Source organism: Kouleothrix sp. 19917 (assembly GCF_057073505.1).
Window position 1 is genome coordinate 8590611 of sequence record NZ_CP097099.1, and the last position, 47012, is coordinate 8637622.

General features: G+C 63.1%; 35 protein-coding genes (1 of these 35 only partly in view). 23 read left to right on the top strand and 12 right to left on the bottom strand.

The features are described 5' to 3' along the window. The 4 genes in view from M1P90_RS34600 to M1P90_RS34615 are tightly spaced (at most 14 nt apart) and all read left to right on the top strand, a layout consistent with a single transcriptional unit that may run on beyond the window. Positions 1-354, top strand: partial view of a heparinase II/III family protein gene (locus M1P90_RS34600; RefSeq protein WP_483700475.1) — the end only. It extends 1794 nt beyond the left edge of the window; 354 of the gene's 2148 nt are visible here — the last part of the coding sequence; its start codon lies beyond the left edge, outside the window; it ends in the stop codon at positions 352-354. 14 nt (positions 355-368) lie between these two features. Further along, positions 369-1595 (top strand): glycosyltransferase family 4 protein, encoded by a 1227-nt coding sequence (locus tag M1P90_RS34605; protein ID WP_483700477.1) that lies wholly within the window; start codon positions 369-371, stop codon positions 1593-1595. A 13-nt stretch (positions 1596-1608) separates the two neighbouring features. Further along, on the top strand, positions 1609-2256 hold the full coding sequence (locus M1P90_RS34610) for an acetyltransferase (RefSeq protein WP_483700479.1): 648 nt from the start codon (positions 1609-1611) through the stop codon (positions 2254-2256). 8 nt (positions 2257-2264) lie between these two features. Next, on the top strand, positions 2265-3446 hold the full coding sequence (locus tag M1P90_RS34615) for a DegT/DnrJ/EryC1/StrS family aminotransferase (RefSeq protein WP_483700481.1): 1182 nt from the start codon (positions 2265-2267) through the stop codon (positions 3444-3446). A gap of 2311 nt (positions 3447-5757) precedes the next feature. On the opposite strand, the gene M1P90_RS34620 is transcribed toward M1P90_RS34615, so the two are convergent. After that, entirely contained in the window at positions 5758-6132 is a 375-nt protein-coding gene (locus M1P90_RS34620) for a hypothetical protein (protein ID WP_483700483.1), read from the bottom strand. Between the two features lie 461 nt (positions 6133-6593). Here M1P90_RS34620 and M1P90_RS34625 point away from each other — a divergent pair, with 461 nt between their 5' ends. From M1P90_RS34625 to M1P90_RS34645, 5 genes are all read left to right on the top strand, one after another. Next, on the top strand, positions 6594-7202 hold the full coding sequence (locus tag M1P90_RS34625) for a sugar transferase (protein WP_483700485.1): 609 nt from the start codon (positions 6594-6596) through the stop codon (positions 7200-7202). Positions 7203-7555: 353 nt separating this feature from the next. Continuing rightward, a complete protein-coding gene (locus M1P90_RS34630; protein ID WP_483700487.1) occupies positions 7556-9508 on the top strand; it encodes a polysaccharide biosynthesis protein in 1953 nt (650 codons plus the stop codon). A gap of 837 nt (positions 9509-10345) precedes the next feature. Next, a complete protein-coding gene (locus M1P90_RS34635) occupies positions 10346-10978 on the top strand; it encodes a sugar transferase (RefSeq protein WP_483700489.1) in 633 nt (210 codons plus the stop codon). Positions 10979-11054: 76 nt separating this feature from the next. Beyond that, a complete protein-coding gene (locus M1P90_RS34640) occupies positions 11055-11612 on the top strand; it encodes a DUF11 domain-containing protein (RefSeq protein WP_483700491.1) in 558 nt (185 codons plus the stop codon). 1902 nt (positions 11613-13514) lie between these two features. Beyond that, a complete protein-coding gene (locus M1P90_RS34645) occupies positions 13515-15032 on the top strand; it encodes a protein O-mannosyl-transferase family (protein WP_483700493.1) in 1518 nt (505 codons plus the stop codon). 392 nt (positions 15033-15424) lie between these two features. On the opposite strand, the gene galE is transcribed toward M1P90_RS34645, so the two are convergent. The 4 genes from galE to M1P90_RS34665 all read right to left on the bottom strand — a co-directional run bounded on the left by galE (position 15425) and on the right by M1P90_RS34665 (position 22493). Beyond that, a complete protein-coding gene (galE, locus tag M1P90_RS34650) occupies positions 15425-16438 on the bottom strand; it encodes a UDP-glucose 4-epimerase GalE (protein WP_483700495.1) in 1014 nt (337 codons plus the stop codon). A gap of 81 nt (positions 16439-16519) precedes the next feature. Then, positions 16520-18178 carry a golvesin C-terminal-like domain-containing protein gene (locus M1P90_RS34655; RefSeq protein ID WP_483700497.1) on the bottom strand — a complete coding sequence of 553 codons (1659 nt, stop codon included), beginning with the start codon at positions 18176-18178 and terminating at the stop codon, positions 16520-16522. A gap of 476 nt (positions 18179-18654) precedes the next feature. Continuing rightward, entirely contained in the window at positions 18655-20595 is a 1941-nt protein-coding gene (locus M1P90_RS34660; protein WP_483700499.1) for a WD40 repeat domain-containing serine/threonine protein kinase, read from the bottom strand. Next, positions 20595-22493, bottom strand: a complete 1899-nt coding sequence (locus M1P90_RS34665; protein WP_483700501.1) for an ABC-F family ATP-binding cassette domain-containing protein — start codon at positions 22491-22493, stop codon at positions 20595-20597. Before M1P90_RS34665 ends, M1P90_RS34660 begins: the two co-directional genes overlap by 1 nt. Positions 22494-22610: 117 nt before the next feature. Here M1P90_RS34665 and M1P90_RS34670 point away from each other — a divergent pair, with 117 nt between their 5' ends. Then, on the top strand, positions 22611-23339 hold the full coding sequence (locus M1P90_RS34670; protein ID WP_483700503.1) for a cyclic di-GMP-binding domain-containing protein, MshE-related: 729 nt from the start codon (positions 22611-22613) through the stop codon (positions 23337-23339). An 80-nt stretch (positions 23340-23419) separates the two neighbouring features. Here M1P90_RS34670 and M1P90_RS34675 read toward each other — a convergent pair whose 3' ends face one another. From M1P90_RS34675 to M1P90_RS34690, 4 genes are all read right to left on the bottom strand, one after another. Beyond that, complete coding sequence (locus M1P90_RS34675; RefSeq protein WP_483700505.1) at positions 23420-24232, bottom strand: ferric reductase-like transmembrane domain-containing protein; 813 nt, start codon at positions 24230-24232, stop codon at positions 23420-23422. A 13-nt stretch (positions 24233-24245) separates the two neighbouring features. Further along, a complete protein-coding gene (locus tag M1P90_RS34680) occupies positions 24246-24689 on the bottom strand; it encodes a hypothetical protein (RefSeq protein WP_483700507.1) in 444 nt (147 codons plus the stop codon). Between the two features lie 32 nt (positions 24690-24721). Beyond that, positions 24722-25447, bottom strand: coding sequence for a PepSY domain-containing protein (locus M1P90_RS34685; protein WP_483700509.1), 726 nt, complete (start codon positions 25445-25447; stop codon positions 24722-24724). A 332-nt stretch (positions 25448-25779) separates the two neighbouring features. Beyond that, the gene (locus M1P90_RS34690; protein WP_483700511.1) at positions 25780-26589 is read right to left on the bottom strand and encodes an SDR family NAD(P)-dependent oxidoreductase; all 810 of its coding nucleotides are present in this window, start codon (positions 26587-26589) and stop codon (positions 25780-25782) included. Between the two features lie 227 nt (positions 26590-26816). Here M1P90_RS34690 and cysS point away from each other — a divergent pair, with 227 nt between their 5' ends. The 4 genes from cysS to M1P90_RS34710 all read left to right on the top strand — a co-directional run bounded on the left by cysS (position 26817) and on the right by M1P90_RS34710 (position 32331). Then, on the top strand, positions 26817-29195 hold the full coding sequence (cysS, locus tag M1P90_RS34695) for a cysteine--tRNA ligase (RefSeq protein WP_483700513.1): 2379 nt from the start codon (positions 26817-26819) through the stop codon (positions 29193-29195). 74 nt (positions 29196-29269) lie between these two features. Further along, positions 29270-30616, top strand: a complete 1347-nt coding sequence (locus M1P90_RS34700) for a C1 family peptidase (RefSeq protein WP_483700514.1) — start codon at positions 29270-29272, stop codon at positions 30614-30616. 117 nt (positions 30617-30733) lie between these two features. After that, a complete protein-coding gene (locus M1P90_RS34705) occupies positions 30734-31492 on the top strand; it encodes a Type 1 glutamine amidotransferase-like domain-containing protein (RefSeq protein WP_483700515.1) in 759 nt (252 codons plus the stop codon). Between the two features lie 419 nt (positions 31493-31911). Beyond that, a complete protein-coding gene (locus tag M1P90_RS34710; RefSeq protein ID WP_483700516.1) occupies positions 31912-32331 on the top strand; it encodes a hypothetical protein in 420 nt (139 codons plus the stop codon). On the opposite strand, the gene M1P90_RS34715 is transcribed toward M1P90_RS34710, so the two are convergent. Next, positions 32328-32564 carry a hypothetical protein gene (locus M1P90_RS34715; RefSeq protein WP_483700517.1) on the bottom strand — a complete coding sequence of 79 codons (237 nt, stop codon included), beginning with the start codon at positions 32562-32564 and terminating at the stop codon, positions 32328-32330. The genes M1P90_RS34710 and M1P90_RS34715 overlap by 4 nt on opposite strands. Before the next feature lie 215 nt (positions 32565-32779). Here M1P90_RS34715 and M1P90_RS34720 point away from each other — a divergent pair, with 215 nt between their 5' ends. Together M1P90_RS34720 and M1P90_RS34725 are read left to right on the top strand one after the other, a co-directional pair. After that, positions 32780-34618: a 2-oxoacid:acceptor oxidoreductase subunit alpha gene (locus M1P90_RS34720; RefSeq protein ID WP_483700518.1), complete on the top strand. Its 1839-nt coding sequence runs from the start codon at positions 32780-32782 to the stop codon at positions 34616-34618. A 34-nt stretch (positions 34619-34652) separates the two neighbouring features. Then, positions 34653-35702, top strand: a complete 1050-nt coding sequence (locus M1P90_RS34725) for a 2-oxoacid:ferredoxin oxidoreductase subunit beta (RefSeq protein WP_483700519.1) — start codon at positions 34653-34655, stop codon at positions 35700-35702. Positions 35703-35769: 67 nt separating this feature from the next. On the opposite strand, the gene M1P90_RS34730 is transcribed toward M1P90_RS34725, so the two are convergent. Next, positions 35770-36051: a hypothetical protein gene (locus tag M1P90_RS34730; RefSeq protein WP_483700520.1), complete on the bottom strand. Its 282-nt coding sequence runs from the start codon at positions 36049-36051 to the stop codon at positions 35770-35772. 534 nt (positions 36052-36585) lie between these two features. Here M1P90_RS34730 and M1P90_RS34735 point away from each other — a divergent pair. From M1P90_RS34735 to M1P90_RS34745, 3 genes are all read left to right on the top strand, one after another. Then, positions 36586-38019, top strand: coding sequence for a GGDEF domain-containing protein (locus M1P90_RS34735; RefSeq protein WP_483700521.1), 1434 nt, complete (start codon positions 36586-36588; stop codon positions 38017-38019). A gap of 77 nt (positions 38020-38096) precedes the next feature. Further along, complete coding sequence (gene secG, locus M1P90_RS34740; RefSeq protein ID WP_483700522.1) at positions 38097-38354, top strand: preprotein translocase subunit SecG; 258 nt, start codon at positions 38097-38099, stop codon at positions 38352-38354. 6 nt (positions 38355-38360) lie between these two features. Beyond that, positions 38361-40040, top strand: coding sequence for a peptide ABC transporter substrate-binding protein (locus M1P90_RS34745; RefSeq protein WP_483700523.1), 1680 nt, complete (start codon positions 38361-38363; stop codon positions 40038-40040). Positions 40041-40204: 164 nt separating this feature from the next. On the opposite strand, the gene M1P90_RS34750 is transcribed toward M1P90_RS34745, so the two are convergent. After that, complete coding sequence (locus M1P90_RS34750; protein WP_483700525.1) at positions 40205-40369, bottom strand: hypothetical protein; 165 nt, start codon at positions 40367-40369, stop codon at positions 40205-40207. 202 nt (positions 40370-40571) lie between these two features. Between M1P90_RS34750 and M1P90_RS34755 the strand changes: the two genes are divergently transcribed. The 4 genes from M1P90_RS34755 (at position 40572) to scpB (ending at position 46563) form a co-directional block, all read left to right on the top strand. Continuing rightward, on the top strand, positions 40572-42449 hold the full coding sequence (locus M1P90_RS34755; protein WP_483700526.1) for a peptidoglycan DD-metalloendopeptidase family protein: 1878 nt from the start codon (positions 40572-40574) through the stop codon (positions 42447-42449). A gap of 82 nt (positions 42450-42531) precedes the next feature. Then, the gene (locus M1P90_RS34760) at positions 42532-44505 is read left to right on the top strand and encodes a GAF domain-containing protein (protein WP_483700527.1); all 1974 of its coding nucleotides are present in this window, start codon (positions 42532-42534) and stop codon (positions 44503-44505) included. A gap of 122 nt (positions 44506-44627) precedes the next feature. Next, positions 44628-45728, top strand: a complete 1101-nt coding sequence (locus tag M1P90_RS34765) for a M24 family metallopeptidase (protein ID WP_483700528.1) — start codon at positions 44628-44630, stop codon at positions 45726-45728. Positions 45729-46008: 280 nt separating this feature from the next. Beyond that, positions 46009-46563, top strand: coding sequence for an SMC-Scp complex subunit ScpB (gene scpB / locus M1P90_RS34770; RefSeq protein ID WP_483700529.1), 555 nt, complete (start codon positions 46009-46011; stop codon positions 46561-46563). Positions 46564-47012 lie beyond the last annotated feature (449 nt).

Consider the following 47012-nt stretch of genomic DNA (forward strand, 5'->3'; position numbering starts at 1 on the left):
TGGGATGCGTCTGCTGGCCGGCTTGAGCTGAACACGGGCGCTGCTGCCTGCCACATCCAGTTCGGCGCAAGCGCCGCAGCCCAACCAACACTGGTTCGCGCCGACGAACACAGCCCGCGTGGCTGGTGGTCGCCCTACTATTACACGCGCAAGCCGGCGCTCTCGTTCGATAGCAGTGCGGAAGCTCGCGCAATGGTATTTTGGACGATCTTTAGCCCAATGCAAGAGGAGGTTCACGCCCAGGGAACGACACTTCATATTCGAGATCAAAAACAGCACGCCCAGGTTACGTGGTCGAATGATTTGAGCAAACCATTAATGAATGTTGCTTTTGTTGAACACTTCGTACAATGAAAATGAGAACGACAATGCGAACACTTTTAATTCATCAGGCTTTTGTTTCGCCAAATGAGCCAGGCGGCACGCGCCATTACGAGCTGGCCCGGCATTGTGTTAATCAGGGCCACGCATTCACGATCGTTGCAAGCGACCAAAGTTACTTAACAGGCCAGCGCACCGCTACCGGGCGCAAAAAACTGGTTGCTGAAGAGAATATTGCTGGTGTGCGCGTGTTGCGCGCCTATACCTACCCCTCGCTTCATCGTAGCTTTATCTGGCGGGTGGTAGCATTTCTGAGCTTCATGCTCACTTCGGTAGTGGCTGGCCTGCGCGCCGGCCCGGTTGATCTTGTTATTGGCACAACACCACCTATTTTTCAAGCTTTGTCGGCCTGGATTGTCGCAGTTTTGCGCCGCCGCCCGTTCTTGCTCGAAATACGCGACCTCTGGCCTGAATTCGCAATTGGCATGGGTGTGCTCACCAACCCGCTGCTCATCTTCGGGGCGCGGCTGCTCGAAAATTTCCTCTATGCTCGGGCCAATCACCTGCTTGTGAATTCGCCAGCGTATCGCGATTACTTAATCAGCAAGGGCATTCGCGCAAGCAAGATCACATTGATCGCAAATGGCGTCGATCCATCCATGTTTGACCCTGACGATCAGGGCGCACAGGTGCGCAGCAGCTTGCAGCTTGATGGCAAATTTATTGTTACCTACGCTGGCGCGCTTGGCCTGGCGAACGATATACCAACTATCTTGAAGGCAGCCGAGCTATTGAAGAATAAAGCCAATATCCACTTTCTGTTGGTTGGCGATGGAAAAGAACGCTCTAACCTTGAAGCGAGCGTACAGGCCCGCAATCTTGGCAATGTGACATTTGCCGGCTCGCGGCCCAAATCCGAGATGGCCGGTATTCTCGCTGCTTCTGATGCCTGCCTTGCCACGCTTCAAGATATTCCTATGTTTCGCACAACCTACCCAAACAAAGTGTTTGATTACATGGCGGCGGCACGCCCGACTATTCTTGGCATTGATGGCGTGATTCGTGATGTAATCGAAGCGGCGAAGGGCGGTGTTTTTGTTCAGCCCGGCAATGCTCGGGCCTTAGCCGATGCTGTGGCGCAGCTTGCCGAACAGCCGGACACCGCACAAGAGATGGGGCGTTCAGCGCGTAGCTACGTGGTTGAACACTTCGATCGTGCCGAGCAATCACAGGCATTTACCAATCTAATTCGCCGCATTGCTACGCCCTCATAATCGGTTCTGTAGAATGACGCAGCGAGTTATTATTATTGGTGCCGGCGGGCATGCGCAGGTTGTGGCCGATATCCTCCTGCGCATGCGCGATAGCGGCGAGTCAGTCGAGCCTCAAGGGTTTCTTGACGATAATCCTGAGCTTCAGCATCACGAATTACTTGGCCTGCCGGTGCTTGGCACAATTTCCGACCTCGCCCTGGTGCCCCACGAATCAATTCTTGTTGCAATTGGCGCAAATGGGGCGCGGCGCACACTCTACGAGCGCTTTCGCCAGCAGGGCGAACGCTTTGCCATTGCGCGCCACCCCAGCGCTATCATCGCACCCAGCGCCCAGATCGGCCCAGGCACCACACTCTGCGCCGGCGCGATCGTAAACCCTGGCGCTCTAGTTGGTGCCAATGTCATCCTGAATACTGCCAGCAGCATCGATCACCATAATCGCATAGGCGATCACGCCCATATCGCGCCAGGATCACATCTTGGTGGCGATGTAGAAGTTGGTGAAGGCGCGTTTATTGGAATTGGCGCAACCGTTATGCCCCAGCGCCGCATTGGCGCGTGGGCTATCGCTGGCGCGGGCGCCGTTGTCCACGCCGATCTCCCAGACCATGCCGTGGCGGTTGGCGTGCCAGCTCGGATCATCCGCTACCAGCAGAAATGAGAATATCTATGAATATCGCCATGTCTTCCCCCGACCTCACCGACGCCGAGATCGCCGCCGTGAATGCGGTGATGCACTCGCCCGCGCTAAGCATCGGCCCGCAGATCACCGCCTTCGAGCGCGCGCTGGCCGCCTACACCGGCACCGCGCACGGCGTGGGCGTCAACTCGGGCACCAGCGGCCTGCACCTGTGCATGATCGCGGCCGGCGTGGCCGACGGCGACCCAGTGATCACCTCGCCGTTCTCGTTCATCGCCTCGGCCAACAGCATCCTGTACGAGCGCGGCCTGCCGCTGTTTGTCGATGTCGACCCTGCCACCGGCAACATCGACCCTGCGCTGGTGGCCGAGGCCGCCGCTGCGCTTGCGCGCGGCGGCGCTGCGGCTGCGCGCTGGCTGCCGCCGGCCCTGCGCGAGGCTGCGGGCGCGCTGCGGCCGGCTAAGGCCATCCTGCCGGTGCACGCCTTTGGCCAGCCCGCCGACATGGACCCGATCATCGCGACTGCGCGCCAGCACGGCCTGGCGATCATCGAAGATGCCTGCGAGGCGATCGGCGCCGACTACCGGGGCCGCCGCGCCGGCACGCTTGGCGACGCTGCGGTGTTCGCCTTCTACCCCAACAAGCAGATGACGACCGGCGAAGGCGGCATGATCGTCACCGCCAGCGAGGAATGGGCGAACCTGTTCCGCTCGCTGCGCAACCAGGGCCGCGATGTCTTCGACGCATGGCTGAACCACACGCGCCTGGGCTACAACTACCGCCTCGACGAGCTGAGCGCGGCGCTCGGCCTGGTGCAGATTGGCCGCATCGACGAGCTGCTGGCCAGGCGCGCGCAGGTGGCCGAATGGTACAACCAGCGCCTGGCCGATCTTGAGCTGGTCGAGCGCCCCTGGGTCGCGCCCAGCACCACCCGCATGAGCTGGTTTGTGTACGTGGTGCGCATCCGCCGCCCCGCCGAGCGCGACACGGTGCTGCGGCAGCTGGCCGAGCAGGGTATCCCCAGCCGACCCTACTTCACGCCCATTCACCTGCAGCCCTTCTATATGAACAGCTTCGGCTACCGGCGCGGCGATTTTCCCGTCACCGAGGAATTGGGCGATGTGTCGCTGGCGCTGCCCTTCTCGGGGGTGATGACGGAGGATGAAGTGGAGTATGTGGTGGGTTGCCTGCGGCGCGTATTGGCTTCGTAGGTGATGGGTTGGGGCTTGGGCAGCCCCATTCCCCGCCTTTGGGTTGTCTGGGCAGACCTGTGTGTTCGCCCACCACCCTGCGCGGCCCCGTACCCCGCGTTTGGGTTGTCTGGGCGGACCTGTGTGTCCGCCCACCACCCTGCGCGGCCCCGTACCCCTCGCACGCTATGCTGGCGGGGCCTGCGCGGCCCCGTACCCCGCGGTTAGGGGCGGCCGCCCGCCCCTAACAACCCCACCGCCGGGGCGTTGCCCCGGACCCCTAAAAGAATGCCGTCTCAAATGAAAAGCGAGCGGGTCATGCCTCCGTTGTGCCAAGCGCCGGCAACGGGCGAGAAGGGCAGGATGCGGCTAAAGAAGCAAGCATTTCGCATAATAAAGACACAAAACATTCGCCGCGAGGCATGCGAAACAAGCGTGGAGGATGATACCGGGATAATTTGCCGGAGGGGGGCGCAGAACGCTCGCACCCTTCGATACACGCTTCGCGTTACTCAGGATGCTCACGTGTTTCAGGTTGCGCAAACCTGCACATCTTTCGCCGCGAGGCATGCGAAACAAGCGTGGAGGATGATAGCGGGATAATTTGCCGGAGGGGTCGCAGAACGCTCGCACCCTTCGATACACGCTTCGCGTTACTCAGGATGCTCACGTGTTTCAGGTTGCGCAAACCTGCACATCATTCGCCGCGAGGCATGCGAAACAAGCGTAGAGGATGATACCGGGATAATTTGCCGGAGGGGGTCCGGGGGAACCGGCAAAGGGTTCCACCGGTCGGGGGCACGGGGGCGAAGCGCCCCGCAAAAAGAATCACACCAGCCTGTGGAGGCGGCCAATCCGTGGAGCGGGGGCGAAGCGCCCCGCAAAAAGAATCACACCAGCGCGGAGCGGAAACAAAGCGCCCCGCAAAAAGCAGAAAATAGAGAATATGCCTCCGTTGTGCCAAGCGCCGGCAACGGGCGAGAAGGGCAGGATGCGGCTAAAGAAGCAAGCATTTCGCATAATAAAGACACAAAACATTCGCCGCGAGGCATGCGAAACAAGCGTGGAGGATGATACCGGGATAATTTGCCAGAAAGGGTCGCAGAACGCTCGCACCCTTCGATACACGCTTCGCGTTACTCAGGATGCTCACGTGTTTCAGGTTGCGCAAACCTGCACATCATTCGCCGCGAGGCATGCGAAACAAGCGTGGAGGATGATAGCGGGATAATTTGCCAGAAAGGGTCGCAGAACGCTCGCACCCTTCGATACACGCTTCGCGTTACTCAGGATGCTCACGTGTTTCAGGTTGCGCAAACCTGCACATCATTCGCCGCGAGGCATGCGAAACAAGCGTAGAGGATGATACCGGGATAATTTGCCAGAAGAGGATCGCAGAACGCTCGCACCCTTCGATACACGCTTCGCGTTACTCAGGATGCTCACGTGTTTCAGGTTGCGCAAACCTGCACATCATTCGCCGCGAGGCATGCGAAACAAGCGTAGAGGATGATACCGGGATAATTTGCCGGAGGGGGGCGTAGATCGCTCGCACCCTTCGATACACGCTTCGCGTTACTCAGGACGCTCACGTGTTTCAGGTTGCGCAAACCTGCACATCATTCGCCGCGAGGCATGCGAAACAAGCGTAGAGGATGATAGCGGGATAATTTGCCAGAAGAGGATCGCAGAACGCTCGCACCCTTCGATACACGCTTCGCGTTACTCAGGACGCTCACGTGTTTCAGGTTGCGCAAACCTGCACATCACTCGCCGCGAGGCATGCGAAACAAGCGTAGAGGATGATACCGGGATAATTTGCCAGAGGGGGCGCAGAACGCTCGCACCCTTCGATACACGCTTCGCGTTACTCAGGATGCTCACGTGTTTCAGGTTGCGCAAACCTGCACATCATTCGCCGCGAGGCATGCGAAACAAGCGTAGAGGATGATACCGGGATAATTTGCCGGAGGGGGTCCGGGGGAACCGGCAAGGGTTCCACCGGTCGGGGGCACGGGGGCGAAGCGCCCCGCAAAAAGAATCACACCAGCGCGGAGCGGAAACAAAGCGCCCCGCAAAAAGAATCACACCAGCCTGTGGAGGCGGCCAATCCGGGGCACGGAAACAAAGCGCCCCGCAAAAAGAATCACACCAGCGCGGAGCGGAAACAAAGCGCCCCGCAAAAAGAATCACACCAGCGTGGAGCGGAAACAAAGCGCCCACCCACACCAGAAGACACAACAAGGGCGCAGCATGCTGCGCCCCAATGACAATCCATCTCAATCCTCCACGACCCTGTCCCTGGCCGGGCCTCGGCCAGAGCGCCCAGCCTCTACTCGCCCTTCGGCGACGCAAGCGGGCGGCGCGGCGTGCGTTTCCGATCCGAGCGCTTCTTCAAACCCATCGACTGAATCGCATTCGAGTCGTTGCCATACTGCGCCGAAACCTGCGCCTTCGCGCCCATAATCGCATTATGGAACGCCCAGCCCGCATCCACCACATCGTCGCGCACCGTGTTCAGCCGTTTCTGCGTGCGCACCTCTTCTTCCTCAGTCTGGCGCAGCCGCTGCTCGAACGCGCGCAAAGCCTCGGCGCGGTGGTTCGGGTTCACGGGCTGGTAGTCCTCCAGCTCCTCCAGCGCCAGAAGCGCCTCGCGATCCGCCTCCAGGGTTGAAGCCGGCAGCCGGTACTTTGGGTTTGTGCTCATAGACTAACGCTCCTATCCATAAGGGGTGAAAACGGTCGCCTACTCACTGTAGACGTGGGCATACTATACCTAATAGCATTCTCCTCTGGCTATCACACAATGATCCCACCTGCATATAGGACAGCACGCCTATATGGAAATGAGAGTAAAGAACTATGCCCGACCCAACGGGCCACCTGCCCCTGCATGCATCATTTTGCGCATGTCGCACTCCGATGCGCCAGAAGCCGCATTGCGCAGGCGCTCGTTAGGCGCATATCCCCGCCGGCGCACGCCTCGCTCCCCCTGCTGTATAAGCGCGCTGTCACATTGATGCCCGGTAGTAAATGAACGCCGACTAATATCTACCGAAGGGCTACCCAATGCGGAATGATAGATTAAACCCATCACCGAATGCCCAGTTGTTACGAGCTGCCTTCGCAGAAATGTTCCGAAAAGAAATTGCTTTGAGGAGTCTGGCCATGCACCATCACGCCACCAAACGCCTGCTCGACCTGTGTATCACCATTCCGGCCCTGATCGTTCTTGCTCCGGTGCTGCTTGCCGTGGCCCTGCTGGTGCGCCTGCGCATTGGTGCGCCCATCCTGTTTCGCCAGCAGCGCCCCGGCCTGAACGGCCAGCCATTTATGCTGCTGAAGTTCCGCACCATGACCGATGCGCGCAATGCCGATGGCAACCTGCTGCCCGACGCCGAGCGCCTGACGGCGCTGGGGCGCTTTCTGCGCAGCACCAGCCTCGACGAGCTGCCCGAGCTGCTGAATGTCGTTCGCGGCGAAATGAGCCTGATCGGCCCGCGCCCACTGCTGATGCAGTACCTTGAGCGCTACACCCCCGAGCAGATGCGCCGCCACGCCGTGCTGCCCGGCCTGACCGGCTGGGCGCAGATCAACGGCCGCAATACGCTGGGATGGGATCAGAAGTTCCTGCTCGATCTGTGGTACGTCGATCATCAGTCGCTCTGGGTCGATCTCAAAATCATTCTGCTGACCGTGTTCAAAGTGCTGGCGCGCGAAGGGATCAGCCAGTCGGGCCATGCGACGGCGGAAGAGTTTCGCGGCAGCGCAATGTAGCGCTCAGGCCATAGGAGTGTGTGCTGGGCACAGCGAAACGCGCTGCCAGATAAGCTATACCCAAACACTCCATCATGCTCCCACGCCTCGATAGGATCGCGCGCCCATAAAAATGTGCTTTCGTCTTCGCAAAAGTCTTCAATGTCTTACAGCGGTTTGCAGAACAGTTGGCCACTCAGCCAGCAGCGAGACCCCGCTGTATTGCAGAAAATGCAGCTGCCTTCTGCATCCTGCCAACAGCAGCCTGCTACAGGTAGCCCCGGCCACGAGCTGCAGCACAGCATAGCGAACGAGCATCAGTAGCGCGATTAGCAGCCCGGCCGGGCCATGCTTCGCACAAAGGGTTTAGAACTATGAGCCACCTTCCACGAAAAATGGTTGCGCCTTCAGCAATCTCGCTGATTGTTGCGCCTTCGGCAATCTCGCTGATTCTTCTTGATGCGCTCGGCATATCTGCTGGCTTCTGGGCGGCGCTGCTGTTTCGCTTCGACGGCCAGATCCCCTTTGAAGATATGCTTGCGCTGGGTCTTATGGTGCCTTTCATCATCGTCACCTTTATATTTTCAAATCTCGTATTCGGCTTATACCGCTATGTTTGGCGCTACACCAGTGCCAGCGAGGTGGTGGCGATTGGCGGGGCAGGCGCGGCAAACACGCTGCTGCTGATCATGCTCAGCCTGCTGCTGGGCGTCAGCCGCCCGCTGCCGTTGAGCGTCGTCGGCCTGGGCGGGATTTTTGCCACCGCCGGTTTTGTAGTGGTGCGCTACCGCGAGCGTTTGCTGCGCGGCATGCTGGCCCGCGTCCAGCGCGCCATGGCCCACCCCAGCCGCCGCCGCGTGCTGATCGTTGGCGCGGGCGAGGCCGGCAACATCGTCGCCCGCCAGCTGCGTGCCTCCAACGAGGCCTACGAGATCGCCGGCTTTGTCGACGACGACCCGAGCAAGCTGTTTTTGCGCCTGCACAGCGCAACCGTGCTTGGCAAGCGCCACGACATCCCGGCGCTGGTGGCCGAGCATGGCGTCAGCCTGATCGTCATCGCCATTCACTCGATCACTGGCCCATCGCTCACCGAGCTGCTGGCGCTCTGCCTCGACACGCCCGCGCAGGTGAAGATGCTGCCGCGCTTTCTTGGCTCGCCCGAAGAAGTCGAGCGCGCCCTGCCGCTGCGCGATATCAGCCCGGAAGACCTGCTGGGCCGCGAGATGTGCGCGGTGGATGCCGAAGCCTGCCGCGACATTATTGCCGGCAAAGTCGTGCTTGTCACTGGCGCGGCCGGCTCGATCGGCTCCGAGCTGTGCCGCCAGCTGCTGGCGCTCGGCCCGCGCGAGCTGCTGATGCTCGACAACAACGAAACCGGCGTCCACGATCTGTTCATCGCCCTGCCCGACGAGCAGCGCGCGCGTGCCCGCCAGGTGGTGGCGGATGTTACCAGCGCGGCGCGCATGGAGCAGGTCTTTCGCCACTTTGCGCCGCAGGTCGTCTTCCACGTGGCCGCCTACAAGCACGTGCCCATGATGGAATACTACCCCGACGAAGCGGTGCGCGTGAATGTCAGCGGCACCGCCAACCTGGCCGCGCTGGCGCAGCGCTTCCGTGCCGAGCGCTTTGTGTTCATCTCAACCGACAAAGCCGTCAATCCTTCGTCGATCATGGGTGCCACCAAGCGTGTCGGCGAGCTGCTGATGATGGCCAGCGCCGCGCAGCACGAAGGCGGCGCGCACCGCACACTGTTCACGGGCGTGCGCTTTGGCAATGTGCTGGGCAGCCGTGGCAGCGTGGTACCAACCTTTGTGCGCCAGATCGACACTGGCGGCCCGGTGACGATCACCGAGCCGGCGATGACGCGCTTCTTCATCAGCATTGCCGAAGCAGTAAGCCTGGTGATCGAAGCGGCGACTATGACGCGCGGCGGCGATATTTTTATGCTCGACATGGGCCAGCCGGTGCGGATCGAAGAGCTGGCGCACAAGCTGATTCGCCTGCGTGGGCTGCGCCCCGGCAGCGATATCCCAATTCGCTACACGGGCATGCGCCCTGGCGAGAAGATGCACGAAGAGCTGACGGCGGACGACGAGCTGCGCGACCCAACCAACCATCCCAAGCTGTTCCGCATCCAAAGTCACTACGCGCCGGGCCTGGCAGGCGTGCCCGCCCAGGCAGCCTACCTGATCGAGCTGGCCCTGAAGCAGCGCACCGACGAGATGGTGGCTATGCTGTGGCAGCTGGTGCGCGGCGAGGCCGCCCCGGTGCTCGAAATGAAGGCAGTCGGCGCGGCGGATGCGGTGGCACGGCGCCAGGGCGCGTGAACGCGCAGGGGCTTGTGGGCCAGCGGTTTGGGGGTGAGGGAATGCGGCGCGCCTCAGCGCAATCGTAAATCCAAAATCGTACATCGAAATGCCCTAGAAACAATCTTGCGGGCTCAAATATGTTCGTAGCGCTGCCCAGAAACATTGTAGCGCCCGCAAGACACACACACAGCGGCATGGCGGGCGCTCGGGCCGGGCACGCACACCCAGTCGGGCCGCTCGCCCGGCACCCGGGCGGGCGGCCCAGGCGCAAAAGCGCGCCAGCCGGGGGGTGGCGCGGCCAAAGCGGGCGGCCCAGCCGAAGAACACGGCACATGGCCGCCCCAGAAACATTCTAGCGCCGTCTAGAAACATCTTAGCGTACTCTAGAAACATCTTAGCGCCGTCTAGAAACATTGTAGCGTCGGGTCTGGGGGATGGGGGATGGGGTTTGGTGCTTACGCTGGAAGGAACGTTCGTTTCTACAACGGGCAAGCTTCCAGGAAGCTCATCTGAGTATCAGGCTGAAGTAACACTGGCTTGAGCTTCCTGGAAGCCGAGCGCAAGGAAAAGTATTTTCCAGCGTACTTATTAATCTGGAAACTAAGCTCTTTTATACAAGGGCAAGCTTCCAGGAAGCTAATGTGAGTATCAGGCTGAAGTAACACTGGCTTGAGCTTCCTGGAAGCTCAGTGCTGGGAAGTGTTCATCCGCATTTGCTATTAACACTGCAGAAATTCTTCCCTGATTTCAAGATCGCTTTTCTAATACCGCTGACCCCTAACCCCTGCGCTGAAAGCGCACTAGCGCAAACGATCAGGTAGCGCGGCACGGCACACTCCACGGAGGAACAAACTGGTGAAACGAACACTCGACATCACCCTGACCCTGGTGGCGCTGCCGGTGGCGCTGCTAGCCGTGGCCGCTGCCACTGCCGTGCTGGCGCTGCAAGGGCGCGGCCCACGGCTGGCGCGGGCGCAGCGGCTTGGGCGCGGCGGCCGTGTGTTTACATTGTACTACCTCCGCCTGCCATTCGCGAGTATCAGCATCTATGCAGCGCTGCTGGCGAACCTGCCGCAGCTGCTGAACGTCCTGATTGGAGATATGAGCATCGTTGGCCCGCGCCCGCTCGCGCCCGAGCGCCTGCATCGCGGCGTGCCGGCCCTGCGGCACCTGCTGGCGATGCGCCCTGGCCTGTGCAGCCCCGCGCTGCTGGCCCTGCTCGTTGCGCGTGGCGGCTCGGCCGCCCTGCAAGCCGGGCACAGCTCGATGGCGCAGATCGCGCCGGTGCAATTGCACCTCGATCTGCACTACGTCCGCACCTGGTCGCTCACTGCCGACCTGCGCGTGCTGTGGCACGCCCTGGGGCTGCTTGCACAGCCTGGGCGCTATGCGCTGCTCGCCGGGCCGGAGACTGTGCTGGCCAGATTGTATATCAACTCCCAGCAGCAGGCCTGCCCGGCAGGCGAAGGAGGGCACCCGATAGTGTAATCACCGAAAAGAACTGGAAAACTGTAGCGTATCATCAGAACAGAAATGGAAACATCGATTCAAGGAGGGACTCTCAATGCAGCTTCATCTAAGCACAAAACTCAAGCGGCTGCTGGTGCTCTTCTCGGCGGCTTTCGCGCTGGCCCTTGTGGTAGCGCCGGCCGCATGGGCAAGCGCGCCAGGGAATGCAGTGGCACCGGTGAGCTGGCTAGCCCCGCTGTTTGACAAGAAAGAAACCTGCAAGAAAAGCACAGTGCCGTGCAAAGAAGCGGATCTTTCGATCAAAAAAACGGTTAGCAGCGTGAAGCACTCCGACGACTACATCTTTACCATCACGGTAAAGAACAACTCGAAGATCGCGGCTGAGAAAGTGCTCGTTGTCGATCAACTCTCGAAGCGTTTCGAGCTGGAGTACGTGCGGGGGCCTGGTTGCAAGTATGGCCAGATCGTCACATGCAAAATTGGCACGCTGGGTGCCGGCAAGTCGGTGACGATCACGATCCGGGTGGATGTTGAGCCCGATAATTTCAAGGGCAAGATCAGCAATACCGCCTCGGTGAGTTCGCTGACCAAAGACCCGAACACGAAGAATAACTCTTCGACGGTGACGGTGACATACAAGCGCGATAAGTAGCTTTTACGCAGCTTGTGGCTGGTGGGCTGCCCGTGTTGGGTAGCCCATTGGTCGTTGGGGGGCTTTGTGGCCTGCGCGGCCCCGTTCCCTGCGAAAGAGACTTTTGCGAGGGCTACGCGCCCTCGCGCTCTGCGGCAAGAGGCCGCCGCCGACCTCCTGCACCTCGCCGCTGGGGCAACTGCCCCAGACCCCTTAAAGAGCTTGCTCGGCGTGCGAGATGCTCGTTGTCATGGCTCCGTTGTGGATGTGGGCAAGGCATCGGATGAGAAACACTCATGCGTTCAGAGGTGCGTGGTGTCGCCTGCGCGGCGAGCGGCAGGGGCTCTGCCGCCCCTGCACCCGCACCAGGGACTGCGTCCCTGGACCCGCAAAGAGCGTGGTTCGCGTGTACGATGCTCGTGCTCATGCCTCCGTTGTGGATGTGGGCAAGGCATCAGACGAGATTTGCAATACAAGCTTGTATAGTTGTGTACCTCTCTGGTCGTTTGCTGCCATCGGCAAGCACAACGGAGGCAAGGCATCAGACGAGAAACACTCATGCGTTCAGAGGTGCGTGGTGTCGCCTGCGCGGCGAGCGGCAGGGGCTCTGCCGCCCCTGCACCCGCACCAGGGACTGCGTCCCTGGACCCGCAAAGAGCGTGGTTCGCGTGTACGATGCTCGTGCTCATGCCTCCGTTGTGGATGTGGGCAAGGCATCGGACGAGAAACACTCATGCGTTCAGAGGTGCGTGGTGTCGCCTGCGCGGCGAGCGGCAGGGGCTCTGCCGCCCCTGCACCCGCACCAGGGACTGCGTCCCTGGACCCGCAAAGAGCGTGGTTCGCGTGTACGATGCTCGTGCTCATGCCTCCGTTGTGGATGTGGGCAAGGCATCAGACGAGATTTGCAATACAAGCTTGTATAGTTGTGTACCTCTCTGGTCGTTTGCTGCCATCGGCAAGCACAACGGAGGCAAGGCATCAGACGAGAAACACTCATGCGTTCAGGGGTGCGTGGTGTCGCCTGCGCGGCGAGCGGCAGGGGCTCTGCCGCCCCTGCACCCGCACCAGGGACTGCGTCCCTGGACCCGCAAAGAGCGTGGTTCGCGTGTACGATGCTCGTGCTCATGCCTCCGTTGTGGATGTGGGCAAGGCATCAGACGAGATTTGCAATACAAGCTTGTATAGTTGTGTACCTCTCTGGTCGTTTGCTGCCATCGGCAAGCACAACAGAGGCATGACACACAATCGTTGTTGTGTCCGACCACACAAAATTTGGGTTCCAAGGGCGAAAGCCCTGGCCGGGGTGCAGGGGCGGGAAGCCCCTGCGGCCTTGCGGCCCGAGCAACAAGCGTTATAACTGGTACAGATCCTAATAGTTAGGTTCCAAGGGCGAAAGCCCTGGCCGGGGTGCAGGGGCGGGCAGCCCCTGCGGCCTTGCGGCCCGAGCAACAAGCGTTATAACTGGTACAGATTCTAATAGTTAGGTTCCAAGGGCGAAAGCCCTGGCCGGGGTGCAGGGGCGGGCAGCCCCTGCGGCCTTGCGGCCCGAGCAACAACTATTGAAAGTGGTACATCTCAAATCATATGCTGCCATCGGCAAGCACAACAGAGGCATGACACACAATCGTTGTTGTGTCCGACCACACAAAATTTGGGTTCCAAGGGCGAAAGCCCTGGCCGGGGTGCAGGGGCGGGAAGCCCCTGCGGCCTTGCGGCCCGAGCAACAAGCGGTATAACAGGTACAGATCCTAATAGTTAGGTTCCAAGGGCGAAAGCCCTGGCCGGGGTGCAGGGGCGGGCAGCCCCTGCGGCCTTGCGGCCCGAGCAACAACGGTTAAAACAGCTACAGCAAGAAACAATTGCTGCCAGCTTCTCGCGCTATAATGCAACCCAGCGCCGCTGCACAAAGCTCTGTAAATATTGATGAACCAACCCACCACTGCCGCAAGCCCTGCGCTTGCCCTGCGTATCGCCGCGCGCGCCCTCGTGCTCGCGCCGCCGATCATCATCGCCCTCGCCTATGCGCGCACGCTCGCGCCCGGCATCACCTGGGCCAACGACGGCGCCGACAGCGGCGACCTCGTGGCGGCGGCGGCAACGCTTGGCGTGGCACATCCCACTGGCTACCCAACGTATTTATTGCTGGCGCGGCTGTTTCTGGCGCTGCCATTTGGCGATCCTGGCTGGCGCGTGGCATTGCTGTCGGCGCTGGGGGGCGTGCTGGCCGCGCTCTTTGCGGGCCTGGCCGCGCGCGAGCTCATTCCCGGCGCGCGCAATTGGCCCGCGCGCGTCGCAATTGCCTTCACCACGCTGCTGCTGGGCCTCGCGCCCGTGCTGTGGTCGCAGTCGGTCATCCCCGAGGTGTATAGCGTCAACGCGGCCTTGCTCGCGCTGGCGCTGTGGTTATCTGCCCGCGCTCAGCGCGACGACGCAGCCGAACCCGCGTGGCTGCGGCGCGGCGGCGCGCTGCTGGTGGGCCTGGCGATGGGCGTGCATATCACTGCGGGGCTGGTGGTGGCGCTGTGGTTCGTGGCCTGCGCCGCCGCCGACATGCGGCGCAACGAGCGCGCCCGCGTGATCGAGCGCGCCCTGTGGGCCGGCGCAGGTCTGCTGGTCTACCTCTACCTGCCAATTCGCGCCGCCGCCCACCCTCCTATCAACTGGGGCAGCCCGCACGACCTCGCGGGCTTCTGGTGGGTCGTTTCGGGCACAATCTACCGCCCGCTGGCCTTTGGCCTGCCGCTCAGCGAAGCGGGCGGGCGCGTCGCGGCGGCGGCTGCGCTGCTGCGCGAGCAGTTTGGTGTGGCGGGCGTGCTGCTGGCGATCTTCGGCCTGCTCTACGGCCGCGCCCGCTCGCACCTGTGGCTCGCGCTCAGCGTCGCCGTGGCGCTGCTCTACGCCGTCTTCGCGATCTTCTACAACACCGAAGACTCCTACCCCTACCTCATTCCCGCCTTTCTGATCGCCGCGATCTGGCTTGGGCTGGGGCTGGCTGCCGCGCTGCGCTGGCTCGGGCGCTGGCCCGCCGCGCCGGCCGTGGCCGCGCTGGCGCTGCTGGCCTGGGCGGGCTGGCACGCCTTCGCCACCCTGCCCACGGTCGATGCCAGCCACGACCGGCGCGCAATCGAATTTGCCGAGCGCGTGATGGCGGCGGCCCCGCCCGGCGCACTCGTGCTCACCAGCGAAGATCGCGACGCCTTCCCCGTCTGGTATGCGCACTACGCGCTCCGCCAGCGCCCCGACCTGGTGGTGATGGTTGATCCATTATTAGATTTTGCGTGGTACCGCGCCAACCTCCGTGCTGTGTATCCCACGCTCGTGCTGGCCGAAAGCCCCGCTGCCGATACCAGCTGGGCCGATGCGCTCACACGCGACAACCCTGGCCTGCCGCTCTGCCGCACCAGCGCCGATGATCCCGTGGCTTTGCAGTGCGATCCCTGAGAGCCGAGAACCGAGAACCGCAGAACCGCAGAACCGCAGAACCAAGAACCGCAGAACCAGGAACCGCAGAATAGGGTCAGGAACCTCGTCCTGAGTAGCGCGCAGCGCGTATCGAAGGGCGAGAACCGAGAACCGCAGAACCGCAGAACCGCAGAACCGCAGAACCGCAGAACCGCAGAACCAGGAACCGCAGAATATGGTCAGGAACCTCGTCCTGAGTAGCGCGCAGCGCGTATCGAAGGGCGAGAACCGAGAACCGCAGAACCGCAGAACCGGGGCCTCGCAATGCTGCAGAACTCCGGAACTTTCAACCTGCAAACCTGCAACTCGCAACCCGCAACCTGCAAACCTGCAACTCGCAAACCTGCAACTCGCAACCCGCAACCAGACAGTTATTCCTCGTAGCCGTTCGGGTTGTTCGATTGCCAGCGCCACACATCCGCGCACATCTCGTCGATATCGCGCACCGCCGACCAGCCCAGCTCCTGGTTCGCCAGCGCCGGGTCGGCATAGCAGGCCGCGCTGTCGCCGGGGCGGCGCGCCACGACGCGGTAGGGGATGCTCTTGCCGCAGGCACGCTCAAAGGCGGCGTGCACTTCGCGCACGCTGTAGCCGCGCCCGGTGCCGAGGTTGTAGGTCAGCACGCCCGGCTTTTCGGCCAGCTTGTTCAGCGCATTCAGGTGCCCAATCGCCAGATCGACCACATGGATGTAATCGCGCACGCCCGTGCCGTCGGGCGTTGGGTAGTCGTCGCCAAAGATGCGCAGCTCGGGCAGTTTGCCTACCGCCACCTGCGCAATAAACGGCACCAGATTATTCGGGATGCCGTTCGGGTCTTCGCCAATGCGCCCGCTGGGGTGCGCGCCAACCGGGTTGAAGTAGCGCAGAATCGCAATCCGCCACTCCGGGTCGGCCACCGCCACGTCGCGCAAAATCTCCTCCAGCATCAGCTTGGTGCGCCCGTAGGGGTTCAGCGCCTGAAGCGCGTCGCCCTCGTGAATCGGCACGCGCTGCGGGTCGCCATACACCGTGGCCGACGAGCTGAACACCAGGCTTTTTACGCCATATTTCGCCATCAGCTCGCACAGAATCAGCGTGCCGGTGATGTTGTTGTGGTAGTAGCGCAGCGGCTTCGCCACCGACTCGCCCACCGCCTTCAGGCCGGCGAAATGGATCACCGCGTCGACTGGCGCGGCGGCAAACACTCCATCCAGCGCATCGCGGTCGAGCAGATCGACCTTGTGGAACTCGACTTCGCGGCCGGCCAGCTCGTGCACGCGCGCAATGGCGGTGTACTTGCTGTTGTCGAGGTTATCCACCACAGTGACGCGATGGCCCGCATTCAGCAGCTCAACGCAGGTGTGGCTGCCAATGTAGCCGGCCCCGCCAGTAACAAGAATATGCATGATCTTCGCTTTCTTCAAGGCGAAACGGCCCGCTCGGGGCCGTCTCGTGCTTCTACGTGAATGTGCAGTTGCGGGGAGCGGTTATGGCACGCGCACCCATTTTACTGCATCAAACCAGATTGTGCGCAGGCTGTCGTTCGTCACATCGCGCAGCTCGACCGAGCCGCCATCGCCGGCGCGGAATGGGAAGCGCCCCAGCAACACCCACTGCCCCGCCGCCTTGCCCTGGTCGATCACAATCTCCTGGGTACCGTCGCGGTGGCGCACAAAGTAACGCGCGCTGGCAGTTGCCGCCTTTTTGCTTTTGCAGCTTGGGATGTTCACATACACATCGTAGAGTGCTTCGTCGGGCAGGGCTGGCTGCCATACCGCGCTGTTCTCGCTTTCGGCTGCGTTTGGCGTCGAATAGGTCCACAGCGCCGCGCCATTCGTGCCGCAGCCTTTTGGCCCGTCGTACCATTTAATTGCGGCTTGCGCGTGGAAGCCGCCATTTTTTGTGTCGAGCACGAACTCGGCGGGTGGCGGTGGTGGTGGTGGCGCTGCTTCTGGCGCAGGTTGTGGCGCGGGCGCGGCTTCCGCAGGCGGCGGCGCGGGTGCTGGCGCGGCTTCCGCAGGCGGTGCTGGTGGCGGCGCAGCCTGTTCGGGTGGCGGAGCAGGCGCGGGCGCAGCTTCCGCAGGCGGCGCGGGCGGCGGGGCAGCCTGTTCGGGCGGTGGAGCAGGCGCGGGCGCAGCTTCCGCAGGCGGCGCGGGCGGCGGTGGCGGTTCGGCCAGCGGGTCGCGCCCCATCCACAGGAAGGTAATTTCAACCGTGGCCTGGTCGCCCTTGATGCCCAGGTCGTCCCACCACACGCCATCGCCAATATCTACGGCGGTGGGGAAGCGCACGCGCCCCTTTTCGGCGCGACCGTTGTTGTAGCCGTCGTAGTAGGCGGCGTGGTCTTCCGGCCAGCCCTGCGGCAGGTCTTTGAAACGCTCGCGGTCGGCATTCCAGTAATCGTCGTGAACATTCCACGGGCCAACATCATACACCGGCGCAACCGAGCTGCGCCCGTTGTAGGTGATTCGCACGGTGTACTGGCTGGTGCCCTCGGGCGAAAGCGAGCGCCACGACGGCAGCGACACAAAATGGTCGCGCTTGGTGATGCGGTGGCCGTTGGCGGTGTGGCCGCCCACCATGCCCATGCGCGTGGCGCGCAGCTTCCATGTTGGCGCTACCGGCTCGTCCATTGCGCTAAACAGCGCCGAGCCGCGCTCGGGCGCTATGGCGATGTCGCGCACACTGGGCAGCGCGTGCGGGTTGCCCAGCAGCGTTGCGCGGTATTGCGCCCAGCGCACTGGCCGGGTAAAGGTGGCACGGCCGCCATTCGCGAGGCCAACTTCCCATTCCGTCCAGCGCTGGCCGTCGGCGCTGCCGCGCACATCAATGCGCAGCGCGCTACCAGCCGGGGTGTCGGCGGTGTAGCCAAGGTGAAGCGCCTGGAAGAAAAAGCTGGAGGCCTGCGGTGTGGAAAGAACGGTGCCGAAGTGGGAATATGCGCCATAGACGGCGGGCGCGGGTGGTGCGTTCGGCTCCAGCGCGAGCGTGCCATCATCGGCGGTGCGGGTATTCAGGTGTGTGCCAGCAATCTGGGTAGGGAGTGTTGCGGCTTGTGCGGGTGCGAGCGGCGTTGCGCCGATACTACATAGAGCTAGCAGCCAGGCTAGCGTTCTGGCACGGACAAGGTGCGACCATTGTCTCATACACGCCTTTCTTTTCAACGACAGCGTGAGCGGCCGGCACGCTTCGGGGCGGCCAGCGAACCATAGCGCTGCAATACGGAAGAAGGCGGGCAGAAATGCGATTGCAGTGCGCTATGCAGCTTCACACCATCTCGTGGAGACGGTGTCGCCTGCGTCGCGACTGCGCGATTATATCATAAGTTTGTCAGGTGTCTATCAGATGACGATGGCTGTGTTACGCGCGGGTAAAGAATGTGTGCGCGCCCAGAGGTGCAATACTGCAAGGAAACAAGCATTGTGAGTTGCGCGAAACGGCGTTGCGACGCGCTAAAAGTACTCGTGTCGGCGGAAATGAGGAGTGGCAAATGCGGGCGTGCGTGGAATGGTGTGAGTGAGTAAGGTATGAATACGGTGCATCGTAGTATAGAAACGTTGTTTTACCAAAGCAGCTTTCGGTTCGAAATCAAGCTTCTGATCCCTGATTCCTGACCCCTGCCCTACGGCCCCCAGCTCAGATAGAATTTCCGCTCCGGCCCAAAGGTCAGCACGCGCGGCTCGCTGCCGTCGGCGCGCATCGCCCACACCTGCCAGTCGGGGCTATTTTCCTTCGCCACATACGCGATCCACGCGCCGTCGGGCGACCACACCGCATCCGTGTGCGGCCCGCTGCCCGCCGTGAGCAGCGTGCGCCCGCCGCCGTTGCTGTTCATCACCGCAATCTGGCGCGCGTTCAGGTTGCTTGCGCCGGGCGCGCTGGTGGTAAACGCAACGCGCCGGCCGTCGGGCGACCACGCCGGCAAATCTTCTTCCGCGTCGGGCGTATTCGTAATATTCGCGGCGCTGCCGGTTGCGTCGAGCATGAAAATATCCTGCGGCTGGCCGGCTGCGCTGGGCGCAGCAAATATCAGGCGCTGGCCGGGTGCCCACGCCAGCCCGCCAATGTTTGTGGGCGCATCGGGGAAGCTCAGCTGCCCGCTGTTCAGATCATAGATCGCCAGCCGCCAGGGCTCGTTGCCATTTTTCGTCGCCAGCGCCAGCCGCGTACCGTCGGGCGACCACGCCGGGTAGCGCGCCGTCAGCCCGCCCAGATCAAGCAGCTGAAACAGCGGATTTTGCCCGGTTCCAACATACATATCGTTGCCGTGCGTCACACTCAGCTGCGCGCCATCGGGCGACCACGCCGGGCTGTAGCTGCGCTGGTCGTTAGTGAGCCGGCGCGGCGTGCTGCCATCCAGCGTTGCTGCCCAGATATCGAAGCCGCCGCCACCGACGGGCTGCTGGCCGAACGCAATCGTGCCTGTCGCGCCGGGCAGTGTCCACTCGCGCGCGGCGGGCGCAACCGTCGGCTGGGGCGTCGCGTCGCCGCTGAGCCGCCCAAAGGCGCGCAGCCCCAGCATGCCCAGCCCAATAATTCCCAGCAGCGCAACGCCAACAATCAGCATCAGCGGCGATGCACCCTGGCGCGGCCGGCGTGGCGTGGTTACTGGCGCGGGCAGCGGCGCAGCAACACGCGGCTGGTAATCGGGCGCGGGCGTGGCCACGCGTGGCGCGGGCTTATGTGCCAGCCGTGGTGCTGGCTGTGGCATTGGGGCGGCCTGCGCAACATTCGCCACCCGCAGCGCCAGCAGATCGCGCCGCATTGCGTCCACGGTCTGGTAGCGGTCGGCTGGCTCGGCCTGCGTCGCGCGCGTGAGGATGCGCGCCAGCGCGGGCGAAACGGCCGGGTTGAGCGAAAGAATTGGCGGCGGTGGCACGCTCGCTGGCGGCTGGCCCGAAAGGAGTTGGTGCAGCGTCGCGCCCAGGCTGTAAATATCGCTGCGCGCGTCGGTCTGGCCGCGGCCATACTGCTCGGGTGGCGCATAGCCTGGCGTGCCAATAATTAAGGTGTCGCCGGTCTGCTCGGGCTTGAAAATGCGCGCAATACCGAAATCAATCAGGCGGAACAGTGGCGTATCGGCAGCGTCGTGGCCGTTCGGGCTGGCCGGCTGCGCCACCACCATCACATTCGCGGGCTTCAGGTCGCGGAAAATCACCTGCGGCTGGCGCGTGTGCAGGTAATGCAGCACATTGCACAGCTGCAGCGCGCATTCAATCACAAACGGCTCGTCGAGCGGCCCGCCGCGCCGGTTTAGCTCCTCGCGCAGGGTATGGCCGGGAACGTACTCCATCACCAGAAAGGCGCGCTGATTGTCCTGAAAATAATCCCAGATCCGCGTCAGGCCCGGGTGATCGAGCGAGGCCAGCATACGCGCCTCGCGCTCGAACATCTGCTCGGAGATCGCCTGCTCGTCGGGCGCGAGGCTGCGCGAATCCATTTCCTTGATCGCAACCGTGCGGCCCAGGCGCAGATCCTCGGCCATATACACCGCGCCAAAACCGCCGCTGCCCAGCAGGCGTATGCGCCGGTAGCGGTTGAGCAAGGTATCCGTTGTGGTCATCAGCTGCCGCCTTCTGCAATCTCGGCCAGCACGCTCCAGCGCTCAAACGACGTTTCCAGCCGGCTGCTCACGCTATCGAGCGCGGCGGTCAGCCGCTGCAGCGCCTGGTAGTCGCCCGCCACAGTGCCGATCTCGGCTTGCAGCTGCGCTTGCTCGGCTTCGAGCTGGGCAATCGTCCCTTCCAGCTCTTGCAATTCGCGTGCCTCTTTAAACGAAAGCTTGCGCGGGCGCGCGGGCGGCGGTGCGGCAGACTTCGCGGGCGCTGGCGCGGGCCTTGCGGCGGCGGCAGCGCGGGCGCTTTCAGCTTCCTGGCGCTCGGCGTAGGCGCTGTAGTTGCCGGGGTATTCCGCCACCGCGCCCGCGCCCTCGAACACCAGCAGTCGTTCCGCTGTGCGGTCGAGAAAATAGCGATCGTGCGAAACGGTGATCAGCGCGCCCGGAAACTCGTCGAGGTAATCTTCCAGCACCGCCAGCGTCTGAATGTCGAGGTCGTTGGTTGGCTCGTCGAGCAGCAGCACATTCGGCGCGGCAAGCAGCGTGCGCAGCAGGTACAGCCGCCGGCGCTCGCCACCCGAAAGGCGCGCAATCGGCGTGTAGTGCATCGCTGGCGCGAACAGGAAGCGATCAAGCATTTGCGCCGCCGTGATCAGCGCGCCTTCGCCAGTGCGCACCATCTCGGCCGCTTCTTTGACATAATCAATCACACGCTGCGCTTCATCCAGCCCGGCGCTTTCCTGGTCGTAGTAGGCCAGGTGCACGGTTTCGCCCACCAGCAGGCTGCCCGCGTCGGCCTGGAGCCGCCCGGCGATCATATTCAGCAGCGTGGTTTTGCCGCTGCCATTCGGCCCAATAATTCCCACCCGGTCGCGTGGTCCAATGCTCAGGCTTAAATCGCGCACCAGCGTGCGTTCCGCAAAGCGCTTGCCAACGCCTTGCAGCTCAATCACGCGCTTGCCGATGCGCCGCGCCGCCACGCTGATCTCAAGCGCGCTTTCCTGCGGCGCTGGCTGGTCGGCCTGTAGGGCGCCAATCCGGTCGATGCGCGCTTGTTGCTTGGTGGTGCGCGCCTGCGCGCCGCGTCGCAGCCAGACCAATTCCTTTCTCAAAATCGTTTGCCGGCGGGCTTCGTCGGCGGCTTGCTGCTCGGCGCGCTCGGCTTTCAGCTCAAGAAAACGGCTGTAGTTCGCCGGGTATGAATACACACGCCCGTGGTCGATCTCCAGCATGCGCGTCACCACCCGGTCGAGAAAATAGCGGTCGTGCGTCACCAGCAGCAGCGCCGCGCTGGTGCGCGCCAGGAAGCTTTCGAGCCACGCAACCGTGTCGATATCAATATGGTTGGTTGGCTCGTCGAGGATAATCAGATCGGCGGGATTAATAAGCGTGCTGGCCATTGCCACACGCTTGCGCTGGCCCCCCGAAAGCGTACCAATGGTTGCGCCCAGTTCGCTGATACCCAGGCGGCTGAGCGTGGTTCGCGCATCATTTTCCACCCCCCATGCATCGCTGGCATCCATCTGGCCCACCAGCTCGGCCACGCGCGCCTGCAGCGCAACATCGCCAGGGTGGGCAGCCAGCGCGGCGGCGGCCTGCTCATAGGCGCGCAGCAGCTGCATCTCGGGCGCCTCGCCCTGGAAGATCTGCTCCAGCACCGTGAGCGATGGATCGAGCTGCGGGTTTTGCGGCAGGTAGGCCACGCGCAGGCCGCGCGCCATGCTGATGCGCCCGCTGTCGGCCTGCTCCGCGCCCGCAATGATGCGCAGCAGCGTGGTTTTGCCGCTGCCGTTCACGCCAACCACGCCCACGCGCTCGCCGGCTTCGAGGCCAAGCGTCACCTGCTCCAGCAATGGGCGGTCGGCAAATTGTTTTGAGATCGCTTCAAGCGAAAGAATGTTCATAGCCCGTATTGTACCATCACACAGCCTGGCGCTTGGTAATGGATTGGTTATGGCGCACGGCTATACTCTGGCCCTATGGCATCGGATGGTGCCGCAAACTGCTCAAAGGAGGATACCGTGACGTATCTGCCGCCTGCCGCCACTCACATTTCGGCCGCCGCACAAGCCTTCTACCGCGGCGATCGCGAATCTGCATATCAGCTCATCAAAGCCGCCCTTCTGTGCGACCCGCAGTCGGTTGACGCATGGCTATGGCTTGGCAAGCTTGCCGAAGACACTCGCTACCAGCGCGAATGCTACGAGCGCGTGCTCCTGCTCGACCCCGCCAACCGTCCCGCAAAAGATGGCATCGAGGCACTGCGCCTGCGGCAGATGCTGGCAGGAAATAGCCTGATGGCTGAGAAGAACTTGAAATCGGCGGGGCAGATTGGCCTGTATCTGATCAAGTGCGAGGCCATCACTGCCGATCAGCTGCAAGAAGCCCTGCGCCAGCAGCGAATGCTGCGCCGCCACGGCGAGTTTGCTCAGCTGGGCGATATTCTGCTGAAGAATGGCTGGATCACGCCTGAGCAGATGGCTGGCGCGCTGGTGGCCCAGCTGCACGCAAAACTGCGCCAGCCCGGCCAGAAAACCCCGAAATTTCTGGGCGAGTACCTGGTGGCCGAAGGCGTGATAACGCTGGCGCAGCTTGAAAGCGTGCTGGCTGAGCAAATGCGCCTGGGCCTGCAAGGCCAGCGTGCCGCGCTTGGAAGCTTGCTGATACGCAACAAAATCATCGAGCCCGATCAGCTCAACCGCGTGCTTGAGCAGCAGCGCATCGCTGTCTATGGGCGCTTCGACGACTAGCGCCTGTTCCTTGAACAAAAAGCCGGTGCTTCCCTTTCTGCAAAGGGAAGCACCGGCTTTTTGCTGCGCGCATATTCCTGCTAGGCCCGCGCCGGGCTTGGCGCTGCCACCAGCACGCGGTATACCGTGGCGAAAAGCACAGTTCCACCCGTGGCCCAGTAAAAGATCGTTGCAAATGGTGCTGCGCTGTCGGTGCCACTGCCGATGCCATGCAGCAGGGCCAGGAAGAAGAGCGCGAAACTCAGGAAGTGGATACTGCGCCACAGCTTTCGGCCAATCAGGCCACGCACGTAGAAGCTTAACCCGACCAGCGCGAGCAGATACACAGCAATTTGCCCCAGCCCAACTTCGAGTGGCTTGTAGGCCGTGCTGGCGAAGGGCATGAGGAGCTGTGGGAGCGTGTAGCCAATATAGCGGTCGCCAAGCAGCACCAGGGCGTGAAACAGCGCGAACGCCAGGCCCAGCAGGCTCGCGTGCTGATGCAGATCAAAGGCGACCGGCCCGCCCGGCCACACGCGCGCGAGCTTGTTCGTCATGGTCAGCCCCAGGATCATGGAAAGCCAGAGCAGGCCATAGGCGACGAATGCGCTCGCGCGCGCAAGGTACCAGTAGGCTTTTGGCTCGGGGCCAAGCAGTGATTCGCTGAGATGTGGCAGCCAGCTAGGCAGCACAACTGCGGCAGCAAGCGCGCCGGCCGCGCTGGCGAGCAGCACAAGCAGGAGGGTATGCAGCGCCATTGCGGGCGGCAGGTCGGTGAAGGTGTCGTTGGGCGCAGGCGCGGGCTGGTAGATGGTTGTGCGCGTGCCTGTGCCGGCGGCTGGCGCTTCATCGGCGCGCTTTGCTGCGTTGCGTTCGCGAATGGCCGCCAGCCGCGCCGCTTTATCCTCGTTCATAGCATCACTCCTTCTAGCGCGACGAGCGCGTGCGGGCGACAGGCTGCTGGGCCGGCGCAGCGGGGGCATTCACCGAGCGGAGCGGTTGTGGGGCAGCTGGCGGTGGTGCCGCGACGGGCTGGGCAGCCGGGGCGGCAGCCGGAACTGCTGGCGCGGGCTGCGTATTCGCAGGGCGAGGGGCGGGTATTTTGATCGATGGCGGGCGCGCCACTGCAACGTCGCGGGGCTGCACCAGCGGCACAATCGTTGGGATGGGCGCAAGCTCTCGATGCGGGCGTGGCGCTGCTGCCGGCGCTGTGGAAGGGGCGGCTTCGGGCTGCGCTTGCGCCACCGGCTCGGGCTGCTGGCGCGCAATGGCTGCCCAGCCGCCCAGCGTCGCAGCCAGCGCCGTGGTGGTGATCAGCAGTTTTGCGCCGGGCGCGCCGCCTGGCTGCCGAGATGGTTTGGTTTGCGTCATTATCTGCTCGCTATTCTTGCTGTCATGTTCTGCTAATCGTCGCCGCCGTGGTCGTCGCCGCCGTGGTCGTCGCCGCCGTGGTCGTCGCCGCCGTGGTCATCGCCGTGGTCGTCGCTGCGCTGCGGCGCTGGCTGCGATGCAACCATCTGGGCTGTGCCATTGAAAAGGATACCCCCGCTGTTGGCATCAACATAGATCATGCCGGTGCTGAGCGCGACTTCGTAGGCAGGCGTGCCTTCAAAGTTGACAAGCTCGGGCGATCGCACGAGCTGTGCGCCAGAAGCAGCACCCAGCGCAATCGCGGCGGCCTGATCGGCGGAGATGGCGTAGGCGGGGGCGGGCACTGCGGTCGGCGCGGCTGGCGCGGGCGGTGGCGGAACCGCAGTTGGCGCGGCTGCTTTAGCCGGTGCGGCAACTTGCTGGGCCAGCGCCTGCTGCTGTGCATAGGACTGATCGAGTGCGCTGGCGAGGTCTTCTTGTTTCTGGTAGGCCTGGTTGAGCTCTTCGTTCGATTGCTGAATGCGCGCGTTGGCTTCGGCCAGGCGCTGCTGGTATTCGGCCTCGCGCGTGGCAAGCTGTGCCGCCAGGTCGGCCTGCGGGTCGGTGGGAACCACTGTTGGCGCGAACGTTGGTGTGGGCGCTGCGGCGACGGGCTGCTTGGCCGGCTGGGTGGCGATGCGCGCCGCCACGCCGCCAATCACCACCAGCAGAAAAACGGTGATGGCAGCAGAAATCAGTAAGGTGCTACGCTGTGGCATGAACGTTCTCCTTATGTGCGACGAACGGATTTGTGCGCCTCGGGCAAGTCGGGATTGAGCAAGAAACCCTTATGCAGGCTGGCACGATGGCGCGGATTACGCGCTCACAGCTACAGTTGCTCGTTCGGGCAAAAAGTAACGGGTCAGGGGGAAATTTGCCCGAAACTGCGCACGCGCAGGGGCTGCACATTGCGGGCAGGTGAAAGCGAGGCGTGTGAAATCGATGCGCGCACCCTTCGATACGACCCTTTTAGGCCTGCTCAGGATGCAGACCCCAGGTGCGCTATTTGGCCATATTGGGCAGTTTGCAAATTGGTTTGGCTGGCTTGTGCCTACTGCCCGCCGCTGCGGGGGCGGCGCGCGCCAGTGGTGACGGCCAGCCAGCGCACCAGGCCGGGCAGCCAGCCATGCAGGTAGTAGAGCAGCTTGAGGCCAAGTGGAAAAACGACGAACTGCTCGTCGCGGGCGATGGCGCGCAGCATGCGCTCGGCGGCTTGTTCGGGCGTGAGCGTGGGCAGGAGCTTGGCCAGGCCGGGCACGCGCGCTTCGCTGCCGGGGTTGTTCGCGAAATAGCTGCTGCTGACCTTGCCGGGAATTACCGTGGAGACGCGAATTTTCGTGCGGTACAGATCGGCGCGCATGGCTTCGGCAAGGCCGCGCAAGGCCCAGCGGGCGGCGGTGTAGGCGGTGGCACCCGGCCAGGCCAGCAGCGCGGCCGGCGAGTTGACATACATAATGTGGCCGCGCCCGCGCTTGAGCAGCGCTGGCAGCAGCGCACGGCTGAGGTAGAAGCCGGCCAGGTAGGGCATGGCGATCATGTCGGCGGCCTCGGCGGGCGGGGTTTCTTCGGCAAACAGCCAGCGCCCCGAGCCAGCGTTGCTGACCACAATGTCGGGCGTGCCGACCTCGGCGAGGATGCGCGCCACAACCGCGTCTACCGCCGCCGGGTCGGTCAGGTCGGCGGGAAAGACGTGGGCGCTGCCGCCAGCGGCGCGAATTGTTTCTGCCACAGTTTCGAGCGCGGCGGCATTGCGTGCCAGCAGCACCACGCGCGCGCCCATGCGTGCGGCGGCCTGCGCGAAAGCCGCGCCAATGCCAGACGATGCGCCAGTGATCAGAATCGTGCTTTCGCGGATCTGCATGACATCCTCTATATATAGTATTCACGAGAAAGAAGAATTTCGCTTTCAGAAGCCTTTGCGAACGAACGTATGAAAGAAAATCTGCTCACTCTTCGAGTACACAACATCCATCCCGCTGGGGAGGCGCGTAGCACATGTATTCGCGCATTCTAGCTGAGTTGCGCCACGCAGGCAACCGGCGTGATACAATAGCAGGCGCGAGGAGGAGACGTTACCAAAGGGATTCTATGCTCAAGCTTTACAACACTCTGACGCGCCGAATCGAGCCGTTTACCCCGATCGATCCGGGGCGCGTGCGGATGTACAGCTGCGGCCCGACGGTCTACCGCTACATCCATATTGGCAACCTGCGCACCTTTCTGATGGCCGACTGGCTGCGTCGCACGCTGACGGAGCTGGGCTACGAGGTGCGGCATGTCAAGAATATTACCGATGTGGGCCACATGCGTGTGGAGATGCTCGACCGCGGCGAGGACAAGCTGATCGCTCAGGCGCGCAAGGAAGGCAAGACGTCGGCGCAGATTGCCGCGTTTTACACCGAGGCGTTTCTGGAAGATGAGCGCCGGCTGAACATTCTGCCCGCCCACGTCTTCCCGCGCGCCACCGACCATATTGCCGAAATGCAGACGATTGTGCAGGGCTTGCTGGCCAAAGGGCTGGCCTACGAAGGCGGCGGCAACGTGTTTTTCGATGTGCGCAGCTTCCCGAACTACGGCCAGCTTTCAGGCAACCAGATCGCGCAAATGCTGGAAGGCGTGCGCGACGCCGCCGACCCCCACCGCCGCAACCCCGAGGATTTCCCGCTGTGGAAGCTGGCCGAGCCCGGTCGCGAGATGGCCTGGGAAAGCCCATGGGGCCTTGGCTTCCCCGGCTGGCATATCGAGTGCAGCGCGATGGCGATCAAGCACCTGGGCGAGCAGTTCGACCTGCACACCGGCGGCGTCGACAACATGTTTCCGCACCACGAAGACGAAATCGCGCAGAGCGAGGGCTTCACCGGCAAGCGCTTTGTGAACTACTGGCTCCACGCGCAGCACCTGCTGGCCGATGGGCAGAAAATGGCGAAATCGACCGGCAACGCCTACACGCGCGCCGATGTCGAGGCGCGCGGCTTCGAGCCAATGGCGCTGCGCCTCTTGTTCGCGACCATCCGCTACCGCAGCCGCCTGAACTTCACGTTTTCGTCGCTGCGCGCCGCGCAAACCGCCCTGCACCGCCTGCGCGCAGCTGCCTTGCGGCTGGCGCAGGCTGGCCCGCCCGCCAGCGTGCCCGGCCCGAGCGCCGAACCCTGGCGCGCTCGCTTCCGCGCCGCGCTGGAAAACGACCTGAACCTGCCGCGTGCGCTGGCCGGCATCTGGGACATGCTGCGGCGCGACCGCAGCACGCCCGCGACGGTGAAGCTGGCGCTGCTGCTGGAATTCGACCGGGTGCTGGGGCTGGAACTGGCCGAGTGGCTGGAGCACGCGCAGCATGCGGGGAATGCGCTCCCGGCTGCGCTGGATCTCCCCGTGCCGGTTGCGGCGCTGGTGGCGCAGCGCAGCGAAATGCGCGCTGCCGGCCGCTACGCCGAGGCCGACGCGCTGCGCGAGCAGATCGTGGCGGCGGGCTTCACCGTTCGCGACACGCGCAATGGCCCGCTGCTGGAGCCGCGCGCGCCTGAAGAAGAGTTTGGCAGCATTTCGCGCCCCGACGACGCGCCCGACTTCCGCGCCGCGCCCGACGCCTGCGAGTTTTCGGTGAACCTGCTTGCGCACGACAGCCGTGCCGACCTGGAGCGCTGCGTGGCAAGCGTGGCGCGCCACGCCGCTGGCCGCAGCATCGAATTGGTGATTGTCGACAACGGCTCGACCGACGACACAGTGGCCTACCTGCAAAACCTCGCGCGCGATGGCGTGCACGCTGCCGACGGCAGCGAGATCCCGCTCACCGTGCTGTTTGCCGACCACAACATGGGCTTTGCTGCTGGCCGCAACGCCACCATGCGCGCCAGCCGTGGCCGGATCATCGTGCAGATCGACACCTCGATTGAGCTGGCAGGGGATATCTGGTCGCCGCTGGCCGAAACGCTGGCCGACGAGCAGGTTGGCATGGCCGGGCCGTATGGCCTTGTCACCGACGACCTGAAAGAATTCGCGGAAAGCGCCGGCCCGGATGTCGATGCGATTGAGGGCTACATGATGGCCTTTCGCCGCACGCTGCTGCGCGAGATCGGCCCGTTTGAAGAAAAGTTCCGCTTCTACCGTCTGCTCGATGTCTACGAGAGCTTTATGGCGAAAACTGCCGGCTACCGCGTGATCGCCCTGTGGGACGTGGCCGCCCGCATCACCAAGCACCCGCACCGTGAGTGGTACAGCCTGAGCGAAGACGAGCGCGCCACCAAGAGCAAGAAGAACTTCGACATCTACAAGCGGCGCTGGCACCACGGCGAAAGCCTGACCGTGCGTGGCGGTGCTGGTGCCGAGCGCTGGTTTGGCCACAACCACTCGTTTCATCTTGGTACGCATAGTCATGCGCCCGAGGATCTGCCGCCGCCGGGCGTGCCGCACTCGCACAAGCATCAGCACTGGGCTGATCACGACCACGAACATCCGCACGTCCATTCGTAGCCGGCCGGGCAAGGCGCTGGCAGCGGCCGAGCTGCCAGCGCCTTGCTGTGCCAGGGGTTTGGAGGCCCCAACACATGCCCTACCAGAGCATCACACCCGAGCAGATCGACGCATTGCAGGAAAGGTTTGCCAGCGACCCGCAGAGCGTGATGGCGCGCAACGCAGTGGCGAAAAACTCGCTGCATGCCGTGGCGCTGAACCGGCGCGTGGCTGCCGGCACCAACCACATTTTTTCCATCCAGCTGCCCAACAACCCGATCACCGACCAGAAGCGCTCGGGGCGCTGCTGGCTGTTCGCCGGCCTGAACCTGTTCCGCGTCGAGGCGATCAAGCGCCTGAATGTCGACAATATTGAGCTTTCGCAAAATTATCTGCTGTTCTGGGATAAAATCGAGAAGGCCAACTATTTTCTGGAAACGATTCTTTCGACGCTCGACGAGCCAGCCGATGGCCGCCTGATCATGTTCCTGATGCGCGACCCGGTGCAGGATGGCGGCCAGTGGGATATGTTCGTGAACCTGGTGGAGAAATATGGCGTGGTGCCGAAATCGGTGATGCCCGAAACCGAAAGCAGCAGCAACACCGGCCTGATGACCAAAATGATCACGACGCTGCTGCGCGAGCAGGCCGCCGAGCTGCGGCGCATGCACGCCAATGGCGCGCCCGACGACACGCTGCGCGCGCGCAAGCAGGACATGGTCGGCCAGTTTTACCGCATGCTGTGCGTGCACCTGGGCGAGCCGCCGCGCGCGTTCGAGTGGCAGTGGCGCGACAAAGACAAGCAGTTTCACCGCGATGGCGAGCTGACGCCACAGGAGTTTTTCACGCGCTACGTCGGCTTCGACCTCAACTCGATGGTCTGCCTGATCCACTGCCCGACCGCCGACAAACCATTCAACCAGCTGTATACCGTCCAGCATCTCGGCAATGTCGTCGAAGGCCAGATCGTGCGCTACCTGAATGTTGAGATGCCAGTGTTCAAACAGGCCGCCGTTGAAATGCTGAAGAATGACCAGCCAGTCTGGTTTGGCTGCGATGTCGGCCAATACCTGGAGCGCGAAACGGGCATTCTCGACCGCGAAGTGTACGACTACGAAAGTATTTACGGCTTCACGTTCCGCGCCGACAAAGCCGAGCGCGTGGACTACGGCCACAGCATGATGACGCACGCCATGGTGCTCACCGGCGTGGATCTGGACGACGCGGGCGCGCCGCGCAAATGGCGCGTGGAGAATAGCTGGGGCGACAGTTTTGGCGAAAAAGGCTACCTCGTGATGAACGACCGCTGGTTCGACGAGTACATGTACGAGGTGATTGTCGACAAGCGCTTTGTGCCGGCCGAACTGCTCACACTGCTCGAAACCGACCCAGTGGTGCTGCCGCCGTGGGACCCCATGGGCGCGCTGGCCGCCGCCGAATAGTATAGATGGTTATGCCGCAAAGGGCGCAAAGCGCGCAAGGTGCGGAAAAGACAGCCTGTCTTCACGGCCATTGCGCTCTTTGCGGTTGGAATCGAAGATATCGATTGGTGGATAGAAATGAGCGATACAACGCGCCCCCAGCCCGGCCCGCTGGCGCTGGTAGGCTCGGGCGAATACCTGCCGCAGATGGACGCGATCGACCGGGCGCTGCTCGATGGCTTGGGGAATGGGCCGAAGCGCGTGGCGCTGCTGCCCACGGCCAGCGGCCTGGAGGATGGCATGCCTGTGCGCTGGAACCGCATGGGCGTGGCGCATTTCGAAGCGCTGGGTGCACAAGCCACGCCGGTTGCGCTGGTCGAGCCGGCCGACGCGCAGGACGCGCAGGTGCTGGCTGCGCTTGAGGGCGTGGATATGTACTACTTCTCGGGCGGCAACCCCGAGTATGTGATCGAAACGATTCGCGGCACGCCCGCGTGGGATGCTATTCTGCGCGGCTGGCAGGCCGGTGCGGTGCTGGCCGGCTGCAGCGCGGGCGCGATGATGCTGGGCGGCTACACGCTCAGCGTGCGCTCGGTGGTGCGCGGGCAGGCGCCACGCTGGGTGCCTGCGCTGGGCATCGTGCCCGAGCTTGTGATCATGCCGCACTTCGACCGCGTGGCCGATTTTGCCGGCGAAGAAATGTTCCGTGCCATTCTGGCTTCCGCGCCGGCCGGCCTGACCCTGATTGGCGTGGACGAAGACACAGCACTGCTGCGCGAGGGCGCGCCGGGCGCGTGGCGCTGGCATGTGCAGGGCCGGCAGAGTGTCTCGGTCTTTGGCGCGGATGGCCGGCGCACCTTGTACCAAACAGGTGAAACGGTGCCGCTGGCGGGCTGATGGCACGGGCGGCAAGTGCGCTGGCACTCCTGATACACAATGTATCAGGAGTGCTTTTTGATTCGCCGCATCAGGGAGCCATGAAAGGCGCGAATTGCTCGCTGGACACAGCAGAACGGAGCCTGAACACAGACTGAACATGCGCCCATAGACGTGCCACGAGTCGCTGTGCTAAGGTACGCACAAGTTAAATAACGGTTAAGGAATGGCACCAACGCGCTTCTGCGCTGGTTATACACAAGCAGAGCCTGATGTGCAGAAAGGAGCGAATCGTGGCCGACATGTCATCCAGTGCGTTCGCCCACGCCGAACGACGCCGCAGCCGGGCGCAACAGATCGGCGTGCTCGACCTTGTGCCGCCCCCGCCTGCACATTGGGCCGCGCCCGCATATCAACCGCATGAACAAGGGAGGCATATAATGAGCAAGCTGACCATTTCGCGCACGCTCGTCTGGCTTGGCATCGCCCTGATCCTGGCGACGGGCCTGATCCACCTTGTCGAAGCGCCCGAAAACCTGGAAGAAGCCGCGTACAAGGGCGTGCTGTTCTTCCTGAACGGCGTGGGCGCGCTGATCGCCGCCTTTGGCATCTTTCGCGGCCAGCGCAGCTGGGGCTGGTCGCTTGGCGCGGTGATCGCGCTTGGCTCGATTGTGGGCTATGTGATCAGCCGCACCGTGGGTCTGCCCGGCCTGGAAGTGGACGACGAGTGGTTCGAGCCGCTTGGCGTGGCCTCGCTGCTGGTGGAAGGCGTGTTCCTCGCGCTCTACGCCTATGTGATCGCGCAGCCCGTTTCGGTGATGCCGCGCGGCCTGAGCCGCCCAAGCGCGCAAAGCCGCTAACGATAACGCGGCTGGCAGCACGCCGGCAGAGCCGGGAGCTTCGGGGCGGCAGGGCTGCGCCGAAGCTCTTTTTCTTTCAGCCACACAATTTCAGGGCTTTCGATTGCAGCAACATCTCGCATCAACTTCTTGTCACTTTTTTGCGCTCCAGCGCAAAAAAGTGACAAGAAAAAGAGCGTTTTCCTTGCCCGCCGCAGGCGTAAGCTCCGTCTGAGCGAAAATCCTAAATTCATAGCGAATTGCTTATGATAGACATGAAGAAAGTGATATAATAAAGCCCGTTTGTGAAATCGGCGCACCGATTGCCCCGATCACAGCGTTATATTCGTGTAGGTTAGGGAGGCCATGGCGGCCAGCCAACATGGTGTCGAGTCGCTGGTCGGGCCGCGAGGCCCACTGCATTCGGCACTTTTTGATTCGCCCCCTTTCGCATCTGTGGAGTCAGGACATGAGTGTTATTGAAGCCCAGCCCGCAGCGCAGCAGGCGAGCGACGCCGCTCGGGCACCAATCGTCAATGATTTTGCGATTGTTGCTGCAACCGTGAACGGTTCCGGTAGCCAAACCGCGAACAACACCCTCATCCGCGCCATCTTTAAGATGGGCATCCCCGTCAGCGGCAAGAACCTGTTTCCGTCCAACATCGCCGGCCTGCCGACCTGGTACACCATTCGTGTGAGCAAAGACGGCTACATTGCCCGCCGCGAAGGCACCGAGATCCTGGTTGCGTTTAACCAGAAAACCGCCGACGACGACCTGGCCGCACTGCCGGCTGGCGGCGTCTGCATCCACCCCGACGATATCAAATTCGCCAGCCCGCGCACCGATGTCACCAGCTACGCCATCCCGCTGAAAGACCTGCTCAAGCAGGTTGCCCCGCCGCCCAAGCTGAAAGACTATGTTGCCAACATGGCCTATGTTGGCGCGCTGATCGAGCTGGTTGGCATTGAAATGGACGAGATCGTCGCCGCGCTGAACTTCCACTTCGGCGGCAAAGCCTCGGCGGTGAAACTCAACCTCCAAATGGTTGAAGCTGCCCGCGACTGGACGCGCGACAACCTGCCGAAAGCCGATCCGTACCGCGTCGAGCGCCTGAATATGACGGCCGGCCAGGTGCTGATCGACGGCAACTCGGCTGGTGGCCTGGGCGCGCTGATGGGCGGCGCGACGGTGGTGGCCTGGTACCCAATCACGCCTTCGACCAGCCTGGTCGACGCGATCAACGAGTACGCGCCCCGCCTGCGCAGCGACCCCGAAACCGGCGAGCCAACCTACGCGATTGTGCAGGCCGAAGACGAGCTGGCCGCGATCGGTATGGTTGTGGGCGCTGGCTGGGTGGGCGCGCGCGCAATGACTGCCACCTCTGGCCCGGGCATCTCGCTCATGACCGAGTTTGCGGGCATTGCCTACTTCGCTGAAGTGCCGGCTGTGATCTGGGATGTGCAGCGCATGGGCCCAAGCACCGGCCTGCCTACGCGTGTTTCGCAGGGCGACGTGCTAACCGCCTACACCCTCGGCCACGGCGACACCCGCCACGTCTGCCTCTTGCCGGGCACCATGCGCGAATGCTTTGAGTTCGGCTACAAGGCCTTCGACCTCTCCGAGCGCCTGCAAACGCTGGTGTTCGTGCTAAGCGACCTCGACCTGGGCATGAACAACTGGATGACCGAGCCGTTCGACTACCCCGAGACGCCGCTCGACCGCGGCAAAGTGCTGAACGCCGACGAGCTGAAGCAGGTCGAAACATGGGGCCGCTACCGCGACACCGACGGCGACGGCATTCCCTACCGCACGCTGCCGGGCAATACCAACCCGCGCGCGGCCTACCTTTCGCGCGGCACCGGCCACAACGAGTTCGGCCAGTACAGCGAGAAGCCGGCCGACTGGCAGAACAACCTCGACCGCCTGTCGCGCAAGCACGAAACCGCGCGCACGCTGGTGCCCGCGCCAGTTGTCGACACGGTTGAAGGCGCAAAAATCGGCATTATCGCCTATGGCTCGACCGATGCCGCCGTGCAGGAAGGGCGCGACCGCCTGAAGAAAGAAGGCATCGCCACCAGCTACATGCGCCTGCGCGCGCTGCCGCTCAGCGACACAGTGCGCGACTTCGTGGCCGCGCACGATCATACCTATGTCATCGAGCTGAATCAGGACGGCCAGATGCACCAGCTTGTGCAGCTGCACGCGCCCGAGCTGGCCGGCAAGGTGCGCTCAGCGCGGATCTGCAATGGCCTGCCGCTCAGCGCGCGTTTTGTGGCCGAGGCGATCACCGAGCAGGAAAGCAAGTAGCCAGCAGCGTGCTGCAACGAGGAGATATTCCCCTATGACAACCGAAACCAAGCCGGCCAGCGGCCGACCGGCAAATACCAACACCATTGGCCTGACGCAGGTTGAGTATCGTGGCGGCGACTCGACGCTGTGCCAGGGCTGCGGCCACAACTCGATCACCAGCCAGATCATCGCGGCGGCGTTTGAGCTGTCGCTCCAGCCCAGCCAGATCATCAAAATGAGCGGCATCGGCTGTTCCAGCAAAACGCCGGCCTACTTCCTGAACCGCGCGCATGGCTTCAACACGCTGCACGGGCGCATGCCCTCGGTGACGACCGGCGCGGTGCTGGGCAACCGCAACCTGCTGGCGATTGGCGTGAGCGGCGACGGCGACACTGGCAGCATTGGCCTGGGCCAGTTCAAGCACATGGTGCGCCGCAACGTCCCAATGGTCTATATTGTCGAGAACAATGGCGTGTATGGCCTCACCAAAGGCCAGTTCTCGGCCACAGCCGACGTGGGCCAGCAGCTGAAGTACGCCGGCACGAACGTCCTGCCGCCAATCGACGTCTGCGTTGAGGCGCTGGTGGCCGACTGCGGCTTTGTGGCGCGCTCGTTCGCGGGCGATGCTAAGCAGGTGCGCGAGCTGCTCAAGGCGGCAATGAGCTTCAACGGCACCGCCGTGCTCGACATCATCAGCCCGTGCGTTACATTCAACAACCACCACGACTCGACCAAGAGCTACGACTATGGCAAGGAGCACGAGGAGCGCATTCAGGACATTCAGTTCATTCCGAAATTCAACGAAGTTGAGGTTGAATACGAGGAAGGTGAAGAGCAGATTGTCCAGATGCACGACGGCCCGGCGATCAAGCTGAAGAAGCTCGACCGCGAATACGACCCGACCAACAAATGGCGGGCGATGGAGCTGCTTGAGGAAGCGCGCAAGAAGCAGGAATTCGTCACCGGCCTGATCTACATCAACGAAAAGCGCAAAACGCTGCCCGACGTGATGCAGATGAGCCAGACGCCGCTGGCCGCGCTGCCGAACGAAAAACTGCGCCCGACCCGTGAGGCTTTTGCTGCGGTAATGGCCGAGCTGTAAATCGCGAAGCAATCGGAGCCGTGGAGCGCATGTACATGTGCTCCACGGCTTTTCTTTCCCCAAAAACCTACTCGGCCCGGGCGTTTGCGCGCTTTGCGAGCAAAAATTCTTCAGCGCCACAGGCGCGCGCATATGCCAGCGCGGCCGCGGCGGCTTCGTCGTCGGCGCCGTTGAGGAAGGCGCGCACTGCTGGAACCAGCGCCAGCGCGGGCGCAGCGATTGCCGGCTTCAGGCGAACGTTTGGCCGCTGTGCCGCCAGCACCGCGCCATACAGCACCGCCCGGTCGGCGCGCTCATGTGCCGCTGCCGACGTTTCCGGCACGCATACTGGTGTGATTTTCTGTGCCATTGGTGCCTGTCTGGTAATGACCAAGGATCTACCCCTGGTGGGACTATTGTACGATAGACTTTTGCAGCCTTTTCGCCTATTATACTGCTGATTGTGAAGCCTGATCTTCGCAATGCCTGCTGTTTGGCGGCCTCAGCTCGTTCTGAAATCAGCCCTGCCCGCTGGCCGCATCGCAGATCAAAACAGCACGCATTGTGGGAAGAGTGAAAAGCTGCACAATGACCTTGAGCGGCAATATAGTACGTATTAGCGCCAGCCTCGATTACGCTCGCCAGAATTCGGCCTAGTGTAGCCCTCCGCGCCGCAAATAGTCTGCTCGGCCATGTTGCCCCCGCCATGTCCTGGAAGTTCGTTGGTGGTGTTGTGTTGCGTTTGAATTGTTGCGGTCAGACATGTGCCACTATTGCTGTATACCAGAAGGGCTTTGCTGCTATGCACGCGCCTGAGCAAATACCACTACTACAACACATGCATGCAGCTGGCGAGTGCGATACAATAGCGTATCGGCTCCCGGGCGGCAGCTAAGGAATTGCTATGAGCACGCGCTTTTCGCAGCGATGGCAATCGGGTTTGCAGCGGTTGATGACATCCGCAACCGAGCAGACGGCCCTCGCTGAATTAGTTGAATTATGCGCCGAGCTGGCGGGCACATCGGCAGTGGGTGTGCTGAAAAGCCGGGCCGGCCAGCTCGAAGCCGCCAGCACACAGCCTTACCCTGACGATGCGCTGCACAAAACACTGCTGGCTGAAGCGACGCAGCAGCTTGCCAATGGCGCGCTCGAAGGCGCGCTGGCGCTGCATGCCCGGCGCGGCGAGGTGATGCTGACAATCCTGCCGATTGGGCCAGCGCCCGATGTGCTGGGCGTGGTTGCGCTGGCCGGTGATGCCGCAATCGAGCCTCGCTTAATGGTGAATATCAACACCGTGATGGTGCTGTGCGCGCAAACGCTGCGCAAGCTGCGCTGGCAGGCCGAGATCGAGCTGCTTTCCGAGCTGAGTGCTGCGCTGGGCACCCTGCGCGAACCTGCCGAAGTGCTGCAGCATATTGTTTCGCGCATCTCCACCATTTTTACAATTTCTAACAGCCGCATTTTCCTGCTCGACGAGCGCGTGGGCGACCTTGTGATGACGCCAGGGCCGCAAACGGGCGCGCCGAATGCCGACCCGGTGCGCCTGGCGCTGGCTGGCACGATCGCTGGCGAGGTTGTGCAAAGCGAGCAGGCGCTTATTTGCAGTAGCGATGGAAGCGCTTCCAGAACGGTCAGCGCCTATGAAACCGGCTTCGCTGGCGGCCATGTCCTGTGCGTGCCGCTGCGCTTTTCTGGCCGCGTGTTTGGCGCGCTGATGCTGGCTAACCCGCCAGAAGGTCCGCTGTTCGCCGATGAAGACCTGCGCCTGCTGACGACCGTGGCTGGCACGGTTGCGGCGCTGATCGCGAATGCGCGGCTGTATGTGCGGGCGGTGCGCGATGCCCTCACGGGCGCGTATAATCGCGGGGCCTTCAACACCGCGCTTGAGCAAAACTGGGCGCGCGTGACAGCCTGCGGCGGCGGCTTCTCGCTGATTCTGCTCGATCTCGACAACTTCAAGCATATCAACGACCGATTTGGCCATTCGATTGGCGATCAGGTGCTGCAATCGGTGACGCAGATTTTGTGGGAAGCGCTGCGCACCGACGACATGATCTTTCGCTATGGCGGCGAAGAATTTTGTGTGCTTTTGTCTGAAGTTGTCGATTCGCCAACCGCGCTGGCCATTGCCGAGCGGCTGCGCGCCGCGCTCGACTGCTCGCTGCTGATCAACGGCCTGGTGCGCGTGCCGATCTCGGCCAGCCTGGGTGTGGCGGTTCACCCGCTGCACAGCGCGCAAAACCCGCGCGACCTGCTGGATATTGCCGACGATGCCGCCTACCAGGCCAAGCGCGATGGCAAGAACCGCGTGGTGCTGGCGTCGCTGCCCAGCCATTAGGGATGGTTTGCAGCAGCCCCTGAGCGATGGTATAATGCCCCGCCGTGCTAGAAGAAACTGCCATTTAAGGAGCTGCTTTGGAAATCGCGCTGTATACCGCCTTGATTATCATCAGCCTGACGCTGGTTGGGCTCGTCATCCTCCAGGGCCGCACGGCCGGGCTGCAAAGCCGCGACACAAGCTCGATCTACCGCACCAAGCGCGGGCTGGAGAAAACACTGCATCAGGCTACGATTGTCCTGGCGGTGGTATTTCTGCTGCTGGCGCTGATCAGCAGCCTGCCGATCTTTGGAACCCCTTCGGCGGGCGTGCTGCTCTGGGCCGGGCTGCTGTAGGCAGCTGTGGCTCGTCGAATTCGCTGGCAGATCCTGATCGCGGCTCTTAGCTCGGTGCTGGTGCTGGGCCTGATGGGCTACCTCGCGGTGACGAATGCCGCCGTTTCGCGCCCGCTGGCCGGTGGCACGTATGTCGAGGGGCTGCAAGCTGTTCCGCAACAGCTCAACCCCTTGCTCAGCGACCCCGCCCGCGACCCGGCCGCCGCCGATGTGCGCGCCCTGCTGTTCGATGGCCTGACGCGCATTGGCTCGGATGGCTTGCCCGAGCTGGCGCTGGCGCAGTCGGTGGTGCAGGACGATGCCGGGTCGGTGTATACCTTCACCCTGCGCACTGACGTCACATGGCACGACGGCACGCCGCTCTCGGTTGACGACGCGCTGTTCACGCTGCGCGCAATTCAAAACCGCAGCTATGCCGGCGATCCAACTATCAGCGCGATCTGGCGCGATGTCCTGATCGACCAGGTTGGCCCGAACAGTATTCGTTGCACGCTGGCCGCGCCCTTTGCCCCCTTCCTCAGCACCGCCACCTTCCCGATCTTGCCGGCGCACCTGCTTGGCAAGCTTCAGCCCAATGAATGGGCCAGCGCGCCTTTTAACGCCAAGCCAATCGGCACCGGCCCATACCAGATTGCCGAGATCAATGCTGCACACGCGCTGCTGACCGCAAACCCAAATTACTACGCCGGTCGCCCCTTCCTCGATTCACTTGAGCTGCGCTTTTTTGATAATGGGCAGCAAGCCCGCGCTGCACTCATGCGCGGCGAGATCCAGGGCGTTGGCGGGCCAGCGTCGGGCGATCTGTCGGCAGTGGCGTTGCCGCGAGGGATTGTGCGCCACGCGATCCCGCTTGATAGCGCGGTGGTGCTGGGCTTTAACCTGGGCAGCGCGCCGCTGAGCGATCAGGGTTTGCGGCGGGCGCTGGCCGAGGGGCTTGATAAAGACCTGCTGATCAAGCAGACCTTGGATGGTGAAGCCGCGCGCCTCGATACGCCCATTCTGCCCGGCTGGTGGGCAGCCGTGCCCGACCCGCAGTGGTATGCCGCTGACCAGAATCGCGCCGCCGCCGCGCTTGAATCACTAGGCTACACTCCCGGCGCGGATGGCGTGCGCGCACGCGATGGCAAGCCATTAACCCTGCCGCTGCTCACCACCGACGACACTGACCGCGTGGCGGTGGCGAATGAGATTGCGCGCCAGTGGCGCCAGATCGGCGTGCAGGTTGATGTGCAGGTGGTGGGCGCAGATGTGCTGCGCCAGCGCCTGAGCGAGCATGACTTTACGCTGGCGCTGTATGGCTTGCAGCGGCTTGGCTCCGACCCGGATGTATACGAGCTTTGGCACTCATCGCAGGCCGACGGCGGCACGAACTATGCCGGCCTGCGCGACACACAGCTCGATGAACTGCTGTCGCTGGCGCGTGGCGAGCGCGACCTGGCAGCGCGTGCAGCGGCGTACAAAACCTTCCAAAGCCGCTGGGTCGATCTTGCGCCGAGCATTATGCTGTACCAGCCACTCTTTATCTATGCGGCCACGCAAGAGCTGGAAGGGCTGGAGCTTGATCAGCAGGGCGCGCCAGCCGATCTTGCGTCGAGCCAGCTTCTGATCGGGCGCGAAGGGCGTTTCCGCAATGTCACGCACTGGTTTATTCGCAGCGCGCGCGAGATCCAGGGCGAGCTGCGCTAGGGCTGGGAGGGCGGGCAGGCACAGTATTCTGGCAAGAAAAGGCGGCGGCGATCATCTGATCGCCGCCGCCTGTGTATAGCAAGCAGCCGAGGGCAGGCGCAAGCACACCTGCTGGCTAGATTTATGAGCTGCGACGATGCGAGCGCTTTCGACGTGGGCGGCGCTTATGCAGCCTGGCGAAAGTACTGTCCGCTCATCAGCTCGAAAACCAGTTGGTCGAGCGTGATTTCGGCTTCGTGGTATGTGCGGGCAAAACCGATCAGCTCGCCATCCAGATACATGGCGAAGTCACGGGTTTCGCGGTCGTAGACGATCTCCTTGCGGTACATACTCTTACTCGCTTTCTAGGCTCATGTCTGCTTGAGTATCGTTTTTCTCGGTATGGCGAAAGTATAGCACAGGTGTTCTAAAAATGCAAGCCCTGTTCGCAATCTCTTTTTTGCCGTATTTGCGCTTTCATGGGGCTTCCGCTATACTGCCCGCGCTGTGGCGCCCGGCCCAGCCTGGAATTGCCATCTGAACTGTTCGACTGTGGATTATTCACCCCGCCACCGCTACCGCTCGCGCCGCGCTGCTGTTGCCGCCCGCCGCCGCCGCATGCTGCTTCTTGGCGCAGCCGGGCTGGCTGTTCTGCTGCTTGGCGTTGGCCTGGCATGGCAGCTCAGGCGCCCTGGCTCGCCTGCCGTGCCCATTGCGCCCACCAGCGCCGCCGAGCGCGCCACCGACGCAGCAAATCCGACCAGCATTGCTGAGCAACCCACCACGACGAACGGCCCCGTGCCAAGCGCCGACCCGAACGCGCCGACCGAAGCCGCCTTGCCGGTGCAGCCCGCGCCGCCTTCGGCCGCACCATATTTCGACGACCGGCGGCTGACCTACGAGCCAAATTTCTACGCGCCCGACATTCAGGCATTTCTTGACGGCCAGCCCGGCGCGCTGAAAAGCATGAGTGTGCAGGTGGGTAACCGGCGCTACAGCTTCGCGCAGGAACTGGTTGGCGCGGCCAGCTACTACAGCGTGAACCCCAAGGTCATTCTGGCGCTGCTCGAGCAGCGGCAGGGCCTGCTTTCGACGCCGAACCCGACGCCCGACGAGCTGGGCTGGGCGGTGGGCTACCAGGGTGAGAATGGCAATCGGCGCGGCCTGACCGCGCAGATCCGCTGGGCGATCAAGCAGATTTTGTCGGCCAAGCGCGACTACCCGCAATACCTGCCGCTCACCTATGCCGACAATTCATCTGCGCCGCCGACGCCGGGCATGAGCCTGAGCGAGTATGCGATTGCGCGCGTGCTTGCGCCCACCACCTCGCCCGACCGGCTGCCAACCCTGCTGAATAATTTCCTGGCGGTATACACGCGCCTGTTTGGCGACCCGCGCACCGCGCCGGGCGATTGGCCGGCGACCGCCGCACCTTTCCTGAGCTGGCCGCTTGAGCAGCCCGCCGCCGTCACGTCGTTTTTCGACCACGGCGGGCCGTTTCTGACGCGCAACCCGGCGGCTGGCATCACGACCTACTGGGGCCGCACCGAAACCGACATCGCCTTTGCGTACAACGGCCACGACGGCTGGGATTATGCCGCCGCGCCGCCCGATCTGGTGCTGGCCGCCGCCGACGGCACGGTGGTGTTTGCTGGCAATGCCGACGACGGCTGCGCCACGCAAGCGGTGATCGTTGACCACGGGAATGGCTACCGGACGCTGTACTGGCACCTGGCGCGGGTAGACGCCGAGTTCGGCCAGCAGGTGCAGCGCGGCCAATCGCTGGGCGTGGTGGGCGAAAGCGGCTGCGCAGTCGGGCCGCACCTGCACTTTGGGGTGCAATACCTGGGCCGTAATACCGACCCGTATGGCTGGTGCGCTGCTACGCCCGACCCGTGGCAGCAGAACCCGGCTGGCGACCCCAGCACCTGGCTGTGGAGCGACCGGCCCTCGCCCTGCGCGCCGCCACCCGCCAACGCCATTGTGGTCGATACGGGGTCGCCGGGCTTTGCGAAAGAAGGCGACGGCTGGAGCGAGGTGCCGGTGGGCTATGGCGGCGCGTCGTTGTTTGCGCCCTCACTGCGCGGCGCGGATGCCCTTGGCCCGCTCGATCTGCGCCCGCTGGTGCGGCCGGCGATTGCGGTGTGGCGGCCCACGCTGCCGGCGGCTGGGCGCTACCGCGTGCTGGCCTACGTTCCTTATGCGCTCAGCGGGCTTGAAGATGCGCAGAATGTGCGCTACCGGCTGCGCTACCATGGCGGCGAAGCGGCGGTCGTTGTCAACATCCCGCTCCATGCCAACGACTGGGTCGACCTCGGCACCTACGATTTCGACCCGGCCGACACGCCCAGCGTTTCGATCAGCAACCTGGCCGAAGACGGCCAGCGCAGTGTGTGGGCCGACGCAATCATCTGGCTGCCCGCGCCGTGAGCCTTTGTGGCCGGCACAGTGGTATAATAGTGCTATGTTCTTCTCATAACCAAAGGATGTGTATCCGCACGGGATGAACAATATGTTTACCGCCCATTCTGCAATCCTCCCAATGTTGGTCGAGGAATTGCGCGCATCGTTGCCAAATGTCGCCGAATTGCTCGATCTGCTCGCCGCCGAGACCTCACTCGATCAGCGGCGTGCTTACCTGCGCCAGCTTGGTGCGCTCTGGTATCACCAGAACGGTGAGCCGGAAGTGCTGGCCGAGTTTGGCATGGGCCTGGCCGAGCAGTTCAGTATCGAGCCGGGCGTGACGCTGGCCGAGCTGCTGATGGCCTATGGCGCGGCGCGCGAAGAAAAACGCACCAGCGCCTGGGAAAACAACCTTGTGCGGCGCATGGCCGAATTGAGCGGTCTGCACCGCGTGATCTCGGCTGCCAACTCCACGCTCGATCTCGACACCTCGATGCAGATGGTGGTCGAAACCGTTGCCGAGGTGATTGGCGTCGAGGCGTGTTCAGTCTACCTGTACGACAAAAACAGCGACGACCTGACCCTGCGCGCCACCCGTGGCCTGAACGCGGCGGCGATTGGGCAGGTGCGCATCGGCCTGGGCGAAGGCGTGACCGGCGCGGCCGCCCGCGATGGCCGGCCGATCGCCGTGGCCGACATCTACCGCGAGTCGCGCTTTCAGCACGAGCCCATGCTGGGCGAAGAAGCGTTTCGCTCGATTCTGGCAGTGCCGATTGTGCTGTTCAGCGCCGAGCGCTTCCACGTCGGCGCGGACAAGCTGCAGGGCGTGATCACCATCCAGACCAACGGCCCACGCGATTTCTCGCCCGAGGAAGTCAACTTCGTCGAGACGGTTGCGGGCGAGCTGGCCTTCTTCATTGTGAACGCGCAGCTCTACCAGCAGACCGGCGACCAGCTTCACCAGAAGGTGCAGGAGCTGACGACCCTGCAGCAGGTCTCGAAGCGCATTGCCGAGCAGCTCGATTTGCAGGAAGTGCTGCGCATGATTGTCGCCAAGGCGGTCGAGCTGGCGCGTGTCGATCGCGCCGACATCTTTCGCTGCGGCGAGGACGACCAGCTTGAGCTGGCGGCCAGCCAGGGCGGCAGCCACGGCAACCGCGTGCTCGATTTCATTGCGCAGGCGGTGCGCGAAGGCCGCCCGCTGGCGGTGCTGAACGCCTACACCGACTCGCGCTTCCCCGACCTCGCGCAGGTTGCCGCCAGCGAAGGCTTTCACTCGCTGTTCTGCATGCCGCTGCGGGTGCAGCAGAATCGCATCATTGGCGCGATCTGCCTGTACACGCACGAGGCGCGCCACTTCGACTACGAGCAGGTGCGCCTGCTTTCGACCTTTGCCGACGAGGCGGCGATTGCGATTGAGAACGCGCGCCTGTACGACGAAAGCCAGACGGCGCTGCGCATCAAGTCGGCCATGCTGCAGGAGATGCACCACCGCGTGCGCAACAACCTGCAAACAATCTCCGCGCTTCTGGCGATGCAGCAGCGCCGGCTCGACCCGGGTGGCAAGGGCGCGGAGGCGCTGCGCGACAGCGTGGCACGCATCCAGGCGATTGCCGGCGTGCATAACCTGCTGTGCCGCGAAGACGTGGGCGTGACGACCATCGACGCAGTGGTGCGGCAGATTGTCGACAGCGCGCAGGTGAGCCTGGCTAACCCCGAGCGTCCGATTCGCTTCCAGATCTGCGGCGAGCCAGCCCGCGTCGCGTCGCGCGAGGCCACCGTGCTGGCAATTGTGCTGAATGAGCTGATCGTCAACTCGATGTCGCACGGCCTGACGGTGGAAGGCGGCAATGTGATTGTCGAAACCATCCGCGAGCCGGGCGCGATTCTGGTCGAGGTGCGCGACGATGGCCCGTCGCACGGGCCAGCTGAGTCGAGCACGTCGAACAGCGGCTTGGGCCTGCAAATCATTCGCACGCTGGTGAACGAAGACCTCTCGGGCGAGTTCGAGCTGCAGCAGCGCGACGGCTGGATGTGCGCGCGCGTGCGCTTCCCCCAGCGCGGCGAGGTGCTGGCGGCCTGATTTTCCTGCAACTGTTTTGGGCGAGCCACAGCGAAAATACTGGCGCTGTGGCTCGCTTTTTCTGCGCCATCCGGCCGCGCATCCACTATAATAGCGGCAATGCGTTTCAGAAGGAGAAGCCCATGACGAGTCGAATCGAGCGCGTGACCGCCGCGCTGAAGCAGGGCGGCATGGACGTGCTGGCGGTGGTGCCAGGCCCGAACATGCGCTACCTGGCCGGCCTGGATATTCATATGAACGAGCGCGTCGCAATCGCCTTTTTCCCCGCCGAAGGCACGCCCGCGATGGTGCTGCCAGCGCTGGAGCAGCCGCGTGCCGAGGCGCAGGCGCGCTTCCCAATTCGCTTCTACCCGTGGACCGATAGCGAAGGGCCACAGGGCGCATTACAGCGCCTTGCCGCCGACATGGGACTGGATGGCAAGCGCCTGGGCGCGGAATACACCAACATGCGCCTGCTTGAGCTGCGCGCCATCGAACAGGCCGCGCCCGAGGCCGTGGTGGGCGATGCCACGGGCATTCTGGCCTCGCTGCGCATGGCGAAAGATGGCGACGAGCTGGCGGCCATGCGCGCGGCGGTGCAAATCGTCGAGCAGGCGCTTGAGCACGCCGTCGGTCAGATTCGCGTAGGCATGACCGAGCGCGAGCTGGCGGATATCTGGGATGGCGCAATGCGTGCGGCCGGCAGCAGCCCTTCGTTCGAAACGATTATCGCCAGCGGCCCGAACGCCGCCAATCCGCACCACTCCAACACCGATCGCGCCTTTCAGCCGGGTGATTTCATCATCATGGATGGCGGGGCCTGGTATGGCGGCTACGCCTCGGATATCACGCGCACGATTGCGCTGGGCGAGCCTTCCGCCGAGGCGCGGCGCATCTACGAGCTGGTGCAGGCGGCGAATGCGGCGGGGCGGGCGGCGGCGCGTCCGGGCGCGAGCGGCGAGCAGGTGGATGCCGCCGCGCGCGCGGTGATTACAGATGGCGGCTATGGCGCGCAGTTTGTGCACCGCACCGGCCACGGCCTGGGCCTGGAAGTGCACGAGCCGCCCTACATGGTCGAGGGCAACGCCGCGTCGCTCGCGCCGGGCATGACCTTCACGGTTGAGCCGGGGGTGTATGTGGCGGGCGTGGGTGGCGTGCGCGTGGAAGACGATGTGGTGATTACTAAGGATGGGGCGGAAAGCCTGACCTCATTCAACCGCGACCTGATTATTGTGCAGCCCTAGCGCTGGCAGCTGGCAGCAAGCCGCCAAATGACGCGGCTGGCAGGTGTGGCTGGCTTGCCATCTTTCTTTCATGCTTTGTTATAGTCCAGGACTTTCGCTTGCAGCAGCGTCTCGCATCAATTCCTTGTCACTTTTTTGCGCTGGAGCGCAAAAAAGTGACAAGAAAAGAGAGGCTTCCTTGCCCGCCGGCTCTCCTGAGCTTGCCGAAGGGCAGGCGTAAAATCCGTCTCAGGTATGCTACTCGGCCAATGTGAATAAACGCCGACCGGGTATGGGAATTATGGAACAACCACCGCTTTTTGATCTGCCAACGCCACCCGCGCCAAGCGCAGTGCAGCTGCTCGAAAGCCTCTTGTTCGTCGCGGGCGAGCCGCTGGCCGTGGCGCAGCTGGCACAGGCGCTGGAGCTGCCCGCCGACGCCGTTGAGGCGGCGATCGAGGGGCTGGCAACAGCCTGCGCCGGGCGGGGCATTCGCGTGCAGCGCCACGGCGACCATATTCAGCTGGTGTCGGCGCCCGAGTCGGCGGCGGTGATCGAGCGCTTTCTGGGCGTGCAGCCGCAGGCCAAGCTTTCGGCCGCCGCGCTCGAAACCCTGGCGATCATCGCCTACCGCCAGCCGATCACGCGCGCGCAAGTCGATGCGCTGCGTGGTGTCGATAGCAGCGGCGTGATTCGGGCGCTGCTGGGGCGCGACCTGGTGGCGGAAAGCGGGCGACTCGAGACAGTTGGCCGGCCAATTCTGTATGCCACCACCGACGAATTTCTGCGCCAGTTCGGGCTTGCGCACCTGGCCGAGCTGCCGCCGCTGGAGCTGCCCGAGCTGGCCAGCCCATAAGAAAAAGCGGCAGTTTGCCGGCCGGCCAATGCCCGATTTCTCCACATCCCAATTATTTTCTCCACAAGGATGTGGAAAATACTTGACAGCATTTGCAAAACACAACATCGCATTCCAGCGGCAAATCGAACAGGTGTAAAAACATTTGTTCTATAACTTATCCACAACGCCTCACATCCGGCTCGACATATGCGGATGAAAAAGGCGGTTTCTACACAATCACTACCTCTATACGCACCCTAACCTGTATAAGCAATCGTAATAGATCTACGGGGTGATCTGGCTTGAAAAGTTTAGTGGCATGGAGTATGATCATCAGCGCTACCCGATAGTTTCATCTGCGCTTAACCCTCTGCTACAGAGAATGATTCGCCAGTGATGCCGAACAGTTTGTGCGTGTTTATGCGAGCACGCCGTGGCTTTTTGCGCGGTCGTAAACGGAGGTTGGA

Bases quoted from the DNA above. Each gene is read 5' to 3' on its own strand.
- M1P90_RS34605 (WP_483700477.1), top strand. From the start codon at position 369: ATGCGAACACTTTTAATTCATCAGGCTTTTGTTTCGCCAAATGAGCCA.
- M1P90_RS34610 (WP_483700479.1), top strand. From the start codon at position 1,609: ATGACGCAGCGAGTTATTATTATTGGTGCCGGCGGGCATGCGCAGGTT.
- M1P90_RS34615 (WP_483700481.1), top strand. From the start codon at position 2,265: ATGAATATCGCCATGTCTTCCCCCGACCTCACCGACGCCGAGATCGCC.
- M1P90_RS34620 (WP_483700483.1), bottom strand. From the start codon at position 6,132: ATGAGCACAAACCCAAAGTACCGGCTGCCGGCTTCAACCCTGGAGGCG.
- M1P90_RS34625 (WP_483700485.1), top strand. From the start codon at position 6,594: ATGCACCATCACGCCACCAAACGCCTGCTCGACCTGTGTATCACCATT.
- M1P90_RS34630 (WP_483700487.1), top strand. From the start codon at position 7,556: ATGAGCCACCTTCCACGAAAAATGGTTGCGCCTTCAGCAATCTCGCTG.
- M1P90_RS34640 (WP_483700491.1), top strand. From the start codon at position 11,055: ATGCAGCTTCATCTAAGCACAAAACTCAAGCGGCTGCTGGTGCTCTTC.
- M1P90_RS34645 (WP_483700493.1), top strand. From the start codon at position 13,515: ATGAACCAACCCACCACTGCCGCAAGCCCTGCGCTTGCCCTGCGTATC.
- galE (WP_483700495.1), bottom strand. From the start codon at position 16,438: ATGCATATTCTTGTTACTGGCGGGGCCGGCTACATTGGCAGCCACACC.
- M1P90_RS34655 (WP_483700497.1), bottom strand. From the start codon at position 18,178: ATGAGACAATGGTCGCACCTTGTCCGTGCCAGAACGCTAGCCTGGCTG.
- M1P90_RS34660 (WP_483700499.1), bottom strand. From the start codon at position 20,595: ATGACCACAACGGATACCTTGCTCAACCGCTACCGGCGCATACGCCTG.
- M1P90_RS34665 (WP_483700501.1), bottom strand. From the start codon at position 22,493: ATGAACATTCTTTCGCTTGAAGCGATCTCAAAACAATTTGCCGACCGC.
- M1P90_RS34675 (WP_483700505.1), bottom strand. From the start codon at position 24,232: ATGAACGAGGATAAAGCGGCGCGGCTGGCGGCCATTCGCGAACGCAAC.
- M1P90_RS34680 (WP_483700507.1), bottom strand. From the start codon at position 24,689: ATGACGCAAACCAAACCATCTCGGCAGCCAGGCGGCGCGCCCGGCGCA.
- M1P90_RS34685 (WP_483700509.1), bottom strand. From the start codon at position 25,447: ATGCCACAGCGTAGCACCTTACTGATTTCTGCTGCCATCACCGTTTTT.
- M1P90_RS34690 (WP_483700511.1), bottom strand. From the start codon at position 26,589: ATGCAGATCCGCGAAAGCACGATTCTGATCACTGGCGCATCGTCTGGC.
- cysS (WP_483700513.1), top strand. From the start codon at position 26,817: ATGCTCAAGCTTTACAACACTCTGACGCGCCGAATCGAGCCGTTTACC.
- M1P90_RS34700 (WP_483700514.1), top strand. From the start codon at position 29,270: ATGCCCTACCAGAGCATCACACCCGAGCAGATCGACGCATTGCAGGAA.
- M1P90_RS34705 (WP_483700515.1), top strand. From the start codon at position 30,734: ATGAGCGATACAACGCGCCCCCAGCCCGGCCCGCTGGCGCTGGTAGGC.
- M1P90_RS34710 (WP_483700516.1), top strand. From the start codon at position 31,912: ATGAGCAAGCTGACCATTTCGCGCACGCTCGTCTGGCTTGGCATCGCC.
- M1P90_RS34715 (WP_483700517.1), bottom strand. From the start codon at position 32,564: ATGAATTTAGGATTTTCGCTCAGACGGAGCTTACGCCTGCGGCGGGCA.
- M1P90_RS34720 (WP_483700518.1), top strand. From the start codon at position 32,780: ATGAGTGTTATTGAAGCCCAGCCCGCAGCGCAGCAGGCGAGCGACGCC.
- M1P90_RS34725 (WP_483700519.1), top strand. From the start codon at position 34,653: ATGACAACCGAAACCAAGCCGGCCAGCGGCCGACCGGCAAATACCAAC.
- M1P90_RS34730 (WP_483700520.1), bottom strand. From the start codon at position 36,051: ATGGCACAGAAAATCACACCAGTATGCGTGCCGGAAACGTCGGCAGCG.
- M1P90_RS34735 (WP_483700521.1), top strand. From the start codon at position 36,586: ATGAGCACGCGCTTTTCGCAGCGATGGCAATCGGGTTTGCAGCGGTTG.
- M1P90_RS34750 (WP_483700525.1), bottom strand. From the start codon at position 40,369: ATGTACCGCAAGGAGATCGTCTACGACCGCGAAACCCGTGACTTCGCC.
- M1P90_RS34760 (WP_483700527.1), top strand. From the start codon at position 42,532: ATGTTTACCGCCCATTCTGCAATCCTCCCAATGTTGGTCGAGGAATTG.
- M1P90_RS34765 (WP_483700528.1), top strand. From the start codon at position 44,628: ATGACGAGTCGAATCGAGCGCGTGACCGCCGCGCTGAAGCAGGGCGGC.
- scpB (WP_483700529.1), top strand. From the start codon at position 46,009: ATGGAACAACCACCGCTTTTTGATCTGCCAACGCCACCCGCGCCAAGC.